Source organism: Lelliottia sp. (genome assembly GCF_045627565.1).
Taxonomy (GTDB): Bacteria; Pseudomonadota; Gammaproteobacteria; order Enterobacterales; family Enterobacteriaceae; genus Enterobacter.
In genome coordinates, this window is record NZ_JAZQNX010000008.1 from 513,781 (window position 1) to 571,451 (window position 57,671).

At 53.5% G+C, this 57,671-nt stretch carries 55 protein-coding genes (1 of these 55 running past the window's edge); 42 read left to right on the forward strand and 13 right to left on the reverse strand.

What is annotated here, in order from left to right; genetic code table 11:
- Positions 1–110: 110 nt before the first annotated feature.
- The 11 genes from flgB to flgL all read left to right on the forward strand — a co-directional run bounded on the left by flgB (position 111) and on the right by flgL (position 9,969).
- Positions 111–527, forward strand: a complete 417-nt coding sequence (gene flgB / locus ACKI5T_RS07250; protein ID WP_133630556.1) for a flagellar basal body rod protein FlgB — start codon at positions 111–113, stop codon at positions 525–527.
- A gap of 3 nt (positions 528–530) precedes the next feature.
- Positions 531–935 (forward strand): flagellar basal body rod protein FlgC, encoded by a 405-nt coding sequence (gene flgC / locus ACKI5T_RS07255; RefSeq protein ID WP_186754082.1) that lies wholly within the window; start codon positions 531–533, stop codon positions 933–935.
- An 11-nt stretch (positions 936–946) separates the two neighbouring features.
- Positions 947–1,657 carry a flagellar hook assembly protein FlgD gene (gene flgD / locus ACKI5T_RS07260; protein ID WP_235135316.1) on the forward strand — a complete coding sequence of 237 codons (711 nt, stop codon included), beginning with the start codon at positions 947–949 and terminating at the stop codon, positions 1,655–1,657.
- Between the two features lie 26 nt (positions 1,658–1,683).
- Entirely contained in the window at positions 1,684–2,898 is a 1,215-nt protein-coding gene (flgE, locus tag ACKI5T_RS07265) for a flagellar hook protein FlgE (RefSeq protein WP_133630553.1), read from the forward strand.
- Between the two features lie 20 nt (positions 2,899–2,918).
- Positions 2,919–3,674, forward strand: coding sequence for a flagellar basal body rod protein FlgF (locus tag ACKI5T_RS07270; protein ID WP_407436678.1), 756 nt, complete (start codon positions 2,919–2,921; stop codon positions 3,672–3,674).
- Between the two features lie 11 nt (positions 3,675–3,685).
- Positions 3,686–4,468 (forward strand): flagellar basal-body rod protein FlgG, encoded by a 783-nt coding sequence (gene flgG, locus ACKI5T_RS07275; protein ID WP_012016988.1) that lies wholly within the window; start codon positions 3,686–3,688, stop codon positions 4,466–4,468.
- A gap of 57 nt (positions 4,469–4,525) precedes the next feature.
- Positions 4,526–5,224, forward strand: a complete 699-nt coding sequence (flgH, locus tag ACKI5T_RS07280) for a flagellar basal body L-ring protein FlgH (protein WP_041689369.1) — start codon at positions 4,526–4,528, stop codon at positions 5,222–5,224.
- A 12-nt stretch (positions 5,225–5,236) separates the two neighbouring features.
- Positions 5,237–6,334 carry a flagellar basal body P-ring protein FlgI gene (locus ACKI5T_RS07285; RefSeq protein WP_235135320.1) on the forward strand — a complete coding sequence of 366 codons (1,098 nt, stop codon included), beginning with the start codon at positions 5,237–5,239 and terminating at the stop codon, positions 6,332–6,334.
- Positions 6,334–7,287, forward strand: coding sequence for a flagellar assembly peptidoglycan hydrolase FlgJ (gene flgJ, locus ACKI5T_RS07290; RefSeq protein ID WP_012016991.1), 954 nt, complete (start codon positions 6,334–6,336; stop codon positions 7,285–7,287). Before ACKI5T_RS07285 ends, flgJ begins: the two co-directional genes overlap by 1 nt.
- Before the next feature lie 73 nt (positions 7,288–7,360).
- Positions 7,361–9,001 (forward strand): flagellar hook-associated protein FlgK, encoded by a 1,641-nt coding sequence (flgK, locus tag ACKI5T_RS07295; protein ID WP_407436682.1) that lies wholly within the window; start codon positions 7,361–7,363, stop codon positions 8,999–9,001.
- A 14-nt stretch (positions 9,002–9,015) separates the two neighbouring features.
- Positions 9,016–9,969 carry a flagellar hook-associated protein FlgL gene (gene flgL / locus ACKI5T_RS07300; RefSeq protein ID WP_407436684.1) on the forward strand — a complete coding sequence of 318 codons (954 nt, stop codon included), beginning with the start codon at positions 9,016–9,018 and terminating at the stop codon, positions 9,967–9,969.
- An 80-nt stretch (positions 9,970–10,049) separates the two neighbouring features.
- Here the strand turns inward: flgL and ACKI5T_RS07305 are convergent, their stop codons facing one another.
- Positions 10,050–11,261 (reverse strand): MFS transporter, encoded by a 1,212-nt coding sequence (locus ACKI5T_RS07305; RefSeq protein WP_407436686.1) that lies wholly within the window; start codon positions 11,259–11,261, stop codon positions 10,050–10,052.
- Between the two features lie 109 nt (positions 11,262–11,370).
- On the opposite strand from ACKI5T_RS07305, the gene ACKI5T_RS07310 reads away from it, so the two are divergent.
- Positions 11,371–12,303, forward strand: coding sequence for a LysR family transcriptional regulator (locus tag ACKI5T_RS07310; RefSeq protein ID WP_407436689.1), 933 nt, complete (start codon positions 11,371–11,373; stop codon positions 12,301–12,303).
- Between the two features lie 57 nt (positions 12,304–12,360).
- Here the strand turns inward: ACKI5T_RS07310 and rne are convergent, their stop codons facing one another.
- Positions 12,361–15,513, reverse strand: coding sequence for a ribonuclease E (rne, locus tag ACKI5T_RS07315; protein WP_407436691.1), 3,153 nt, complete (start codon positions 15,511–15,513; stop codon positions 12,361–12,363).
- A gap of 569 nt (positions 15,514–16,082) precedes the next feature.
- Here rne and rluC point away from each other — a divergent pair.
- Positions 16,083–17,030 carry a 23S rRNA pseudouridine(955/2504/2580) synthase RluC gene (gene rluC / locus ACKI5T_RS07320; RefSeq protein WP_012016997.1) on the forward strand — a complete coding sequence of 316 codons (948 nt, stop codon included), beginning with the start codon at positions 16,083–16,085 and terminating at the stop codon, positions 17,028–17,030.
- 57 nt (positions 17,031–17,087) lie between these two features.
- Here the strand turns inward: rluC and ACKI5T_RS07325 are convergent, their stop codons facing one another.
- Positions 17,088–17,672, reverse strand: a complete 585-nt coding sequence (locus ACKI5T_RS07325; RefSeq protein WP_407436692.1) for a Maf family protein — start codon at positions 17,670–17,672, stop codon at positions 17,088–17,090.
- 140 nt (positions 17,673–17,812) lie between these two features.
- Here ACKI5T_RS07325 and yceD point away from each other — a divergent pair, with 140 nt between their 5' ends.
- From yceD to ptsG, 14 genes are all read left to right on the forward strand, one after another.
- The gene (yceD, locus tag ACKI5T_RS07330) at positions 17,813–18,334 is read left to right on the forward strand and encodes a 23S rRNA accumulation protein YceD (RefSeq protein WP_012016999.1); all 522 of its coding nucleotides are present in this window, start codon (positions 17,813–17,815) and stop codon (positions 18,332–18,334) included.
- Between the two features lie 16 nt (positions 18,335–18,350).
- A complete protein-coding gene (gene rpmF / locus ACKI5T_RS07335; RefSeq protein ID WP_012017000.1) occupies positions 18,351–18,524 on the forward strand; it encodes a 50S ribosomal protein L32 in 174 nt (57 codons plus the stop codon).
- 79 nt (positions 18,525–18,603) lie between these two features.
- Positions 18,604–19,638, forward strand: a complete 1,035-nt coding sequence (gene plsX / locus ACKI5T_RS07340; protein ID WP_174342093.1) for a phosphate acyltransferase PlsX — start codon at positions 18,604–18,606, stop codon at positions 19,636–19,638.
- A 6-nt stretch (positions 19,639–19,644) separates the two neighbouring features.
- Complete coding sequence (locus ACKI5T_RS07345; protein ID WP_407436695.1) at positions 19,645–20,598, forward strand: beta-ketoacyl-ACP synthase III; 954 nt, start codon at positions 19,645–19,647, stop codon at positions 20,596–20,598.
- Positions 20,599–20,611: 13 nt separating this feature from the next.
- Positions 20,612–21,541: an ACP S-malonyltransferase gene (fabD, locus tag ACKI5T_RS07350; RefSeq protein ID WP_407436697.1), complete on the forward strand. Its 930-nt coding sequence runs from the start codon at positions 20,612–20,614 to the stop codon at positions 21,539–21,541.
- 12 nt (positions 21,542–21,553) lie between these two features.
- On the forward strand, positions 21,554–22,288 hold the full coding sequence (gene fabG / locus ACKI5T_RS07355; protein WP_012017004.1) for a 3-oxoacyl-ACP reductase FabG: 735 nt from the start codon (positions 21,554–21,556) through the stop codon (positions 22,286–22,288).
- Between the two features lie 277 nt (positions 22,289–22,565).
- Complete coding sequence (gene acpP, locus ACKI5T_RS07360; protein ID WP_003857954.1) at positions 22,566–22,802, forward strand: acyl carrier protein; 237 nt, start codon at positions 22,566–22,568, stop codon at positions 22,800–22,802.
- A gap of 91 nt (positions 22,803–22,893) precedes the next feature.
- Positions 22,894–24,135 (forward strand): beta-ketoacyl-ACP synthase II, encoded by a 1,242-nt coding sequence (gene fabF / locus ACKI5T_RS07365; protein WP_012017005.1) that lies wholly within the window; start codon positions 22,894–22,896, stop codon positions 24,133–24,135.
- A gap of 123 nt (positions 24,136–24,258) precedes the next feature.
- Positions 24,259–25,074, forward strand: coding sequence for an aminodeoxychorismate lyase (gene pabC, locus ACKI5T_RS07370; RefSeq protein WP_407436700.1), 816 nt, complete (start codon positions 24,259–24,261; stop codon positions 25,072–25,074).
- Positions 25,071–26,093 (forward strand): cell division protein YceG, encoded by a 1,023-nt coding sequence (gene yceG, locus ACKI5T_RS07375; protein ID WP_407436702.1) that lies wholly within the window; start codon positions 25,071–25,073, stop codon positions 26,091–26,093. The genes pabC and yceG overlap by 4 nt, the downstream gene beginning before the upstream one ends.
- Positions 26,083–26,724: a dTMP kinase gene (gene tmk / locus ACKI5T_RS07380; protein WP_012017008.1), complete on the forward strand. Its 642-nt coding sequence runs from the start codon at positions 26,083–26,085 to the stop codon at positions 26,722–26,724. The genes yceG and tmk overlap by 11 nt, the downstream gene beginning before the upstream one ends.
- Positions 26,721–27,725, forward strand: coding sequence for a DNA polymerase III subunit delta' (gene holB, locus ACKI5T_RS07385; protein WP_407436704.1), 1,005 nt, complete (start codon positions 26,721–26,723; stop codon positions 27,723–27,725). Before tmk ends, holB begins: the two co-directional genes overlap by 4 nt.
- 10 nt (positions 27,726–27,735) lie before the next feature.
- Positions 27,736–28,530, forward strand: coding sequence for a metal-dependent hydrolase (locus tag ACKI5T_RS07390; protein WP_407436706.1), 795 nt, complete (start codon positions 27,736–27,738; stop codon positions 28,528–28,530).
- A gap of 297 nt (positions 28,531–28,827) precedes the next feature.
- Complete coding sequence (ptsG, locus tag ACKI5T_RS07395) at positions 28,828–30,261, forward strand: PTS glucose transporter subunit IIBC (RefSeq protein ID WP_407436708.1); 1,434 nt, start codon at positions 28,828–28,830, stop codon at positions 30,259–30,261.
- A 99-nt stretch (positions 30,262–30,360) separates the two neighbouring features.
- Here the strand turns inward: ptsG and fhuE are convergent, their stop codons facing one another.
- Entirely contained in the window at positions 30,361–32,547 is a 2,187-nt protein-coding gene (gene fhuE / locus ACKI5T_RS07400) for a ferric-rhodotorulic acid/ferric-coprogen receptor FhuE (protein ID WP_407436794.1), read from the reverse strand.
- Between the two features lie 353 nt (positions 32,548–32,900).
- Here fhuE and hinT point away from each other — a divergent pair, with 353 nt between their 5' ends.
- The 8 genes from hinT to ACKI5T_RS07440 all read left to right on the forward strand — a co-directional run bounded on the left by hinT (position 32,901) and on the right by ACKI5T_RS07440 (position 38,985).
- The gene (gene hinT / locus ACKI5T_RS07405) at positions 32,901–33,260 is read left to right on the forward strand and encodes a purine nucleoside phosphoramidase (protein ID WP_133630532.1); all 360 of its coding nucleotides are present in this window, start codon (positions 32,901–32,903) and stop codon (positions 33,258–33,260) included.
- 1 nt (position 33,261) lies between these two features.
- Complete coding sequence (locus ACKI5T_RS07410) at positions 33,262–33,636, forward strand: YcfL family protein (RefSeq protein WP_407436710.1); 375 nt, start codon at positions 33,262–33,264, stop codon at positions 33,634–33,636.
- A 13-nt stretch (positions 33,637–33,649) separates the two neighbouring features.
- On the forward strand, positions 33,650–34,297 hold the full coding sequence (gene lpoB, locus ACKI5T_RS07415) for a penicillin-binding protein activator LpoB (RefSeq protein WP_407436795.1): 648 nt from the start codon (positions 33,650–33,652) through the stop codon (positions 34,295–34,297).
- A complete protein-coding gene (gene thiK, locus ACKI5T_RS07420) occupies positions 34,278–35,102 on the forward strand; it encodes a thiamine kinase (RefSeq protein WP_407436712.1) in 825 nt (274 codons plus the stop codon). The genes lpoB and thiK overlap by 20 nt, the downstream gene beginning before the upstream one ends.
- An 11-nt stretch (positions 35,103–35,113) precedes the next feature.
- A complete protein-coding gene (nagZ, locus tag ACKI5T_RS07425) occupies positions 35,114–36,139 on the forward strand; it encodes a beta-N-acetylhexosaminidase (protein ID WP_407436714.1) in 1,026 nt (341 codons plus the stop codon).
- Positions 36,140–36,172: 33 nt separating this feature from the next.
- Positions 36,173–36,715 carry an alpha/beta hydrolase YcfP gene (gene ycfP, locus ACKI5T_RS07430; protein ID WP_012017018.1) on the forward strand — a complete coding sequence of 181 codons (543 nt, stop codon included), beginning with the start codon at positions 36,173–36,175 and terminating at the stop codon, positions 36,713–36,715.
- A 235-nt stretch (positions 36,716–36,950) separates the two neighbouring features.
- Positions 36,951–38,255 (forward strand): NAD(P)/FAD-dependent oxidoreductase, encoded by a 1,305-nt coding sequence (locus ACKI5T_RS07435; RefSeq protein ID WP_407436716.1) that lies wholly within the window; start codon positions 36,951–36,953, stop codon positions 38,253–38,255.
- Between the two features lie 190 nt (positions 38,256–38,445).
- The gene (locus ACKI5T_RS07440; RefSeq protein WP_041689373.1) at positions 38,446–38,985 is read left to right on the forward strand and encodes a glycine zipper 2TM domain-containing protein; all 540 of its coding nucleotides are present in this window, start codon (positions 38,446–38,448) and stop codon (positions 38,983–38,985) included.
- A 481-nt stretch (positions 38,986–39,466) separates the two neighbouring features.
- Here ACKI5T_RS07440 and comR read toward each other — a convergent pair whose 3' ends face one another.
- Complete coding sequence (gene comR / locus ACKI5T_RS07445) at positions 39,467–40,102, reverse strand: TetR family copper-responsive transcriptional repressor ComR (protein WP_407436718.1); 636 nt, start codon at positions 40,100–40,102, stop codon at positions 39,467–39,469.
- A gap of 243 nt (positions 40,103–40,345) precedes the next feature.
- On the opposite strand from comR, the gene bhsA reads away from it, so the two are divergent.
- A complete protein-coding gene (bhsA, locus tag ACKI5T_RS07450; protein ID WP_012017022.1) occupies positions 40,346–40,603 on the forward strand; it encodes a multiple stress resistance protein BhsA in 258 nt (85 codons plus the stop codon).
- Positions 40,604–40,680: 77 nt separating this feature from the next.
- On the opposite strand, the gene ACKI5T_RS07455 is transcribed toward bhsA, so the two are convergent.
- The 3 genes from ACKI5T_RS07455 to ACKI5T_RS07465 form a co-directional block, all read right to left on the reverse strand.
- Positions 40,681–41,637 carry a L,D-transpeptidase family protein gene (locus tag ACKI5T_RS07455; protein WP_407436720.1) on the reverse strand — a complete coding sequence of 319 codons (957 nt, stop codon included), beginning with the start codon at positions 41,635–41,637 and terminating at the stop codon, positions 40,681–40,683.
- Between the two features lie 153 nt (positions 41,638–41,790).
- Positions 41,791–45,237: a transcription-repair coupling factor gene (gene mfd / locus ACKI5T_RS07460; RefSeq protein WP_407436722.1), complete on the reverse strand. Its 3,447-nt coding sequence runs from the start codon at positions 45,235–45,237 to the stop codon at positions 41,791–41,793.
- Between the two features lie 149 nt (positions 45,238–45,386).
- The gene (locus ACKI5T_RS07465; RefSeq protein WP_407436724.1) at positions 45,387–46,460 is read right to left on the reverse strand and encodes an acyltransferase family protein; all 1,074 of its coding nucleotides are present in this window, start codon (positions 46,458–46,460) and stop codon (positions 45,387–45,389) included.
- 268 nt (positions 46,461–46,728) lie between these two features.
- Between ACKI5T_RS07465 and lolC the strand changes: the two genes are divergently transcribed.
- From lolC to cobB, 5 genes are all read left to right on the forward strand, one after another.
- Positions 46,729–47,928: a lipoprotein-releasing ABC transporter permease subunit LolC gene (gene lolC, locus ACKI5T_RS07470; protein WP_407436725.1), complete on the forward strand. Its 1,200-nt coding sequence runs from the start codon at positions 46,729–46,731 to the stop codon at positions 47,926–47,928.
- Complete coding sequence (gene lolD / locus ACKI5T_RS07475; RefSeq protein ID WP_012017027.1) at positions 47,921–48,622, forward strand: lipoprotein-releasing ABC transporter ATP-binding protein LolD; 702 nt, start codon at positions 47,921–47,923, stop codon at positions 48,620–48,622. The genes lolC and lolD overlap by 8 nt, the downstream gene beginning before the upstream one ends.
- Complete coding sequence (gene lolE / locus ACKI5T_RS07480) at positions 48,622–49,866, forward strand: lipoprotein-releasing ABC transporter permease subunit LolE (RefSeq protein WP_407436727.1); 1,245 nt, start codon at positions 48,622–48,624, stop codon at positions 49,864–49,866. The genes lolD and lolE overlap by 1 nt, the downstream gene beginning before the upstream one ends.
- A gap of 174 nt (positions 49,867–50,040) precedes the next feature.
- Complete coding sequence (gene nagK / locus ACKI5T_RS07485) at positions 50,041–50,952, forward strand: N-acetylglucosamine kinase (RefSeq protein ID WP_407436729.1); 912 nt, start codon at positions 50,041–50,043, stop codon at positions 50,950–50,952.
- Positions 50,953–50,967: 15 nt separating this feature from the next.
- Entirely contained in the window at positions 50,968–51,789 is an 822-nt protein-coding gene (gene cobB, locus ACKI5T_RS07490; protein WP_133630518.1) for a Sir2 family NAD+-dependent deacetylase, read from the forward strand.
- A gap of 45 nt (positions 51,790–51,834) precedes the next feature.
- Here the strand turns inward: cobB and potD are convergent, their stop codons facing one another.
- Genes potD through potA form a run of 4 tightly spaced genes read right to left on the reverse strand, consistent with a single transcriptional unit; the run spans position 51,835 to position 55,673 of the window.
- Complete coding sequence (gene potD, locus ACKI5T_RS07495) at positions 51,835–52,881, reverse strand: spermidine/putrescine ABC transporter substrate-binding protein PotD (RefSeq protein WP_407436731.1); 1,047 nt, start codon at positions 52,879–52,881, stop codon at positions 51,835–51,837.
- Positions 52,878–53,684, reverse strand: coding sequence for a spermidine/putrescine ABC transporter permease PotC (gene potC, locus ACKI5T_RS07500; protein WP_407436732.1), 807 nt, complete (start codon positions 53,682–53,684; stop codon positions 52,878–52,880). The genes potD and potC overlap by 4 nt, the downstream gene beginning before the upstream one ends.
- Entirely contained in the window at positions 53,681–54,538 is an 858-nt protein-coding gene (potB, locus tag ACKI5T_RS07505; RefSeq protein WP_407436734.1) for a spermidine/putrescine ABC transporter permease PotB, read from the reverse strand. The genes potC and potB overlap by 4 nt, the downstream gene beginning before the upstream one ends.
- Positions 54,522–55,673, reverse strand: coding sequence for a spermidine/putrescine ABC transporter ATP-binding protein PotA (gene potA / locus ACKI5T_RS07510; RefSeq protein WP_407436797.1), 1,152 nt, complete (start codon positions 55,671–55,673; stop codon positions 54,522–54,524). The genes potB and potA overlap by 17 nt, the downstream gene beginning before the upstream one ends.
- Positions 55,674–55,908: 235 nt before the next feature.
- Between potA and pepT the strand changes: the two genes are divergently transcribed.
- A complete protein-coding gene (pepT, locus tag ACKI5T_RS07515; protein ID WP_407436736.1) occupies positions 55,909–57,135 on the forward strand; it encodes a peptidase T in 1,227 nt (408 codons plus the stop codon).
- A 43-nt stretch (positions 57,136–57,178) separates the two neighbouring features.
- Here pepT and ACKI5T_RS07520 read toward each other — a convergent pair whose 3' ends face one another.
- A protein-coding gene (locus ACKI5T_RS07520; RefSeq protein ID WP_012017036.1) for a cupin domain-containing protein crosses the window boundary here: on the reverse strand, positions 57,179–57,671 show its 3' portion. Its footprint extends 629 nt past the window's final position; only the last 493 of its 1,122 coding nucleotides appear in the window; its start codon lies beyond the right edge, outside the window — the gene reads right to left on this strand; the stop codon is at positions 57,179–57,181.

Sequence of the window (57,671 nt, forward strand, 5' to 3'; positions counted from 1 at the left end):
TTTTTCTTCAACGCGACAAATAGCGACGCATTTTGCGTGTATTCCGTCGATAAGGTGTACGGGTTGAGTTTTAAGCTACATGCTGAAATTTCGCCATCAGCGGAGAAGACATGCTCGATAAACTCGACGCCTCGTTACGTTTTCAACAGGAAGCGCTCAACCTGCGCGCTCAGCGGCAAGAAGTGTTGGCCGGCAACATCGCGAATGCGGATACCCCCGGGTATCAGGCGCGCGATATGGATTTTTCCAGTGAGCTTAAAAAAGTGATGGAGCGTGGCCGCGCGGAAGGGACCGGTGTTGCCCTTGCATTGACGTCTTCGCGTCACATCCCCGCTCAGGCCATGACTGCCCCATCTACCGATTTACTTTACCGCATTCCCGACCAGCCATCCCTTGACGGTAACACCGTTGATATGGACCGGGAGCGCACTCAATTTGCCGATAACAGCCTGAAATATCAGACGGGCCTGACCGTTCTCGGCGGACAAATTAGAAGCATGCAGAGCGTTCTGCAGGGAGGCAACTAATTCATGGCCTTACTGAACATTTTTGATATCGCCGGTTCGGCGTTGACTGCCCAGTCCCAGCGTCTGAACGTTGCCGCCAGTAACATGGCGAACGCCGACAGTGTGACCGGACCAGACGGTCAGCCTTATCGTGCAAAACAGGTTGTCTTTCAGGTCGATGCTGCGCCGGGCGCGGCAACGGGCGGCGTGAAAGTCTCCAGTGTGGTTGAGAGCCAGGCACCTGACAAACTGGTATTTGAGCCGGGCAATCCGCTGGCTGATGCGAACGGTTACGTCAAAATGCCAAACGTCGACGTCGTCGGCGAGATGGTGAACACCATGTCCGCTTCCCGTAGCTATCAGGCGAACGTTGAAGTGCTCAATACCGTCAAGAGCATGATGCTCAAAACGCTCACTCTCGGACAGTAAAGGAGACACGAATGTCTATCTCCGTCAAAGTGAATGACCCGACTAACTCCGGCGTCGCAGGCACCAGCAGTACCAGCGGTTCTAAATCCCTGACGGGAAACAGCGCATCCGACCTACAAGGCAGCTTTTTAACGCTGCTGGTTGCGCAGCTGAAGAACCAGGACCCGACCAACCCAATGCAGAACAACGAACTGACCACGCAGCTTGCGCAGATCAGTACCGTGAGCGGCATCGAGAAGCTCAACACCACACTCGGCTCAGTGTCGGGTCAGCTTAATGATAGCCAGTCACTGCAAGCCAGTAACCTGATTGGCCACGGTGTGATGATCCCAGGGACCACTATCCTGGCAGGGACCAGCACGACCGAAGGCAATAGCACCACTACCACCACGCCGTTTGGCGTTGAGTTGCAGCAGACAGCCGATAAAGTCACCGCAACAATCACCAACAAAGATGGCGTCGCTGTTCGCGTCATCGATATCGGTGAGCTGAAAGCTGGCGTCCATACCTTTAGTTGGGATGGCAAATTGACTGACGGTACCACCGCGCCAAACGGTTCTTATAAAGTCGCGATTTCCGCCAGCAACGGAGCAAATCAACTGGTGGCGCAGCCACTGCAGTTCGCACTGGTGCAAGGTGTCACGCGTGGCGCTGATGGCAACAAACTGGATTTGGGTACTTCTGGTACCACTACGCTCGACGAAGTTCGGCAGATTATTTAAGCCTTAATACTTATCAGGAGTAACTCATGGCCTTTTCACAAGCGGTCAGCGGCCTGAATGCCGCTGCCACCAACCTGGACGTCATTGGTAACAACATTGCCAACTCCGCGACCTATGGTTTCAAATCCGGTACGGCGTCTTTTGCAGATATGTTTGCCGGTTCCAAAATCGGTCTGGGCGTAAAAGTTGCAGGTATCACCCAGGACTTTAACGACGGCACAACGACCAACACCGGTCGTGGACTGGACGTTGCCATCAGCCAGAACGGTTTCTTCCGTATGGTTGATGCCAACGGTTCTGTTTTTTACAGCCGCAACGGCCAGTTCAAGCTGGATGAAAACCGTAACATCGTCAACATGCAGGGTCTGCAGTTAACGGGCTATCCGGTTGCAGGTACGCCACCGACCATCCAGACCGGTGCAAACCCACAGGCGATTACTATTCCGAATACGCTGATGGCGGCAAAGTCCACCACCACCGCTTCTCAGCAGATCAACCTGAACTCAACGGATGCCGCTCCGTCAAAAGCCTTTAATGTTGCAGATACCTCTGACCCAGATTCTTACAACAAGAAAGGCACCGTGACTGTCTATGACAGCCAGGGTAATGCGCACAACATGAATCTGTTCTATGTCAAAGACACTGCCGCGAACAGCTGGAAGGTTTACTCCCAGGATGCGAGCGTACCGGGTAGCGCAGCAACACTGGCTACCACGTTGACCTTCTCTGCCAGCGGTGTGTTGACCGCGGGCGGTCAGGTTAACGTGACAACGGGGACTATCCCTGGTGCTACACCTGCGACATTTGCACTGAGCTTTGCTAACTCCATGCAGCAGAACACCGGTGCGAACAACATCGTGGCAACTAACCAGAACGGCTACAAGCCGGGTGACCTGGTGAGCTACCAGATCAACGACGACGGTACCGTTGTGGGGAACTACTCCAACGAACAGAATCAGGTTCTGGGTCAGATCGTGCTGGCAAACTTCGCCAACAACGAAGGCCTGAAATCCGAAGGTGATAACGTCTGGACGGCAACGCAGTCTTCCGGCGTGGCGCTGCTGGGTACAGCAGGAACCGGTAACTTTGGTTCGTTGACCAACGGTGCACTGGAAGCGTCGAACGTGGATCTGAGTAAAGAACTGGTGAACATGATCGTCGCGCAGCGTAACTATCAGTCGAACGCGCAGACCATCAAAACCCAGGATCAGATCCTCAACACGCTGGTCAACCTGCGTTAATCGTCTAACGGGATGATGTAATGGATCACGCAATATATACCGCGATGGGCGCAGCCAGTCAGACGCTGAATCAGCAGGCTGTGACCGCCAGTAACCTGGCGAACGCCTCTACGCCGGGCTTTCGTGCACAGCTTAATGCGATGCGCGCGGTCCCGGTCGAAGGGCTGACGCTGCCAACGCGTACGTTGGTTATCGCCTCTACGCCGGGTGCCGATATGACGCCTGGCCAAATGGATTACACCTCACGTCCGCTGGACGTGGCGCTCCAGCAGGACGGTTGGCTGGCGGTGCAAGCGGCTGACGGTACGGAAGGTTATACCCGTAACGGTAATATCCAGGTCGATTCCACAGGGCAGTTGACGATTCAGGGTCACCCGGTCATCGGCGAGTCGGGTCCGCTGACGGTGCCGGAAGGTTCGGAAATCACCATCGCGGCAGACGGGACCATTTCGGCCCTGAACCCTGGCGATCCTCCGAATACCGTGGCGCCGGTTGGCAAACTGAAGCTGGTGAAAGCGGAAGGCAATGAAGTGACGCGCGGTGATGACGGACTCTTCCGTACCAGCGCGTCGGCACTGGCCGCACGTGGTGCGACATTGCAGCCCGATCCGAGCATCCGCATCATGTCTGGCGTTCTGGAAGGCAGTAACGTTAAACCCGTTGCCGCCATGACCGATATGATTGCCAGCGCGCGTCGTTTCGAAATGCAAATGAAGGTTATCACCAGCGTTGATGAAAACGCCGGACGTGCTAACCAACTGCTGTCTATGAGTTAACAGGATTTCTTATGATCAGCTCTTTATGGATCGCGAAAACGGGTCTTGACGCACAGCAAACCAACATGGATGTCATCGCCAACAACCTGGCGAACGTCAGCACCAATGGTTTCAAGCGTCAGCGTGCCGTGTTCGAAGATTTGCTTTATCAAACCATTCGTCAGCCGGGCGCGCAGTCGTCTGAGCAGACAACGCTGCCGTCAGGCCTGCAGATTGGTACGGGCGTGCGTCCGGTTGCGACCGAACGTCTGCACAGCCAGGGTAACCTGTCTCAGACCAACAACAGCAAAGACGTTGCCATTAAAGGCCAGGGGTTCTTCCAGGTGCAGTTGCCTGATGGCACCTCGGCGTATACGCGCGACGGTTCTTTCCAGGTGGATCAGAATGGTCAGCTGGTGACGGCGGGCGGCTTCCAGGTTCAGCCTGCGATCACCATTCCGGCTAACTCCCTGAGCATTACCATCGGACGTGATGGCGTGGTGAGCGTGACGCAACAGGGGCAGGCAGCGCCTGTTCAGGTTGGCCAGCTTAACCTGACGACCTTTATGAACGACACCGGTCTGGAAAGCATTGGTGAAAACCTCTACACGGAAACCCAGTCCTCGGGTGCGCCTAACGAAAGTACGCCTGGCCTGAACGGCTCAGGTTTGCTGTATCAGGGTTATGTAGAAACGTCTAACGTCAACGTGGCGGAAGAGCTGGTGAATATGATCCAGGTTCAACGCGCGTATGAAATTAACAGTAAAGCAGTGTCGACGACCGACCAGATGCTGCAGAAACTGACGCAACTCTAAGGGGTAGTCCGGTGCGGTAAACGCTGCATCGGACCCCTGTTTTCGAAGATGAAGGTAATGCAAAAAAACGCGGCGTTTCGTTATCCAATAGTGACTGTTCTGGCCGTAACCCTCAGCGGTTGCGCCTTGATCCCGTCGAAACCTTTGGTGCAGGGTGCGACTACCGCCCAACCGATCCCAGGCCCTACGCCTGTGGTGAACGGTTCTATTTTCCAGACCGCACAGCCTATTAACTACGGCTACCAGCCGCTGTTTGAAGATCGCCGCCCACGTAACATTGGCGATACGTTGACAATCCAGCTGCAGGAAAACGTCAGTGCGAGCAAAAGCTCCTCGGCAAACGCCAGCCGCGATGGAAAAACCAATTTTGGCTTTGATACCGTTCCACGCTATCTGCAGGGCCTGTTTGGTAATGCCCGCGCCGATGTCGAAGCATCTGGCGGCAATAGCTTTAATGGTAAAGGTGGCGCAAACGCCAGCAATACCTTCAGCGGGACGCTGACCGTGACAGTTGACCAGGTTCTGGCCAACGGCAATTTACATGTTGTGGGTGAAAAACAGATCGCCATCAATCAGGGCACTGAGTTCATTCGCTTCTCCGGTGTGGTTAACCCTCGCACCATCAGTGGCAGCAACACCGTGCCGTCCACTCAGGTGGCGGATGCGCGTATTGAATACGTCGGAAACGGCTATATCAATGAAGCGCAGAATATGGGTTGGCTGCAACGTTTCTTCCTTAATTTATCGCCGATGTAAGCAAGGTGACCTATGTTTAAAACCCTTTTCGGAATGGTGTTGGTACTCGTGGCGACGTTCGCCCAGGCTGACCGTATTCGCGATCTCACCAGTGTACAGGGCGTACGAGCAAACTCACTGATCGGCTACGGCCTGGTCGTCGGCCTGGACGGTACGGGCGACCAGACCACCCAGACGCCTTTCACCACGCAAAGTTTGAATAACATGCTTTCCCAGCTCGGTATTACGGTACCGGCAGGGACGAATATGCAGCTGAAAAACGTGGCGGCGGTGATGATCACCGCCTCCTACCCGGCGTTTGCCCGACAGGGCCAAACCATCGATGTGGTGGTTTCGTCGATGGGTAACGCGAAAAGCCTGCGCGGCGGAACGTTGCTGATGACCCCTTTGAAAGGGGTGGATAGCCAGGTTTATGCGCTGGCGCAAGGCAACATTTTTGTCGGCGGTGCGGGTGCATCAGCAGGCGGAAGCAGCGTGCAGGTCAACCAGCTGAACGGCGGTCGCATTACAAACGGTGCGATTATCGAGCGTGAACTGCCGACCCAGTTTGGCGCAGGCGACACCATCAATCTTCAACTGAATAATGAAGACTTCACGATGGCGCAGCAGATTGCCGACACCATTAACCGCAGCCGTGGCTACGGCAGCGCGACGGCGCTGGATGCGCGCACCGTGCAGATCCGTACCTCCAGCGGCAGCAGCAATCAGGTGCGTATGCTGGCGGATATCCAGAATATGGAAGTCAACGTTCCGCTTCAGGATGCCAAAGTGATCATCAACTCGCGTACGGGTTCGGTGGTGATGAACCGCGAAGTGACGCTGGATAGCTGTGCCGTGGCACAGGGTAACCTCTCCATCAGCGTGAACCGCTCGGCGCAAGTCAGCCAGCCGGATACGCCATTTGGTGGTGGACAGACTGTCGTCACGCCACAAACGCAGATTGATATGCGCCAGAGCGGTGGTTCACTGCAAACCGTGCGTTCGAGCGCCAATCTGAACAACGTCGTGCGTGCCTTGAATGCGCTGGGTGCGACACCGATGGATTTGATGTCGATTTTGCAGTCCATGCAAAGTGCGGGCTGTCTGCGCGCCAAACTGGAAATCATCTAATGCTGAGCGATAGCAAACTGATGGCAAGTGCGGCCTGGGATGCCCAGTCGCTCAACGAACTGAAAACCAAAGCGGGACAAGACCAGGCGGCTAACCTCCGCCCGGTTGCCCGCCAGGTGGAAGGGATGTTTGTGCAGATGATGTTGAAAAGCATGCGTGAAACGTTACCGAAAGATGGAATGTTCAGCAGCGATTCAACGCGTCTCTACACAAGCATGTATGACCAGCAGGTTGCTCAGCAAATGACGTCCGGGAAGGGGCTTGGCCTCGCCGATATGATTGTGAAACAGATGCAGGCGGCTCAGGGGATTCAACCCGAAGAGCAGACGCAGCAGGTTCCGATGAAGTTTGACCTGGAAACGGTGACGACCTATCAGAACCAGGCGCTCACGCAGATGGTGCGTAAGGCGATGCCGAAGCCTGCAGAAAGTAACGATGAGGCGCTCTCCGGCGACAGTAAAGATTTCCTCGCCCAACTTTCGCTGCCAGCGCGTCTGGCCAGTGAACAGAGTGGGGTGCCACATCACCTGATTCTGGCGCAGGCAGCGCTCGAATCAGGGTGGGGCCAGCGACAGATTCGCCGCGAAAATGGCGAGCCGAGCTTTAATATTTTTGGTGTTAAAGCTTCTTCTGGCTGGAAAGGCCCGACGACAGAAATCACGACGACAGAATATGAAAACGGCGCGGCGGTGAAGATCAAAGCCAAATTCCGCGTCTACAGCTCTTATCTCGAAGCCCTCTCAGATTATGTAAGCATCTTGAGCCGAAATCCGCGCTATGCGGCTGTCACCAATGCCGCGACGGCAGAGCAGGGCGCGCAAGCATTGCAAAATGCAGGCTATGCGACCGACCCGCAATATGCCCATAAACTGACGAACATGATTCAACAGCTTAAATCCATGGGCGAGAAGGTCAGCAAAGCCTATAGCAACGATCTCGAAAATTTATTCTAAAGACTCAAGTTTGTGCTTCGGCTGTCGATAATCCTTATCAGGACCCGTGTCTGAAAGTTTAAAAGGAACCTCAATGTCCAGTTTGATTAACAGCGCTATGAGTGGCCTCAGTGCGGCTCAGGCCTCACTGAATACAGTCAGTAATAACATTTCCAGCTATAACGTGGCAGGTTATACCCGTCAGACCACCGTGCTGGGTGCAGCAAACAGTACGTTGACGGGCGGCGGTTGGGTCGGTAACGGCGTGTACGTTAATGGCGTACAGCGAGAATACGATGCGTTCATCACCAATCAGCTGCGCGCTGCGCAGAACCAAAGCAGCGGGCTGACCACGCGCTATCAGCAGATGGCAAAAATTGACGACGTGCTGTCTGATACCACGAAATCTCTTTCTACGACGTTGCAGGGTTTCTTTACTAGCCTGCAAACGTTGGTCAGTAATGCGGAAGATCCCGCTGCGCGCCAGACAGTGCTTGGAAAAGCCGATGGCCTGGTCAATCAGTTTAAGGTGACCGACCAGTATCTGCGCGACCAGGATAAGCAGGTTAACACTGCGATTGCGACCAGCGTCGATCAGATCAACGCTTATGCGACGCAGATTGCTACCCTCAACGACCAGATTTCACGTCTGACCGGTGTGGGTGCAGGCGCCTCCCCAAATAATCTGCTCGATCAGCGTGACCAGTTGGTCAGCGAATTGAATCAGATTGTCGGTGTGGACGTCTCTGTACAGGACGGCGGCACGTACAACGTATCATTCGGGAACGGCTACACCCTGGTGCAGGGCAGTTCCGTCACTAAGCTGGCGGCAATGCCTTCAAATGCCGATCCTGCCCGTATGACTGTGGCGTATGTCGATCCTGCGGCGGGTAATGTTGAGATTCCTGATAAGGCGCTAAACACCGGATCGCTGGGTGGCTTGATTACCTTCCGTAATGAAGATCTGGATAAGACGCGTAATAACCTTAATCAGATGGCGCTTGCGTTTGCTGATTCCATGAACCAGCAGCATGAAAAAGGTTTTGATGCCAACCATGATGCGGGTGGAAAATTGTTCAGTTTCGGTACGCCATCCGTTATGGAAAATGGCAAAAACACCGGAAGTGCGACCGTTACCGCGACCATCGATGACAGTTCAAAAGTTCAGGCGACCGACTACAAACTGGAATTCAACGGTTCTGACTGGACGGTCACGCGTCTGTCAGACAAAACCACGTTTACCGCAACCCCGGATGCTAGTGGGGATATGACATTTGATGGCGTTAAAATTAACGTCAGCGGTGCAGCGGCTAATAAAGACAGTTTTGTGGTTAAGCCGGTCGTCGACACCATCGTCAATATGGAACTTCTGATTAAAGATGAGTCCAAACTGGCGATGGCTTCGGACGCGACAGCAGGCGAGAGCGATAACCGTAACGGCAAGGCACTGCTTGCACTGCAAACTACCAAAACTGTCGGTGGAAATAAAAGCTATAACGATGCCTACGCCGCGTTGGTCAGTTCCGTGGGTAGCCAGACGGCTGCACTGAAGACCAGCAGCGCGACCAAGACCAACGTGGTGACACAGCTTAGCAATCAGCAGCAGTCGATTTCTGGCGTGAACCTCGATGAAGAGTACGGCAATTTGCAGCGCTTCCAGCAATATTACCTGGCGAATGCGCAGGTTCTGCAAACAGCCAGTACCCTTTTCGACGCCATCATTAATATTCGCTAAGGCCGAGGTAAAAAATGCGCATTAGCACTCAAATGATGTACCAGCAAAATATGCGTGGGATTACTGAATCCCAGAGCAAATGGCTGGGTTACGGTGAGCAAATGGCCACCGGCAAACGCGTTAATCGTCCGTCTGATGATGCCATCGCCTCCTCGCAGGCCATTGTGCTTTCTCAGGCGCAATCGCAGAACGAACAATATAAGCTGGGTCGCACCTTTGCGAAACAGAAGGTCTCGCTGGAAGATAACGTGTTAAACCAGGTTAACGTGGCGATCACCAGTGCCCAGGAAAAAATCGTTTATGCCGGTAACGGTACGCTGAGCGATGATGACCGTCTTTCACTGGCGTCTGATTTGAAGGGTATCCGCGATCAACTGATGAACCTGGCGAACTCCACAGATGGTAACGGTCGTTTTATTTTCGCGGGCTATAAGACAGAGACCGCGCCGTTCGACTCGGCGACGGGGACCTATAGCGGCGGAACTGAACCTATTACTCAGCAAGTGGATTCTGCGCGCAATATGGCTATCAGTCATACCGGTAAGCAGATCTTCGAAAGCATCACCAGCAACGCGCAGGAAGTGCCGGGCGGCGGTTTTGGTGAACAGAACATGTTTAAAATTCTCGACACCGCTATCGCCGCGTTGAAGGTGCCAGTAGACACAGATTCAGGTGCTGCTGCTACGCAGAAAGAGGCTCTGCAAACCGCAGCCGTCGGCATTAAGAATACCCAGAATAATGTGCTGACTGTCGTTGCGGACGTCGGGACGAAGCTGAATGAACTCGATACGCTGGATTCATTGGGAGCTGATCGTACGCTGGGACAAACCCAGCAGATGAGCGACCTGGTTGATGTTGACTGGAACGCGGCGATTTCGTCTTACACCATGCAGCAAGCAGCGCTCCAGGCTTCGTATAAAGCGTTTACGGATATGCAGGGAATGTCTCTGTTCCAGCTGAACAGATAACAAAATTGACCTCTTAGAACATGTCTTGAAACTGGATATGTTTTGTCTGCCCAACCCGGAATTCCGGATTGGGCTTTTTTTTATCGATTTTGTGCCTGAACAGCAACCACTCGCGCACCCTCAATCAGACGGATCAGCAGTGCTATTGCGCCACACACCGTTGCCAGTGCTATCACGCCGGACCAGCCTACCATCGCGTACACTTTGCTTCCTAACGCTGAGCCAAGCGCCATGCCGATAAAGATAACCGTGAACAACAGGGCATTGAGACGTCCACGGGCCTGCGGTTCGAGGCTGTAAACCAGATTCTGGTGTGCAACCAGGCTTGACTGCAGACCGAGATCAAAGCCCACGGCGGAGACGGCAATCAGGATTAGCTGTCCGCTGGTGCCCAGCGCTGGCATTAAAAACATCAGTGCGAAGGATACGGTCACTAGTGCTGCGCCCAGTTGTGTCACTTTGGCCGCGCCGAGTCTGTCGGCCAGACCACCCGCCAAGGGAGCGGCTAACGCACCTGCTGCGCCTGCAATCCCGAATCCACCGGCCACCGCGCTGCCAAGGTGATAGCGGTCTAACAGCATGACCGCCAGCGTTGACCAGAAAGCGCTAAAGGCAATCGACAAAAACCCTTGTGCCAGCGCGGCACGACGCAGGGCAGGATAGCGACGCCACAGATGTTCCATCGAACGCAGCAATGCCGGGTAGCTCAGCGTGGAATGAATCGCAAAGCGCGGTAAGACAGCCCACATCACTACGCCGATAATCGCGATGCTCCCTGCCGCCAGCTGATACATCACGCGCCAGCCGAAGGCTTCACCAACCACACCGCTGACGGTACGAGACAGGAGAATGCCCAGGAGTAAACCGGTCATCACGGTACCGACGGTTTTACCCTGCTTCCCTTCCGGTGCGAGAATGGCTGCCGCAGGAACGATATCTTGCGCCATAGTCGCGGCCATGCCGATCAGTAAGCTGGTGAACAGTAACGAGTGAAGCTGTTCAGTCAGGCTGCATCCGAGAAGAAACAGCGCCAGCGCCGCACTTTTGAAAAGGATTAATGCGCGGCGATCGTGTCTGTCACCAAGGGGAAGCAGGAACAGAATACCCAGTGCGTAACCCGCTTGCGTTAATGTGGGGACCAGCCCCATGCCAGCGATACTCAGATGAAGATCTGCGCCCATCAGAGGCAGAAGCGGTTGTGCATAGTAAATTGATGCAACGCTGAAACCTGCGCCAATGGCGAGGATAAAAATAGTCCAGCGGCTGGTTTGTGTAGCGATGGCTGCGTTCATTGGGTGTACCTCATTCATGGAATGAGGCTATTTTTGCGCAATCCCGCTTGAGGCGGTAGCCAGTAGGGTGGTAAAACATTTATACGCATAACGTATAGCCACGAGCAAAATGAAAAGAACTGAGCGTATAGATAGAGTGGAGCTGATGCGTACATTTATTCGCATCGTGGAGTCGGGTTCGCTCTCGGCTGCGGCAAGACAGCTCGACACCACACAGGCGACCGTCAGTCGGCGCTTGCAGTCCCTGGAAACGCTGCTCGGCGTCCGGCTGTTACTTCGCACCACCCACGCGATGAAATTAACCGACGATGGCGAGCGCTGCTATCACCATGCAAGGCGGGTAATCGACAGCTGGCTGGCGCTGGAAGATGAAGTGGGTCAAGCCGAAGATGAGCCGGTGGGGATTTTACGCGTACGCGCGCCGCATGCGTTTGGCCAGGAACAGTTGTTGCCACCGTTGATGCAGTTTCTGACCCGCTACCCACAGCTCTCAATCGAGTGGAAACTCAATGACAGATCGGTTGATTTTCTCAGCGATGATATCGACTGTGCGATTCGCGTGGGAGCCGAAGTCGATCCTGCCACGGTGTCCGTCTTGCTTGCCGAAGTTCCCCGCAGCGTTGTTGCGTCTCCAGCGCTGCTGGCGCAGTTCGCTACGCCAGTGCATCCCGACGATCTCAGCGCGTTGCCGTGGGTGGCGCTCAGCACTTTTTATCATCAGCATATTGAGCTATTCAAAGGAGGGCTTATAGAGCCGACGCGCGTCGCTATTTCGCCTCGCCTGAGCACCGACAGCTTATATGTCGCGCGAAACACTGCGCTGATGGGGCTGGGTGTGGCAGCGGTGTCAAGCTGGACGGTGGAAGAGGATATTCGCCAGGGAAGGCTGGTTCATCTTTTGCCTGACTGGCAACCCGCCCCTTTGCCGGTACACCTGGTTTATCCGTGGTCGCGTTATTATCCGGCACGATTAAGACGATTTCTGGAGATGATGCGAGAGGTCATGCCGCAGATGGCGGGTATGCGAAAGCCACTCGCGTAGCCATTTCAGGCAATAAAAAAGCCGACCATGAGGTCGGCTTTTCATTAGGGCTGCGAATTACTCAGCAGACTGCGGACGTGTTGCCGGCGCAGTTGCCTGATGAGTAGCGCTGTGACCACCCGCAGAACCTTTACCTTTGAAATCGAACGCAGGACGCACCCAGTCACTCTGACGTGGCGCTTCTGGCTGATATTCCGGTGCTGGAGCACGCGTCATCGGCGCTGTCGCGTAGTGATTACCGACAACAGCAGTTGCAGCTGGTTGTGGCTTCACCTCAACAACAGGCTGCTCAACAACAACGGCTGGCGCAGGTTGTTCAGCTTCAGCGACAACATCTGCCACGGCTTCAGATTCCACTTCCACTTCTGCCACAACGTCTGCTTTCACTTCGGCAACAGCAGGCTGTTCCACGAACGTGTCAGTTGGAGTCGCAAGTTCAGCGGCTTCAGCGATTTGCTCAGCAACAGCAGCATCTTCTTGCGCGATAACCTGAGGTTGAGCATCAACCGGCGCTGCGATCACTTCCGGATGCGTAGTTTCAACTTCAACCGTTTCAACCGCCTGCGGCTCAGCTACGACGTGTTGCACTTCTTCAACCGCAACAGGCGCAGCGACCATTGGCTCAACGGTTTCAACTGCAGTCTGCTCTTCAAATTGCTGATCCTGAGGACGGGCAATCGGATAGCGGATCCACACTTTACCGGAGGCCATTTCTGGCGACACGCAGGCAACGGCCATTGGCATCGGTGACTGCGTTGGGTAACGCTCGTCACGATAGCGACGACGACGCTGACCGCTCACGCGCAGGTGGCGCGGAGAGCGACGGGAACGACGTGGCATACCATTGTTATCACGCGCTTCCGCATTATCGTCTTGCTCATGCGTTGGCTCAACGACAGCAGGAAGATCCAGTTTTGCCAGTTGCGTGTTCTGCGTTTCTTCAACAGCAGGTTCGCTCACAACGGTCGTTGCAGCTTCAGTTTGTTCAGATTCGAAACGAACTTTCTGCGACAGTTGACGCTGCTTACGACGCGGCATGACCTGGACGCGCTCTTCCTGCTCAGTTTCCTGAACAGCTGGCTCTTCAAGAGTGACGGCTTTAACTTCCTGCTGCGCCTGGCGCTTATCGTCATTACGACGACGGTTACGCTCACGACGTGGCTGCTGCTCGTCACGCTGTCTGGATTTTTCAGGCTCATCGCCCGCTGGCTGGCGGATTTCACGATCTTCCGCATTCTGCTGCGGTTTTTCGCGACGGTTGCGACGGTTGTCTTCGCGCGCTTCACGACCTTCGTTGTTTTCAGAACGATTATCACGGTTGTCGCGGTTATCACGATTATCGCGGTTGTCACGGCGGTCGTTACGATCGCGGCGATTGTTCTGACGTTTACGACGGTCCTGCTGCGGACGCTCTTGTTTCTCTTCTTTCGGAGTCGCTTTCGGCTCTTCAGGCTGAGCTTCTTCACCCGCAAACATTTTCTTCAGCGCGCTGAAGATACGACCCAGCAGACCCGGTTCTGAAGACGTCACGCGAGTTTCGGTTTCAGATTTCTGCACTGCAGGTTTAATGGTCGCTTGCTGCTCAGAAGGTGCCGGAGGTGCTTCAGGCATGATGAAAGTAGCCAATGCTGGCTGCTCAGGGAGTTTACGCTCCGCTGGCTCTTCATCAGAAGGCATCGCCATCTCTTCTTCGTGCAGCTTCGGCAGCAGGTAGCTCAGAGTTGATGTCTCTTCACCTTTGCGTACGCGGAGCACGGAGTAGTGCGGAGTTTGCATCTGATCGTTTGGAACGATAATGCAACGTACCCCAGCCTGGCGTGCTTCAATGGCACTGACTGCTTCACGTTTTTCGTTCAGCAGGTATGAGGCCACAGGAACCGGAACAATAGCGTGAACTTCTTTGGTGTTCTCTTTCAGCGCTTCTTCTTCGATGAGACGCAGAATGGAGAGTGCAAGTGATTCGTTGTCACGCACGGTACCTGTACCGCTACAGCGCGGGCAGACATGGTGGCTGGATTCACCCAGAGAAGGACTCAGACGCTGACGTGACATCTCCAGAAGACCAAAGCGAGAAATATGGCTGATCTGGATACGGGCACGATCCTGACGAACCGCATCACGTAGACGGTTTTCCACGGCGCGCTGGTGGCGCACTGGCGTCATGTCGATAAAGTCGATAACGATCAGGCCACCGAGGTCGCGCAGACGAAGCTGACGGGCAATTTCATCTGCGGCTTCAAGGTTGGTGTTGAACGCGGTTTCTTCAATATCGCCGCCGCGGGTTGCGCGTGCGGAGTTGATGTCGATAGCGGTCAGTGCTTCGGTCGAATCGATAACGATGGAACCGCCAGAAGGAAGGCGCACTTCACGCTGGAAGGCAGACTCAATCTGCGATTCGATCTGATAGTGGCTGAACAGCGGGATTTCTCCGGTGTACAGTTTGATTTTGCTGGTGAAATCTGGACGACCCAGTGCAGCGATGTGCTGGCGCGCCAGCTCAAGCACTTTCGGGTTATCGATCAGAATCTCACCGATGTCCTGACGAAGATAATCACGGAAAGCACGAACGATAACGTTACTTTCCTGGTGAATCAGGAACGGAGCCGGACGGTTTTCGGCAGCTTTCTGGATGGCTTCCCAGTGCTTCAGACGGAATCCTAAGTCCCACTGCAACGCTTCGGCAGATTTACCGACGCCTGCAGTACGTACAATCAGACCCATGCCATCAGGCAGTTCAAGACTGGCCAACGCTTCTTTCAGCTCGGTACGATCGTCGCCTTCAATACGGCGAGAGATACCACCCGCACGCGGGTTGTTTGGCATCAGTACCAGATAGCTACCCGCCAGGCTGATAAAGGTTGTCAGCGCAGCACCTTTGTTGCCGCGTTCTTCTTTATCAATCTGTACAATGACTTCCTGGCCTTCGCGCAGCACATCTTTGATGTTCGGACGACCATGGGAGTTATAGTTGGCAGGGAAATATTCGCGGGCAATTTCTTTCAGAGGAAGGAAACCGTGACGCTCAGCGCCGTAATCGACGAAAGCGGCCTCCAGGCTTGGTTCAATGCGGGTGATTTTGCCTTTGTAAATGTTCGCTTTTTTCTGTTCGTGTCCAGGACTTTCGATATCCAGATCGTACAGGCGCTGCCCATCCACAAGGGCGACACGCAGCTCTTCTTGCTGAGTTGCGTTGATTAACATTCTTTTCATCGTAACTTACTCATTATTCTTACATTGACGACTAAGCTGCGGGCAAGGTGACGCTTTCCGGGGTATGAACCGATGGCCTCGTGACTGTGACGTCGCCAACCTCACGGTTGTCGCTCGTTTAAGAGGCGCAAAGTGTCGGTTGCCTGTTTTTCATAAGGAAATACAGCGCAATTATCAGGGGAACAGCCTGGGAGAACTCTCCAGAGAAGATTCCATTTACCGGTAAGTACTGCAACCCGCAGCCCGCTAACTGTCTGAAAGATCAATACGTCTTACGCCATTGCTGCGTTGATGATCGGTCAGACAAAATTGGTCATTCCGTCGTTATCCTTACAAAACCCGGATTTAACACGGAAAACGACTTCATTATTCCATTGCTAACCCAGTTATAGCAAGATGACTTTTACCAATTATCACCCGGTTACTCACAGTTTCTTCACTTCAAAGTGATGATTGGTTTAATAACCACCAAATCGATTGCGTCGAGAGAGAGCAGGCTGATTAAAAGTAAATATAAGCACATAAAAATGAGTGGCGCTAATGCCTGACGATATTTAGAATCGCCAACCATGAAAACAGAGACTCCATCCGTAAAAATGGTTGCTATCGCTGATGACGAAGCAGGGCAACGAATCGACAACTTTTTACGCACCCAGTTGAAAGGTGTGCCAAAGAGTATGATTTATCGCATCCTGCGCAAAGGCGAGGTGCGAGTGAACAAAAAACGCGTGAAGCCGGAATACAAACTGGAAGCCGGTGATGAAGTGCGTATCCCGCCAGTGCGTGTCGCTGAACGCGAAGAAGAAGCGGTATCGCCGCATCTCAATAAAGTGGCGGCGCTGACCAATGCCATTTTATATGAAGACGACCATATCCTGGTGCTGAACAAACCTTCGGGTACAGCGGTACACGGCGGTAGCGGGTTAAGCTTTGGCGTTATTGAAGGTTTGCGTGCGTTGCGGCCAGAAGCCCGTTTCCTGGAACTGGTCCATCGCCTTGATCGCGATACGTCTGGCGTGCTGCTGGTGGCGAAAAAACGTTCCGCGTTACGTTCGTTGCATGAGCAACTGCGTGAGAAAGGGATGCAAAAAGATTATCTGGCGCTGGTGCGTGGCCAATGGCAGTCCCATGTGAAAGTGGTGCAAGCACCGCTGTTGAAAAATATTTTGCAGAGCGGTGAGCGTATCGTTCGCGTCAACAGCGAAGGCAAGCCCTCGGAAACACGTTTTAAAGTCGAAGAGCGTTACGAATTTTGTACTCTGGTACGCTGCAGTCCTGTCACGGGACGTACACACCAGATTCGCGTGCATACTCTTCATGCCGGTCATCCGATCGCGTTTGACGATCGTTATGGCGATCGTGAGTTTGATAAACAACTGGCTGGCACCGGATTATCGCGTTTGTTCCTTCATGCTGCCGCGTTGAAATTCACGCATCCAGGCACGGGTGAAGAGATGCGCGTAGAAGCGCCGCTGGACAATCAGCTCAAGCGCTGTCTTAAGATTCTGCGCGGGTAGTATCATGCCGGTGGCGCTGCGCTGTTTTTCGAACAACAGCGCAGCGCCACCTGCTTATCACGCCATCAACGGGTTAGCATCCTCACGTCGCAGCATCTGGCAAAGCGCAATGAGCGGTAAGCCAACCAACGCATTCGGGTCGCGACCATCCAGTTTTTCAAATAGCGCAATTCCCAAACCTTCACTTTTGAAACTCCCAGCGCAATTCAACGGGCGTTCTTTGCGGACATAATCCTCGATTTCTTGTTCGCTCAGATGGCGGAAATGCACATCGAAAGGTTCGCATTCTGTCTGCAGATGACCGGTGGCAGAGTTGTAGAGCGCCAGGCCAGTATAAAAGGTGACAATAGTTCCGCGTGCTTTCATTAATTGCAGGCGGGCGTTCTCTTCGGTGTGGGGTTTACCGGTAATTTCACCGTCCAACACGCAAACCTGATCGGAACCTATAATCAGATGATTGGGATAGCGCCTGGCGAGACTTTGCGCTTTTTCCTGCGCCAGACGCAAAACCAAATGGCGTGGCGATTCAGCAGGTTGTGGCGTTTCGTCAGTAATGGGCGCCGCACACTCGAAGGGAACACCCAGCTTTTCAAGCAGCGCACGTCGGTAAGGCGAAGTGGAAGCAAGTACGAGATTCTGCATATTTTTTTCACCAGATATAGCGTATCGATGCCAGCCATTTTAAACTACAGGCCGCAATGTGTGCGAATAATTGGCAAAAGGCAGCTGTGGTTGCCTTTTTCTTTGACTCTATGACGTTACAAAGTTAATATGCGCGCCCTATGCAAAAGGTAAAATTACCCCTGACTCTTGATCCGGTTCGTACGGCTCAAAAACGCCTCGATTACCAAGGTATTTATACCCCCGATCAGGCTGAGCGTATCGCCGAATCTGTGGTCAGTGTGGATACTGATGTAGAATGCTCCATGTCGTTCGATATCGATAACCAGCGCCTTGCCGTTTTAACCGGTGATGCAAAGGTAACGGTAACGCTCGAATGTCAGCGTTGCGGGAAACCGTTTATACGTCATGTTCACACAACGTATTGTTTCAGTCCGGTTCGTTCAGACGAACAGGCTGGAGCACTCCCGGAAGCGTATGAGCCGATTGAGGTTAACGAATTCGGTGAAATCGATCTGCTTGCATTGGTTGAAGATGAAATCATCCTCGCCTTGCCAGTAGTTCCGGTGCATGATTCTGAACACTGTGAAGTGTCCGAGGCGGACATGGTCTTTGGTGAATTGCCTGATGAAGCGCAAAAACCAAACCCATTTGCCGTATTAGCCAGTTTAAAGCGTAAGTAATTAAGGAGTAAGGTCCATGGCCGTACAACAGAATAAACCAACCCGTTCCAAACGTGGCATGCGTCGTTCCCATGACGCGCTGACTGCAGTTACCAGCCTGTCTGTAGACCAGACTTCTGGTGAGAAACACCTGCGTCACCACATCACTGCTGACGGTTTCTACCGCGGCCGCAAGGTTATCACTAAGTAATCACGCGCAAGCGTGATGAAGCTTAGTGAGGATTTCCCCAGGAAACTGGGGAAACGCCAAACCGGGCAGCGATGATACCTTGACACGTCTAACCCTGGCGTTAGATGTCATGGGAGGAGATTTTGGGCCTTCCGTGACAGTGCCTGCAGCATTGCAGGCACTGAACTCTAATTCGCAACTCACACTTCTTTTAGTCGGTAATCCCGACACAATCACGCCATTACTTGCAAAAGCTGACTTTGAACAACGTTCACGTCTGCAGATTATTCCTGCGCAGTCAGTTATTGCCAGTGATGCTCGGCCATCGCATGCGATCCGCAACAGCCGCGGAACGTCAATGCGAATTGCGCTGGAGCTAGTAAAAGAAGGGCGGGCAGAAGCCTGCGTTAGCGCGGGTAACACCGGTGCGCTAATGGGGCTGGCGAAATTAATGCTCAAACCCATTCAGGGGATTGAGCGTCCGGCGTTGGTGACGGTATTGCCGCACCAGCAAAAGGGCAAAACGGTGGTGCTCGATCTGGGTGCCAACGTCGATTGTGATAGTACAATGCTGGCCCAGTTTGCCATCATGGGGTCGGTATTAGCGGAAGAAGTTGTGGGGATTTCGAATCCCCGAGTCGCGTTGCTGAACATCGGTGAAGAAGAAACAAAAGGTCTGGATAGCATTCGTGAAGCCGCAGAATTGCTAAAATCCGCGCCGTCGATTAACTATATTGGCTATCTTGAAGCTAATGAATTATTGACGGGTAAGACCGATGTTCTGGTGTGTGATGGGTTCACCGGCAACGTGACGTTAAAAACGATGGAAGGGGTCGTGAGAATGTTCCTTTCCCTGCTTAAATCGCAGGGGGATGGGAAAAAAACGGCCTGGTGGCTGATTTTATTGAAGCGTTGGTTACAAAAGAGCCTGACGCGGCGATTCAGTCACCTCAACCCCGACCAGTATAATGGCGCCTGTCTGTTAGGATTGCGCGGCACGGTGATTAAGAGTCATGGTGCGGCCAATCAGCGAGCGTTTACCGTCGCCATTGAACAGGCAGTGCAGGCGGTGCAGCGACAAGTCCCACAGCGGATTGCCGCTCGCCTGGAATCTGTATTAGCAAAAAGTGACTGAGCGTACATGTATACGAAGATTTTAGGTACCGGCAGTTTTCTGCCCAAACAAGTGCGAACTAACGCCGATCTGGAAAAAATGGTCGATACCTCTGACGAGTGGATTGTCACACGTACAGGTATCCGTGAACGTCGTATCGCCGCGCCTGATGAAACAGTTTCCACCATGGGCTATGAAGCTGGCCTTCGTGCGCTGGAAATGGCCGGCGTGGATAAAGAAGAGATCGGGTTGATCGTTGTCGCGACCACCTCTTCGACTCACGCTTTCCCGAGCGCAGCGTGCCAGATTCAGGGCATGATGGGCATCAAGGGCTGCCCTGCGTTTGACGTGGCTGCCGCGTGTGCTGGCTTCACTTATGCGCTCAGTATTGCCGATCAATATGTGAAATCGGGCGCAGTAAAATATGCGTTAGTGATTGGCGCAGATGTGCTGGCGCGGACCTGCAACCCAGAAGATCGCGGCACGATTATTATTTTTGGCGATGGCGCGGGCGCGGTCCTGCTGGGTCAGTCAGAAGAGCAGGGCATTGTCTCGACGCATTTACATGCTGACGGAAGCTATGGTGAGCTGTTGACGCTACCAAACGCGGATCGTGTTAACCCGGACAATTCGATCTTCCTGACGATGGCAGGAAATGAAGTGTTTAAGGTTGCCGTGACTGAACTGGCTCACATTGTTGATGAAACGCTGGCGGCGAATAATCTTGAACGTTCCTCGCTCGACTGGCTGGTTCCGCATCAGGCTAACCTGCGTATTATCAGTGCCACGGCGAAGAAGCTGGGCATGTCGATGGATAATGTTGTTGTGACGCTCGATCGCCACGGCAATACCTCTGCGGCGTCCGTACCTTGCGCATTTGACGAAGCGGTACGTGATGGACGAATTAAACGAGGCCAACTGGTCTTGCTTGAAGCTTTTGGTGGTGGTTTCACCTGGGGCTCAGCGCTGGTTCGTTTCTAATTAAGGATTAAAAATGACGCAATTTGCTTTTGTGTTCCCGGGCCAAGGTTCTCAGTCGGTTGGGATGTTGTCTGATTTAGCGGCAAACAACCCTGTTATCGAAAAGACTTTCCGTGAAGCTTCTGATGCTCTGGGTTATGATCTTTGGGCGTTGACTCAGCAAGGGCCAGCAGAAGAGCTGAATAAGACCTGGCAAACACAGCCTGCGTTACTGACCGCGTCAGTGGCGTTATGGCGTGTATGGCAGCAGCAGGGCGGTAAAACCCCAGCGCTGTTAGCGGGTCATAGCCTGGGCGAATACTCCGCGCTGGTTTGTGCAGGTGTCATTGCGTTTGCTGATGCCGTACGTCTGGTCGAAATGCGTGGCAAATTCATGCAGGAAGCGGTGCCGGAAGGCACAGGCGCAATGTCAGCGATTATCGGTCTGGATGATGCTTCTATTGCTAAAGCGTGTGAAGAATCAGCAGAAGGTCAGGTTGTTTCACCGGTGAACTTTAACTCGCCGGGCCAGGTTGTTATCGCCGGGAATAAAGAAGCTGTTGAGCGCGCCGGCGCCGCCTGTAAAGCTGCGGGTGCGAAGCGTGCGTTGCCACTGCCTGTCAGCGTTCCGTCTCATTGCGCGTTGATGAAACCTGCTGCTGTTAAGCTGGCGGCAGAACTCGAAAAAATGACGTTTAACGCACCTACTGTACCTGTCGTGAACAATGTAGATGTGAAATGCGAAACGGCACCCGAAGCGATTCGCGATGCGCTTGTTCGCCAGCTTTATAGCCCAGTGCAGTGGACCAAAACTGTTGAGTTTATGGCCTCACAGGGCGTTGAGCATCTCTTTGAAGCTGGTCCAGGCAAAGTCCTGACCGGTCTGACAAAACGTATTGTTGATACAATGACTGCATCGGCTATTAACGAGCCGGACGCGCTGTCAGCGGCACTCTCGCAATAAAAGAGGAACACCATGAGTTTTGAAGGAAAAATCGCGCTGGTAACGGGCGCAAGCCGCGGTATCGGACGTGCCATCGCTGAAACACTTGTCGCGCGTGGCGCGAAAGTCATTGGTACAGCCACCAGTGAAAATGGCGCCCAAGCCATCAGCGAATACTTAGGTGCAAATGGTAAAGGTCTGGTACTGAATGTGACCGATCCTGCATCTATCGAATCTGTTCTGGGAAATATTCGCGCAGAGTTTGGCGAAGTTGATATTCTGGTAAATAATGCCGGTATCACTCGTGACAACCTCCTGATGCGAATGAAAGATGATGAGTGGGACGATATTATCGAAACCAACCTGTCATCAGTATTCCGTCTGTCAAAAGCGGTAATGCGCGCTATGATGAAAAAGCGTTATGGTCGCATTATCACTATTGGTTCTGTGGTCGGTACCATGGGAAATGCTGGTCAGGCCAACTACGCTGCGGCGAAAGCGGGTCTTATTGGTTTCAGTAAGTCGTTGGCGCGCGAAATTGCGTCTCGCGGCATTACTGTTAACGTTGTTGCTCCGGGCTTTATTGAAACGGACATGACGCGTGCGCTGACTGATGATCAGCGTGCGGGTACGCTGGCGGCAGTTCCTGCGGGGCGTTTAGGCTCCCCAAATGAAATCGCCAGTGCGGTGGCATTTTTAGCCTCTGACGAAGCGGGTTACATCACTGGTGAAACCCTCCACGTCAACGGCGGGATGTACATGGTTTAACCACGAGCTACACAAAATCGTTCAGGTTGGATCAAGGCGGCAAGGCCGATAGGACCAAGTGCATAGATTACTATGTAACCGGGATCAGAGGGCGCTACCAACAAAGAGGCGACCTGAATGAAGAAGTGTAGAAAAAAATTTGCGTTATTAGGGTGAAAGGCCGCAAAATAACGTAAAATCGTGGTAAGACCTGCCGGGATTTAGTTGCAAATTTTTCAACATTTTATACACTACGAAAACCATCGCGAAAGCGAGTTTTGATAGGAAATTTAAGAGTATGAGCACTATCGAAGAACGCGTTAAGAAAATTATCGGCGAGCAGCTGGGCGTTAAGCAGGAAGAAGTTGTGAACTCCGCTTCCTTTGTTGAAGACCTGGGCGCAGATTCTCTTGACACCGTTGAGCTGGTAATGGCTCTGGAAGAAGAGTTTGATACTGAGATTCCGGACGAAGAAGCTGAGAAAATCACCACCGTTCAGGCTGCCATTGATTATATCAACGGTCACCAGGCGTAAGTGAACATCTCCAGGCGGTCATTCGACCGCCTGAGTTTTATCTTTTTCATTCCCACCAATCTCTTTTTTTATCCCTCCCTGGAGGACATACGTGTCTAAGCGTCGTGTAGTTGTGACCGGACTTGGCATGTTGTCTCCTGTCGGCAATACCGTAGAGTCCACCTGGAAAGCTCTCCTTGCCGGTCAGAGCGGCATCAGCCTAATCGACCATTTCGATACTAGCGCCTACGCAACGAAATTTGCTGGCTTAGTAAAGGATTTTAACTGTGAAGAATTTATCTCGCGCAAAGAACAGCGCAAGATGGATGCCTTCATTCAATATGGAATTGTCGCTGGCGTTCAGGCCATGCAGGATTCTGGCCTTGAAATAACGGAAGAGAACGCTACCCGTATTGGTGCCGCTATTGGCTCCGGGATTGGCGGTCTTGGCCTGATCGAGGAAAACCATACCTCTTTGGTCAATGGTGGCCCACGTAAGATCAGTCCATTCTTCGTTCCGTCCACGATTGTTAACATGGTGGCTGGTCACCTGACCATCATGTTTGGCCTGCGTGGCCCAAGCATTTCTATCGCAACTGCCTGTACTTCTGGTGTGCATAACATCGGTCAGGCTGCGCGTATCATTGCTTACGGTGATGCCGACGCAATGGTTGCGGGTGGCGCTGAGAAAGCGAGTACCCCGCTGGGGGTGGGTGGTTTCGGTGCAGCGCGTGCGCTGTCTACCCGTAACGATAATCCTCAGGCGGCAAGTCGTCCATGGGACAAAGACCGTGATGGTTTTGTTCTGGGTGACGGTGCTGGCATGATCGTACTCGAAGAGTATGAACACGCGAAAAAGCGCGGCGCGAAAATTTATGCTGAGATCATTGGCTTCGGCATGAGCAGTGATGCTTATCACATGACCTCACCACCGGAAGATGGTGCTGGTGCTGCCCTGGCGATGGTTAATGCTATTCGCGATGCCGGTATCGAACCGGGCCAGATTGGCTATGTGAACGCTCACGGCACCTCGACACCTGCTGGCGATAAAGCCGAAACGCAGGCAGTTAAATCAGTCTTTGGTGAGGCAGCAAGCCGTATTATGGTGAGCTCAACCAAATCCATGACCGGTCACCTGTTGGGCGCTGCGGGTGCGGTAGAGTCAATCTACTCCATCCTGGCATTGCGCGATCAGGCTGTTCCGCCAACCATTAACCTGGATAATCCAGATGAAGGTTGCGACCTGGATTTCGTACCGCACGAAGCACGTCAGGTTACTGGCCTGGAGTATACGCTGTGTAACTCCTTCGGATTCGGCGGCACGAATGGCTCTCTGATCTTTAAAAAGATCTGAAGCCCGCTTCCCGATTGCGTTAAATGAAAAGGTCCGCTTGTCGGGCCTTTTTTATTCCGTTTTTTCCCCTTGTTCTGCATTATTCGTCCTGCCAAACTATTTAGTCATGCAAAAGGAGCGACCATGTTCTTCATTAATGGCCACAAGCAGGATTATCTTCCCGCAAACGACAGGGCGATCCAGTTTGGCGATGGCTGTTTTACGACAGCGCGCATTGTCAGCGGTGAGGTTTGTTTTCTTGCCGCGCATCTCCAGCGTTTGCAGAGCGCATGCGAAAAACTGCTGATCCCTTTCGAACAGTGGGCCGAACTCCAGCACGAAATGCGTGAAATGGCCCTCGGAAATGAGCAGGGTGTTCTGAAAGTGATCATTAGCCGCGGCAGCGGGGGACGTGGATACAGCGGGGCCTGCTGTCATCAGCCGACGCGTATTCTCTCAGTTTTTGATTATCCCGCACATTATGACGCCTGGCGCCGGGAAGGCATCACCTTAGCATTGAGTCCTGTGCGACTCGGTCGTAATCCCATGCTGGCGGGAATCAAGCATCTCAATCGGCTTGAACAGGTCTTAATCCGTACTCATCTTGAACAGTCAGCGGCAGATGAAGCTCTGGTTCTTGACAGTGAAGGGGTCATTACGGAATGCTGTGCGGCCAATTTACTCTGGCGCCAAGGGAATGAGGTGCTGACGCCGAAGGTCGATCAGGCCGGCGTCAATGGCATCATGCGGCAGTATTGTATGCAGCAGCTGGCACATGCTGGCTTTCGCGTTGTCGAAATTAACGCAGGCGTAGAAGCACTTTTGGTCGCCGACGAGGTGGTCATTTGCAATGCCTTGATGCCGGTCGTACCCGTCCGTGTTTACGGTGAACGCTGCTGGTCGTCGCGTGAGTTGTACTCATTCTTAGCCCCACTGTGTGAGCAAGTGAAATCGTCATGAAAAAAATGTTGCGCTTTGTCCTCCTGCTTATCGTTGTGCTGGGTATCGCAGGCGGGGTAGGGATGTGGAAGGTTCGTCAGATGGCGGACAGCAAACTCCTGATTAAAGAAGAGACGGTTTTCACGTTGAAAGCGGGAACCGGGCGTTTGGCGCTGGGTGAACAACTTTACAGCGACAAAGTGATTAACCGCCCGCGCGTATTCCAGTGGCTGCTGCGTATTGAGCCGGAGCTGTCTCACTTCAAGGCCGGGACCTATCGCTTCACGCCGGGTATGACGGTAAGGGACATGCTGGAACTGCTGGAGAGTGGAAAAGAGGCGCAATTCCCGCTGCGATTCGTCGAGGGTATGCGTCTAAGTGACTACCTGAAACAGCTCCGCGACGCGCCCTATATCAGCCATACGCTGAAAGATGACAGCTACGCAACGGTTGCAGACGTCCTCAAACTGGAACATCCGGAATGGGTTGAAGGCTGGTTCTGGCCCGACACCTGGATGTATACCGCTGGAACAACCGATGTGGCTATTCTGAAACGTGCGCACGTCAAAATGGTGACGGCCGTTGATAAAGCCTGGGAAGGGCGAGCGGAAGGGTTGCCTTATCAGGACAAAAATCAGTTTGTGACCATGGCGTCAATCGTTGAAAAAGAGACCGCTGTCGCGCGTGAACGCGATCAGGTTGCGTCGGTGTTTATCAATCGTCTGCGCATCGGCATGCGTCTGCAAACCGACCCGACGGTGATTTATGGTATGGGCGAAGACTATAAGGGCAAGATCTCGCGTAAGGATCTGGAGACGCCAACCGCGTATAATACTTACGTGATTAGCGGCTTACCGCCTGGACCGATTGCCACGCCGAGCCAGGCATCTCTTGATGCAGCGGCGCACCCGGCAAAAACACCGTATCTCTACTTTGTGGCCGATGGAAAAGGTGGGCACACCTTTAACACCAACCTGGTGAGTCACAATCGCTCGGTTCAGGACTATCTGAAAGCACTTAAGGAAAAAAATGCGCAGTAATTACATCGTCATTGAGGGGCTGGAAGGCGCCGGGAAAACCACCGCACGTAATGTGGTGGTGGACACACTAAAAGAACTCGGCATCGAGCAGATGGTTTTCACCCGTGAACCGGGTGGTACTCAACTGGCCGAGAAGCTCAGAAGTCTGGTGCTGGACATCAAATCCGTTGGCGACGAAGTGATCGATGTGAAAGCCGAAGTGCTGATGTTTTACGCTGCGCGCGTACAGCTGGTTGAAACGGTGATTAAACCCGCACTGGCGGAAGGCCAGTGGGTGATCGGGGATCGTCATGATTTATCCACGCAGGCTTATCAGGGCGGTGGACGGGGCATTGATCAACAGATGCTGGCGACACTGCGTAACGCCGTGCTGGGTGATTTCCGCCCAAACCTGACGCTTTATCTGGATGTGACCCCTGAAGTGGGTCTGAAGCGCGCCCGTGCTCGCGGTGAGCTGGATCGTATCGAACAGGAGTCTTTGGACTTCTTTAATCGCACCCGTGCGCGCTATTTAGAATTGGCAGCTCAGGATGACTCGATTCGTACGATTGATGCCACGCAGTCTCTTGAGGGGGTCACGCGCTCTATTCGTGAAACCATCACCGCATGGTTACAGGAGCAACAGGCATGAAATGGTATCCATGGTTGCGTCCGCACTTTGATCAGCTGATAAGCAGCTATCAGGCCGGTCGGGGGCATCATGCGCTACTGATTCAGGCGTTACCGGGTATGGGTGACGACGCCCTCATTTATGCGCTGACGCGTTTTTTAATGTGTCAGAAGCCAGAAGGGCATAAAAGCTGTGGAAAGTGCCGTGGCTGCCAGTTGATGCAGGCAGGCACGCATCCAGATTACTACACCCTGGAACCTGAAAAGGGTAAGAGTTCGCTGGGTATTGATGCCGTGCGTGAAGTCAGCGAGAAACTTTACGAGCACGCCAGGCTGAGCGGTGCGAAAGTCGTCTGGCTCAAAGATGCGGCTTTGCTGACCGAGGCGGCCGCAAACGCGTTGTTAAAAACGCTGGAAGAGCCGCCCGAAAAAACCTGGTTCTTTATGTCATGCCGCGAACCCGGTCGATTGCTGGCAACGCTTCGCAGTCGTTGCCGCCTGCATCACCTTGCCGCCCCCTCAGAATCATGGGCATTGACCTGGCTTGAACGAGAAGTGACGGTGTCACAAGATGCCGCATTAACGGCACTAAGATTGAGCAGTGGCGCACCCGCCGCGGCGTTAGAGCTGCTGCAAAAAGAGAGCTGGGCCCAGCGTGAGCAACTCTGTAAAGCCTTCAGCCATGCGCTGGACACACGTGACTGGCTCAGTCTCGCCAGTACCCTTAATCACGATCAGGCCACGGCTCGATTGCACTGGCTGGCATCCTTGCTTCTGGACGCGCTAAAACTCCAGCAAAGCGCCTCACTTCTGAACAACGCCGATGTCTGGCCGCTGGTGAACACGCTGGCGAATCAACATCCTGGTGCGAAATTGCGCGCCATTCTTCATGACATTTGCGCGTGTCGCGAACAGCTGTTGACGGTCACTGGGCTCAATCGTGAACTGATGCTCACCGATCTGTTACTGCGTATCGAACGTTACTTACAACCCGGCGCGCTGCTGCCTGCTTCCCATCTCTGAGAGAGACATTATGTTTTTAGTCGACTCACACTGCCATCTTGATGGCCTGGATTATCAATCGCTGCATAAAAACGTGGATGACGTGCTGGAAAAAGCCGCCGCTCGCGATGTGAAATTTTGTCTGGCGGTCGCCACCACGTTACCAGGATACCGCTCTATGCGCGATCTGGTCGGCGAGCGCGATAATGTTGTTTTCTCCTGCGGCGTGCATCCGTTGAATCAGGATGAAGAGTACGACGTAGAAGACTTGCGTCGAATGGCCGCTGAAGAGGGCGTGGTGGCGATGGGTGAAACCGGGCTGGATTATTTTTACACGCCCGAAACTAAACCGCGTCAGCAAGAGTCGTTTCGCCATCACATCCGCATCGGACGCGAGCTGAACAAACCGGTTATCGTGCATACCCGCGATGCGCGGGCAGACACACTGGCCATCCTTCAGGAAGAAAAAGTGACGGATTGCGGTGGCGTACTACACTGTTTCACAGAAGACAGAGAAACGGCGGGTAAGCTGCTTGATTTAGGTTTTTATATCTCGTTTTCGGGGATCGTGACGTTCCGTAACGCAGAGCTTCTTCGTGATGCTGCGCGTTATGTGCCTCTCGACCGTATTCTGGTGGAAACAGACTCTCCATACCTGGCACCGGTGCCGCATCGCGGTAAAGAAAATCAGCCAGCCATGACGAGAGATGTGGCTGAGTATATGGCCGTACTGAAGGGGGTCAGCCTTGAAGAGCTGGCTAGCACCACCACGGACAACTTTGCCAGCCTGTTCCACATCGACTCCGCCCGCCTGCAATCTCGTTGAAACACCTGTTTTTTTTAGGCTCGTAATTAATAAACAAAGCGAGTAAAGTTCACCGCCTTATTTGGGGCGGTGACAGTGTTTTTTGACATATCTGGACATGCTTTTTGTAAATAACTGCAAGTTTTTCGATCGTCATAAGCTGAAACGTGATAGCCGTCAAACAAAGTCGCAGGGATTTATTTTACCCTGTGTAATAAATAAAGGGCGCTTAGATGTCCTGTCCACGGTGCGGTTCTCCCCCCGTGTCCATGCGTGAAAGCGTAAAAAAAAGCACAAATACTCAGGAGCACTCTCAATATGTTTAAGAATGCATTTGCTAACCTGCAAAAGGTCGGTAAATCGCTGATGCTGCCAGTATCCGTACTGCCTATCGCAGGTATCCTGCTGGGCGTCGGTTCTGCAAACTTCAGCTGGCTGCCAGCCGTAGTCTCTCACGTGATGGCCGAAGCAGGCGGTTCTGTTTTTGCTAACATGCCGCTGATCTTCGCGATCGGTGTCGCTCTGGGCTTCACCAATAACGACGGTGTATCCGCTCTGGCCTCCGTTGTGGCTTACGGCATTATGGTGAAAACCATGGCTGTGGTTGCGCCGCTGGTACTGCATTTACCTGCTGAAGAAATCGCAGCGAAACACCTGGCTGATACCGGTGTTCTCGGCGGTATCATCTCGGGTGCCATTGCAGCCTATATGTTCAACCGCTTCTATCGCATCAAGCTGCCAGAATATCTGGGCTTCTTCGCGGGCAAGCGTTTCGTACCAATCATTTCTGGTCTGGCAGCGATTTTCACCGGTGTGATCCTGTCCTTCATCTGGCCACCGATTGGTTCCGCGATCCAGACCTTCTCTCAGTGGGCTGCATACCAGAACCCGGTTGTCGCGTTCGGTATCTACGGTTTCGTTGAGCGCTGCCTGGTGCCGTTTGGTCTGCACCACATCTGGAACGTTCCTTTCCAGATGCAGATTGGTGAATACACCAACGCTGCAGGTCAGGTGTTCCATGGCGATATTCCACGTTACATGGCAGGTGACCCAACTGCAGGCAAACTGTCTGGCGGCTTCCTGTTTAAAATGTACGGTCTGCCGGCTGCTGCGATTGCTATCTGGCACTCTGCTAAACCAGAGAACCGTGCAAAAGTGGGCGGTATCATGATTTCCGCAGCGTTGACCTCGTTCCTGACCGGTATCACCGAGCCGATCGAGTTCTCCTTCATGTTCGTTGCGCCGATCCTGTACTTTATCCACGCGGTTCTGGCTGGCCTGGCGTTCCCAATCTGTATCCTGTTGGGTATGCGTGACGGTACCTCGTTCTCGCACGGTCTGATCGACTTCATCGTACTGTCTGGTAACAGCAGCAAGCTGTGGCTGTTCCCTATCGTGGGTGCGTGCTACGCGGTGGCGTACTACACCATCTTCCGTGTGCTGATCAAAGCACTGGACCTGAAAACTCCAGGTCGTGAAGATGCGTCTGATGACGTGAAAGCGACTGCGACCGGCGAAATGGCTCCAGCACTCGTTGCGGCATTTGGCGGTAAAGAAAACATCACTAACCTGGACGCGTGTATCACTCGTCTGCGTGTCAGTGTTGCTGATATCGCTAAAGTCGACCAGCCTGGCCTCAAGAAATTGGGCGCAGCGGGCGTAGTTGTTGCAGGTTCTGGTGTTCAGGCAATTTTCGGAACTAAATCCGATAACCTGAAAACCGAAATGGATGAGTACATCCGCAGCAACTAAGTGGTGATTTGGGGAGACTAAGGCAGCCGAATGGCTGCCTTTTTTATTGCCCGAAATAAAAAGGGAGCCCTTTGGCTCCCTTTGCATTCATTCGACAGATCAGAACTGATAGCTGGCTGTTACGCTAACGTTGCGTGGTTCGCCATACACAAGCGCACCTTCGACGTTGGTATCGTAGGTTTTATCGAACAGGTTATTCAAATTACCCTGAACGGACAGGTTTTTCGTGACCTGGTAGCGTGTAAACAAATCCACCAGCGCGTAGCTGCCTTGTTCTGCACGCCATGTGCCATAAGGGGTTGCAACATCGCTGTACACACTGTTCTGCCAGTTGACTCCACCGCCAACGGTCAATGCAGGCAGTGCTGGCAGACGGTAGCGGGTGAAAAGTTTAACCGTCGTGCGCGGCAGATTCGGGTTAACAGCGTTGCCATCGCTATCTTCTGCGACGTAACGCGTTGCACCAAAGGTCATCTGCCAGTTATCGGTCAGGGCTCCGTTGATTTCAAATTCCACACCTTTACTGACGGTCCCATCAACGCCTTCATAAGCCGTATCGGTTGAACCCTGAATCATGCGGCCAGTGCTTTGCGCCACGTTATCTTGTTCAATGCGAAACACGGACAGGGTGGTGGTCAGACGGCTGTTCATCCAGTCAGATTTCAAACCGACTTCATAGTTATTACCCGTGATAGGCGCGAGATATGTGCCCGAGCTGTCGCGGTAATTTTGTGGCTGGAAGATAGAGGTGTAGCTCGCGTAAGTCGACCAGTTATCGTCAATGTCGAAGACCAGACCGGCGTAAGGCGTGGTGTGATTTTTCTCCATGCCGTACGTCATGGTATCGACACGCCAGTTGGTGTAGCGAGCGCCCAGGATCAAGTGCAGCGGGTCTGCCAGAGAGATACGGGTCGCGGCATACAGCGACTTCATGTACGTTTTATCATCCTGGGCGAGATTCTGTGATCCCCAGTTTGTCTCCGGGAAATTACCGTCGTAATCATAGAAACTCCCCAGCTCATCAGGGAAAACGTTCGCCCATGAGTTGGTGTAACGGTTGGTCTGACGGCTGTAGCTGCCGCCGAACATCACGGTGTGCTGACGGCCTAACAGCTCGTAACCGCCATCTGCGAACAGATCCACAGCGTCAACTTTACGCTTGCCGCTGTTCCAGCCTGTACCGCCGACGTAAGCATAGTCAGGGCCGTAATTGACATAGGGACCCGCCAGCATACCGGTAGTTTTATCCACGTAGGCGTCGAGGTACATGGCTTTGCTGTCGAACTTCGCTTCGGTATGGGTCGCATTCAGCGTGGCTTGCCAGTTGTCTGCAAAGCGCTGCTTAACCGTCGCAAAGAATTTGTTGAACTCTTTATCGTTGTAAGCCCAGTCCGGTGCAGTGCTGTGCGCGCGATCGTAATGTCTGACGCTGCCATCGGTATTCCAGCGCGGCAAGCCGCCCCAGGTCTGGTTGTTGACGTCGATACGTTGATATTCATACCCTGCGGACAATGACGTAGTCTCGCCTAAATCAGCGTCAACAATTCCAGAGAAGAAGGTTTTCTTTTGATTATATCGGTCAAGCCAGGAGTCGTTGTCCTGGTAACCGGCCACGATACGCGCGCGAACATTGCCATCGTCGGTCAACGGGCTTTGCATATCCATGACATAGCGCTGTTTATTCCAGCTACCGTATTCTGCAGAAACGTTGCCTTTGAACTCACGGCTGGTGGCATGTTTACGCACCATGTTGATCGCCGCAGAAGGGTTTCCGGTTCCGGTCATCAACCCATTCGCACCGCGCACCACTTCGACGCGTTCAAAGAGCGCAGTATCAGAAAGGGCGTCGCCCAGGTTCCAGCGCGATTCAAAATAGGTGGGAATGCCATCAACCATGTAGTTATCAATCTGGAAACCACGCGAGTAATAGCTGCTACGGTCGGAGTCAGCGGTGCTTTTGCTGATGCCCATGGTGCTATCCATCACATCACCCAGCGTTTGTAACTGCTGATCTTCCATACGCTGTTCGCTAACGATGGTGACAGACTGAGGAATATCGCGCTGCACCATCTGCATTTTGGTGCCAACGGTGGTCGTTTTTACGCTGTAATCCTGCTCGTCATTTGCGGAGCCAGACTGAGCGCCGTCCACAATGACCGTATCTTCAGTGTTTGGTGCGGCGAAACTGGCGGTAGGCATCAATGCCATAGCAATGCAGGCTGCCAGCAACGTAGGTGTTGCGACAGGCTGACGTTGCCCATCCCTGGAGTGATTAATGAAAGACATCATCAAACCCTTTCTGAGTGAAGTGTGAATTTACTGCCCCAGTCCCGATAACGGTCGGAGGTCATTTCTATGTTAAAAATGCGCATGAAAATGCAAATGCGAAATATACGCATTAGAATTCACCATGTAAACAGATGTAACTAGTTCACTTGAAATTATGTTTCAGTCCTGCTGAAAGGCAGGAAAGGTCACTCGGCGAGCAGTAAATTCGCACTCAGGAAAGAAATCGAGGGATAAGGTTGAAAGGACAGGAGAAAGTCGCTCATACTCTTGTGTTGTGCCACAGAGCAACAGGTCGCCATAAGACTCTTGCCGGGGTTGCCACACCAGACTTAACACACAAGGAAAACGTCATGGCTGAAGAAACCATTTTCAGTAAAATTATCCGCCGCGAGATTCCGGCCGATATCGTGTATCAGGATGAACTGGTCACGGCTTTCCGCGACATTTCGCCACAGGCACCGACACACATCCTTATTATTCCCAATATTCTGATTCCGACCGTCAACGACGTGAAAACCGAGCACGAAGTGGCGTTAGGCCGTATGCTGACGGTAGCAGCGAAAATTGCTGAGCAGGAAGGCATTGCCGAAGACGGTTACCGTCTGATCATGAACTGTAATCGTCATGGCGGGCAGGAAGTTTATCATATTCACATGCATCTGCTGGGCGGTCGTCCGCTCGGATCGATGCTGGCGCATAAAGGTCTTTGACATGCAAAGAGGGCGTATTGCTGTTCTGGCAATGGCTATTGTGTTGGCGGGCTGTAGCTCGCGTCCCGCGATCCCGGTCAGCGATGAACAGACGCTGGTGATGGAGTCGTCGGTACTGGCTGCGGGAATCACCGCAGAATCTCCGTCGCTCACGCTCAGTGAAATCCAGCCGTCGGCGTCCTCCACGCTCTATAACGAAAGACGTGAGCCTGTCACCATCCACTACCGGTTTTTCTGGTATGACGTGAGAGGGCTGGAGATGCATCCGCTGGAAGCGCCGCGCACAGCCGTTATTCCGGCAAATTCCTCTGTTACACTTTATGGCAGCGCTAACTATCTGGGTGCGCATAAGGTCAGACTGTATCTTTATTTGTAAGGGGTAAACCTTGATTAAAAATTTGAGCCGTTACGCGCTCGTTACCGCTTTTGCACTCTTCCTGTCGGGCTGTATCACCCGCACAGAACAGCAGCCCGCGCCGGTCGATGAAGCCAAACCGGGCACTGAGCAGCCCGCGCAACCGACGCAGCCGGTGCCTACCGTGCCGTCCGTACCGACAGTGCCTGCGCAGCCCGGCCCGATCGAACATCCTGATCAAACCTCGCAGCCTGCGCCACGCGTACGTCATTATGACTGGAATGGCGCTATGCAGCCGATGGTCGGCAAAATGTTGCAGGCGCAGGGTGTAACGGCAGGCAGCGTCTTGCTGGTGGACAGCGTGAATAACCGTACCAACGGCACGTTCAACGCGGGCGAAGCGACCGAAACCTTGCGCAATGCGCTGGCGAATAACGGCAAATTTACGCTGGTGTCCGCGCAGCAGCTGGCCGTCGCGAAGCAGCAACTGGGCCTTTCACCACAGGACAGCCTGGGCTCGCGCAGCAAAGCGATGGGTATCGCACGCAACGTTGGGGCACAATATGTTCTATATTCCAACGCAACCGGCAACGTGAATACGCCAGCGCTGCAAATGCAGCTGATGCTGGTTCAAACAGGTGAGATTATCTGGTCAGGTAAAGGTGCCGTTTCGCAACAATAACGTCACGCGCGAAGACCTCATTTCGCGCTATTTCCCGCCGTATCGCCTTATCGCGCCGCAAACCCACGCCGGGTTTAGCGGCGCGAGCTGCATTATTGAGGCGGGCGAAAACCGTCTGGTTTTGCGGCAGCATCATGATGTGGCAGCACCCGCTTTTCAATTTCGTCGTCAATATCGTGCCCTGAAGCGGCTTCCCTCGGATGTCGTGCCGGAGCCATGCTTCTTCAAGCATGGCTGGATGGCCGTTGAGTATCTTGCGGGTGACATTAAATCAGCGCTTCCCGATGCGCCAACGCTCGCGGGCATGCTGTATCATCTGCATCGTCAACCGCGTCTGGGCTGGCGTATATCGCTTTTGCCGCTGCTCGATTATTACTGGCAGCAGGCGGCGCCTGGCAGGCATTCGCCGTTCTGGCTGGCAACGCTAAAGAAATTGCGTAAGTGCGGCGAACCGCAGCCGTTGCGGTTGGCGCCATTGCATATGGATGTTCACGCAGGAAATATCGTGCATACCCGAACGGGCGAAAGGCTGATTGACTGGGAGTATGCCGGTGACGGTGATGTGGCGCTGGAGCTGGCAGCGGTCTGGGCTCCCACGGTAGATGCCCGGCTGGCGCTGATTCGAGCCTATGCGCAAACAGCGAATATGCACGTCTCTGCGCTGGAGCAGCAGGTGAAACGCTGGCGGCCCTGGGTACTGATGCTAATGGCGGGCTGGTACGAACTTCGCTTTAGCCAGTCGGGCGACAAACCATTTATTGCGCTGGCAGATGATGCCTGGCGACAGTTACAAACTAAAGGATAAGAGAGGTTCGTGTGGGTCCAGTAATGTTGGATGTCGAAGGGTATGAACTGGATGCGGAAGAGCGCGAGATTCTGGCGCATCCGCTGGTGGGTGGCCTGATTCTGTTTACCCGCAACTATCACGATCCCGAGCAGTTGCGCGAGCTGGTCCGCCAAATCCGCGCGGCATCGCGCAATCACCTTGTGGTGGCGGTAGATCAGGAAGGCGGTCGCGTGCAGCGTTTTCGTGACGGATTTACCCGCTTGCCTGCCGCGCAATCATTCGCTGCGTTGATGGGAACAGAACAGGGAGGTAATCTGGCACAAGACGCGGGCTGGTTAATGGCGAGCGAAATGATCGCCATGGACATCGACATCAGCTTTGCGCCGGTGCTGGATGTGGGTCATATCAGCGCCGCGATTGGCGAGCGTTCATATCATGAAGATCCGAATATTGCTCTGGCGATGGCGACGCGCTTTATTGACGGCATGCATGATGCCGGGATGAAAACCACCGGTAAGCATTTCCCGGGGCACGGTGCGGTCACCGCGGATTCGCACAAAGAGACCCCGCGCGATCCGCGTCCGGAAGCGGAGATTCGCGCCAAAGATATGTCGGTGTTCCGCTCCCTGATTACCGATAACAAACTTGATGCCATCATGCCAGCGCATGTGATTTACAGTGATGTCGATCCGCGCCCGGCCAGCGGTTCATCGCACTGGCTGCAAACGGTGCTGCGCAAAGAGCTGGGTTTCAATGGCGTGATCTTCTCTGACGATTTGTCGATGGAAGGGGCGGCGATCATGGGTAGCTACGCGGAGCGCGGACAAGCGTCGCTGGATGCAGGTTGCGATATGATCCTCGTCTGCAATAATCGTAAAGGTGCGGTGAGCGTGTTAGATAACCTGTCGCCGATCAATGCTGAACGTGTTACACAATTGTATCATAAAGGTTCATTTAGCCGTCAGGAGCTGATGAGCAGCGCTCGCTGGAAAGCGGTAAACGCACAGCTCGAAGCACTCAATGAGCGCTGGCAGGCACACAAAGCGGGCCAATAACCATCCCGGAAGACGTAGTGTGGCGAGGAAACGATGATCATTTATTTGCACGGTTTTGACTCGAACAGTCCTGGTAACCATGAGAAAGTGCTGCAACTGCAGTTTATCGATCCGGACGTGCGGCTGATTAGCTACAGTACGCGCCATCCGAAACATGACATGCAGCATTTGCTCAAAGAAGTGGACAAGATGCTACAGCTCAACGTCGACGAACGCCCGCTGATTTGTGGCGTCGGTCTCGGCGGCTATTGGGCAGAACGCATCGGTTTTCTCTGCGATATTCGCCAGGTCGTCTTCAACCCGAATCTGTTCCCTGAAGAGAACATGGAAGGTAAAATCGACCGCCCTGAAGAGTATGCGGATATCGCCACAAAATGCGTCAGTAATTTCCGCGAGAAAAACCGCGATCGCTGCCTTGCGATCCTCTCCCGACAGGATGAGGCGTTAAACAGCCATCGCGCGGCGGAGTTTTTACACCATTATTATGAAATTGTGTGGGATGAAGAGCAGACCCACAAATTCAAAAACATCTCCCCGCATCTACAGCGCATCAAAGCCTTCAAGACTCTGGGTTAACCCTTTCTGACGGTTCTCTGGCCCGGCGGCGCAAGCTTGCCGGGCTTTGTCTTTGCTACAATTGTTCAAATTTAAACCGGCAAAACTTGATTCATATCAATTTTGGTATGACCAATGCGCCTTGCGTGTTATTCTCAATACCGACGAATGGTTTAATTGCTGTAACCTGTTGTTAAATAAGGGTTATTTTTATAACTTTTAATTAACAATTGGTTAATAATTTGAGGGGGTCACATTGACTACGCCATTGAAAAAGATAGTGATTGTAGGCGGCGGCGCAGGTGGGCTGGAGCTGGCAACACAACTCGGTAAAAAACTGGGTCGTGGTAAAAAAGCCAAAATTACGCTGGTCGATCGTAACCACAGCCACCTGTGGAAACCGCTGCTGCACGAAGTGGCAACCGGTTCACTGGATGAAGGTGTGGATGCCCTGAGCTATCTGGCGCACGCGCGTAATCATGATTTCCAGTTCCAGTTGGGCTCGGTGATGGACATCAACCGTGAGAGCAAAACCATCACGCTGGCGGAGTTACGCGACGAGAAAGGTGAACTGCTGGTGCCTGAGCGCAAACTGCCTTATGACACGCTGGTGATGGCGCTGGGCAGTACCTCTAATGACTTCAATACGCCGGGTGTGAAAGATCACTGCATCTTCCTGGACAACCCGCATCAGGCGCGCCGTTTCCACCAGGAAATGCTCAATCTGTTCCTGAAATACTCCAATAACCTTGGCGCGAATGGCAAAGTCAATATCGCCATTGTGGGCGGCGGGGCGACGGGCGTTGAACTGTCTGCTGAACTGCACAATGCGGTGAAACAGCTGCACAGCTATGGTTACAAAGGATTGACCAATGATGCGCTGAACGTCACGCTGGTCGAAGCTGGCGAACGTATTCTGCCTGCATTGCCACCGCGTATTTCAGGCGCTGCACACAGCGAGTTGACCAAAATGGGCGTGCGTGTTCTGACGCAAACCATGGTCACCAGTGCCGATGCTGGCGGTCTGCACACCAAAGATGGTGAATATATTCAAGCGGATCTGATGGTTTGGGCTGCGGGTATCAAAGCGCCTGACTTTATGAAAGAAATTGGTGGCCTGGAAACGAACCGCATCAATCAGCTCGTCGTTGAACCGACGCTGCAAACCACGCGCGATCCGAATATCTTTGCGATTGGTGACTGCGCCTCTTGTGCCCGCACTGAAGGTGGATTTGTACCGCCGCGTGCGCAGGCGGCTCACCAGATGGCAAGCCTGGCGCTGCATAACATCCTGGCGCAGACGAAGGGCAAAGCCATGAAGTCATACGTCTACAAAGACCATGGCTCGCTGGTTTCCCTGTCGAACTTCTCAACCGTGGGCAGCCTGATGGGTAACCTGATGCGCGGCTCCATGATGGTTGAAGGACGTATTGCGCGTTTCGTGTATATCTCGCTATACCGCATGCATCAGGTCGCGCTGCATGGTTATTTCAAAACCGGCTTGATGATGCTGGTGGGCAGCATTAACCGCGTGATTCGCCCCCGTCTTAAACTGCACTAATCTCACCCCCTTCGGTCCCACCGGAGGGGGTTTTTAGCATATCGTCCTGTCATATCCCCGTGAGAGCCCAGGAGTTATCCGAAACGTATTCCTGGTCGCTCAACCCCTCTGTTTTTAATCCTTATTCTGATTGGCGACGTCTTTCTTTGATTGCAAAATTGTTACTAACAGCAACAAAGGAGGAAGTCCCGTGAATAAATCAATGTTGGCGGGTATAGGGATTGGCGTGGCTGCTGCGCTCGGCGTGGCGGCGGTTGCCAGTCTTAACGTGTTTGAGCGTGGCCCGCAGTACGCACAAGTTGTTTCAGCAACACCGATTAAAGAATCCGTAAAAACGCCTCGTCAGGAGTGCCGCAACGTTGCCGTTACCCACCGTCGTCCTGTACAGGATGAAAACCGCATCGCAGGTTCAGTTCTGGGAGCTGTTGCCGGTGGCGTGATTGGTCATCAGTTTGGCGGGGGACGCGGGAAAGATGTTGCCACGGTCGTCGGAGCATTAGGCGGCGGTTATGCAGGGAATCAAGTCCAGGGCGCGATGCAGGACGGAGATACCTACACCACCACGCAGCAGCGTTGTAAAACTGTCTACGATAAGTCAGAAAAAATGCTGGGTTACGATGTGACCTATAAGATTGGCGATCAGCAGGGCAAAATCCGAATGGATAAAGATCCCGGCACCCAAATTCCACTGGATGGCAATGGCCAGCTGGTTTTGAATAACAAGGTGTGAAAAAAGCAGTTCTTTGAATTTGGCTCCTCACGCGCTCAGGCTGAGGAGCCTTTTTTTGCTGTAAAAACAGTTGTTAAAGGTCAAATTCATGATGCTGGCGCAGAAGCAAAAATCCTGTAATCAGCACTGAGATAAATGCAAACAGCACTGATCCACCGCATACAATCCACAGACCAAATAACAATGTAATTACTATTAGCACTTTGAATAATGGTAATAGCAAAATCATCTTTATTTTCCTTCCGCATGTGTACAGTCAGAAAGCGCCTTTGTCATCGACAAAAATAATGTGCCGCCGCATCGGCCGGGAAAGGGTAAAGCTACGGTTATTAGCGTCTTCATGACGTGAACGACTCTCCATTTAATGGCCGCTAATCATTAGCCGCACAATAATCACTCTTTAAGCGTAGCAAACGAGGCGTTTTTGGAGATAGATTTGACCTATTGTTCAACAGGCCAAATCTGGTTTCTGACGATATATTCAGCTTTTGAGCAGCTCAGGCCAGAGCCGCAACGTGGTGTGAGTGATTTTTTGCAGCTTTTCAATGTCCGCGCCTTCACGTGCGCTGATCGACATTCCCTGCAGAATACAGCTCAGGAACTGAGTTAATTCTGTCGTATCGCAATGCGCGGGGATCTCGCCCCGCGCCTGACGTTGGCGTAAAAACGCACCCAGCGTCTCTTCTTGCATGGCATGGCGTGACTTCACGGTATTGGCGATCTCTTTCGACGAGGCCGCGAGCGTGGCGGAAGTGTTTATCATAAAACAACCCGCTGGCGTATCTTTGCTGGTGAAGCATGCGGCCACCGTTGCGAAATAATCCTCTAAAGCCTGTTCAACCGTCTTTTCTTCGCAGAAAAGCTGTGCCTCATGTTTGGCCGCAAAACGGGTGATATAGCGCTCCAGCACCGCACGGAACAGACCTTCTTTATTCGTAAATTCTGCGTACAGCGTAGGGGCTTTCGCGCCAGTGGCTTCGACCAGATCGGATAAAGACGTGGCTTCATAGCCGTGCTGCCAGAAAAGTGTCATGGCCTTATCAAGCGCCGCATCCCTGTCGAACACCTTCGGTCGGCCACGGCTTTTTTTAGCACAACTCGTGATGTCGGTTGTCATAGCCGTTGTACCTCGGTTGGTTTATTGAATGACCATTATAAAAATAATAGGCAGTGGCGACCAGCACTGATTTGATAAAAATAAATTAATCATATGAATATGATTAATATGAGATTTTAAATTAATTTAACGATCATTATAAAATACTGTTGACGTGTGATGTAGATCACATCTATCATTTACCTATCGATCGTTAAGTAATTAACTTACGACCTCCTAATCATCTGCTAAAGGCTACTCATTATGAAAAACGTAAAAACCCTGATCGCTGCTGCTTTCTTAAGCTCACTCTCTTTCGCTAGCTTCGCGGCCGTTGAAGTGCAATCGACTCCAGTTGACCAGCAAAAAGTGGGCACTATTTCTGCTAACGCAGGGACCAACCTGGGTTCACTGGAAGACCAACTGGCGCAAAAAGCAGAAGAAATGGGTGCGAAATCTTTCCGCATCACGTCAGTGACTGGCCCGAATACCCTGCACGGTACCGCTGTTATTTATAAATAAGCCTGGTGAAACCCTCATATTTGCCACTGCAATAAAAAAGGCCCCGCATCACTGTGGGGCCTTTTTTTGTCCGCTCTTTAAAGCGATTGCTGAGTCATGCCGGGATGTGGCGTCACATCCACCGGCATTCCTGAGCGAATCTCCATCGCTCTTTCCATCACCGCGCTATCGGCGCTGACTTTGAACGTTTGCATAGCGGCGTTCAACACAATCGGCAGCGTTTGCGGATCGTCACCGATATTTTTTGACAGCGGCTGGTGGATTTCAACCAGACGTTTTCCGCCCGGCTCTTCCGACACTTTAATCGGCGTATTCAAAATATTGACCTTCGTCCCCGGCGTAATCACCCGGAACAGAGTTTCGATATCGCCATCGCGCAGGCGAATACAGCCTGAGCTCACGCGCATCCCAATCCCAAAATCAGCATTGGTTCCGTGCAGCAAATAGACGCCGCCGTAGGCCGCCAGACGAATGGCATGATGGCCCATCGGGTTGTCTGGCCCAGCCGGAACGACCGCCGGTAAATCAATTCCCTGTGCTTTATAGCGTGCACGGATATTCGCCGTCGGCGTCCAGGTTGGATTCGCGCGTTTATCCGACACCGTCGTCACCATCGTTGGCGTTAAGGTATCGCCGCCTAACTGACCGATGCCGATCGGATAAACCGTCACCTCTTTTTTCCCCGGCGGGTAATAGTAGAGACGCAATTCCGCAAGGTTGATCACCAGCCCTTCACGCGGCGCGTCGGGCAAAAGCGTTTGCAGCGGAATAGTCAGCACGCTGCCCGCGCGCGGAACGTAAGGATCAACGCCTGGATTTGCCTGCAGCAAAGCCAGAAAGCCGACGTTATATTTTTTCGCAATGGCTTCAAGCGATCCACCATCATTTTCCACGACGTGAAATTTATTCTCACCAACCAAACGGCTGCCGGCAGGCGGCAAAGGCCAGGTGTTGGCGCGAGCGGGAAGGGCAATCGCCAGCGCCGCCGCCAGCGCAAAAAAGGTCATCCAGCGAGTCAAACGCAAGGTCATCATTATCACCAAAATCCATATTAATGGTATGGTTATTGTTACGAAATAGTTAATTGATAATTATGGCGAATGCATGTGTCGGGAAACGCAGGGGGATTGCAAAGATTGTGTAAATATCAGGCCCCGATAACTGGCGTTACCGGGGCACAAACGTCACTACGCTACCGTGTTTTCTTCCAGTTGACGCATAAAGTTGCGCACCCATTCCATGCGGGTTTTCCGGTCGGCCAGTTCCTGCGTAAACTTCAGACGCGTCGGGCCATCCAGGCGGAAATGCTGGGGTTGCTTCTGCAGCAAACCGATCAGCCACATCGGATCGACATGGTTTTTCTCAGCAAATTCAACCGTCCCGCCTTTCTCATTCCCTTCAAGCTTGCGGATACCCAGCTTCTGCGCCTGCTGACGCAGTCGGGCGATGTCGAGCAGGTTACGCGCCGGATCCGGCAGCAAACCAAAGCGGTCAATGAGCTCAACCTTGATTTCTTCAAGCTCAGACTCTTTTTTGGCGCTGGCGATTCGCTTGTAGAAGGACAGGCGCGTGTTGACGTCCGGGATAAAATCGTCCGGCAACAGGGAAGGCATGCGCAGCTCGACTTCCGTTTGCTGGCTGGTGAGATCCTCCAGCGACGGCTCGCGCCCGGCTTTCAACGCATCAACGGCGTTTTCGAGCAGCTCCATGTACAACGAGAAACCGATGGTTTCCATTGAACCACTCTGATCTTCACCCAGCAATTCGCCTGCGCCACGGATCTCGAGATCGTGTGTCGCCAGCGCGAAACCTGCTCCCAAATCCTCAAGCGAGGCGATGGCTTCCAGACGTTTTTGCGCATCGGTGGTCATCGCTTTCGGATGCGGCGTCATCAGCCATGCGTAAGCCTGGTGGTGCGAGCGCCCAACGCGACCGCGCAACTGATGAAGCTGCGCCAGGCCGAAATGGTCTGCACGTTCAATGATGATGGTGTTCGCCGTCGGAATGTCGATGCCGGTTTCAATAATCGTGGTACACACCAGCACGTTAAAACGCTGGTGGTGGAAATCGTTCATCACCCGTTCCAGCTCGCGCTCGCGCATCTGCCCGTGACCGATGGCAATGCGGGCCTCCGGCACCAGTTCAGCCAGTTTATCGGCGGTTTTTTGAATGTTTTCGACATCGTTAAAGAGATAATAAACCTGCCCGCCACGCAGCACTTCACGCAGGATTGCCTCGCGAACCACCAGGCTGTCGTACTCGCGGACAAACGTTTTCACTGCCAGACGACGCGCCGGTGGCGTGGCGATAATCGACAGATCGCGCATGCCGCTCATCGCCATATTCAGGGTACGCGGGATCGGCGTCGCGGTGAGGGTCAGGATATCGACGTCCGCGCGCATCGCTTTGATGCGCTCTTTGTGGCGCACGCCGAAGCGGTGTTCTTCATCGACGATCAGCAGACCTAAGTCTTTCCACTTCATGTCGCTTTGCAGCAGTTTATGGGTGCCGATCAGGATATCGATTTTGCCTTCGCGGGCCTGTTCCAGGATCTGTGTTTGCTCTTTGGCACTGCGAAAACGCGACAGCATCTCGATCCGCACCGGCCAGTTGGCGAAGCGATCGCGGAAGTTGTCGTAGTGCTGCTGGGCGAGCAGCGTGGTCGGCACCAGCACGGCGACCTGCTTGTTATTTTCGACCGCCAGGAAGGTGGCGCGCATCGCGACTTCCGTTTTACCAAAGCCCACGTCGCCGCACACCAGGCGATCCATCGCCAGCGGCTGGCACATATCACTCAGCACGGCGTTGATCGCCTGCGCCTGATCGGGCGTGGTTTCAAACGGGAAACTGTCGCAGAACAATTGATATTGTTCTTTGTCGTGCTTGAACGCGTAGCCCGATTTCGCGGCACGCTGGGCGTAAATATCCAGCAATTCGGCCGCCACATCGCGGACTTTTTCCGCGGCTTTCTGACGCGCGCGCGCCCAGACATCACCGCCCAGTCTGTGCAGCGGGGCGTTATCTTCTGCACCGCCCGCATAACGGCTAATCAAGTGCAGCGAAGATACCGGAACGTAGAGTTTGGCGTCGCCAGAGTAGGTGAGCATCAGGTATTCACCCTTAATGCCGCCCGTTTCCAGCGTGGTCATTCCCGCGTAACGCCCTACGCCGTGCTCGAGATGCACGATCGGCTGGCCCACGTGCAGCTCCGCCAGGTTGCGAATCAGCGTATCCGGGTTAATGGTGCGACGGCTGTCCTGACGACGGCGCGCCACGCGCTCGCCGAGCAGATCGCTTTCACAAATCAGTGCGCGATTATTCAGCGTGTCGATGAATCCATGCTCAGCCGCACCAATCATCAGGTAGCGCCCGGCATCGGTCGCTTCGTCGAGGCGTAAAATGCGTTTTGGCGACACTTTGATTCGCGCGAGCAGTTCGCCCAGCGCTTCACGGCGGCCTTCACTCTCGACCGAGAAAATCACCGGACCGGTGAAGGATTCCAGGAACTTGCGCAGATTATCCAGCGGCGATTTTTGCTGCGCCTGAACGGAAAGATCGGGCAGTTTCTCGAATCCAAGATTAGTATTGGCGGCTTTCTCCGGCAGATTTTCCGTTTTGAGCTGCACGCGCGGCCATTTTTTGAGTTCCGAAAACAGCGCATCGGTGCGCAGCCAAAGCTGTTCCGGTGGCAGCAGGGGGCGCATCGGATCAACGCCACGGTTTTCGAATCGCGCACGGGTTTCGTTTTCAAAACGGGTTGCGCTGGATTCCAGATCGCCGGTGTTCACAATCAGCGTTTTCGCCGGGAAATAGCTGAACAGCGCGGGAAGTGGCTCGCTAAAGAACAGCGGCTGCCAGTATTCAATCCCCGCAGGCAGCGTGCCTTTGCTGACCTGCTGGTAAATATGTTCGGCGTCGCGCTTCACATCAAACTTGTCGCGCCACTGGCTACGGAACAGCTCGATGGCGGTTTTATCCGTTGGGAATTCATGCGCAGGCAGTAAATTGATGGCGTCGACTTCCTCCAGCGTGCGCTGGGTGTCAGCGTCAAACACGCGCAGACTGTCGATTTCATCGTCGAAGAAATCCAGGCGATACGGCTGGTCGCTGCCCATCGGATACAGATCCAACAGCGCACCGCGCGTGGCGTATTCGCCGTGCTCCATCACCTGATCGACATGGCGATAACCGGCGCTATCCAGCTGCGATCGCAGGGCGTCGCGCGATAACCGTTCGCCTTTTTTCATCACCAGCGCGTGACCGTGCAGATAGCTGTGCGGACACACACGCTGCATCAATGTATTCACTGGGACAATTAATACGCCGCGCTGCATGGTTGGCAACTGATACAGCGTCGACAGGCGCGAGGAGATGATCTCCTGGTGCGGGGAGAAGCTGTCGTACGGCAGCGTTTCCCAGTCGGCCAGGTTAAAGACCAGACTGTCGGTAAACTGGCGAATTTCGTCGTGCAGACGCAATGCATTTTGCATATCCGGGGCTACCAGGACCACCGGACCCGCATGGCGCTCAGCGATCTCCGCCACTAGCGTGGCGCAGGCTGCACCCGTCAGTTCACCTAGCTGACGTTGGTCGCCCGCTTTGCCGGGCAAGGAATAACGATATTGTTCAGGCATGGCTCTTTCAGGATCTCTTATGGATATACCAACAGTATTGGGGCATATCACTGATACGCAATGTCTTTATTATCCTTGATCGTTTTGCATTAGCAAACTGGAACCGCAAAGAGAGAAAATTTGCCCCCGATAAAGGGGGCAGAAGGGCGTTAGCGCGCGGGTTGCGCGGGGGCGAGACGTGCCGGAGGCGTGAAGAATACATCACCAAACAGCGCGCTGGAGGCTTTGCGCGCACCTAATCCAATCAGCGTACACACCAACAGGCTGATAAACGGATACACCAGAATAAGCGACAGCTCAGCCCACACAGGCCAGTTCGCGGCATTGAGTTCGGCAATCAGCACGAGGCTGAATATTTCAATCAGGATCCGATGCGTGGCGTAAATGGCAATCGTGTTTGAACCGACAACATTCAGTAGATTATTGGGATGCACCGCGTAACGCTGCTCAAGGCTGTAAAAAAGTTTCATGATCAGCAAAATCGACAGCAACGATAGCAACAGCGGAACGTTAGCAAACCATAGCACCACCGAAACGACACCGAAGGCGATGACGGGGAGCCAGTAACGACGCATGGTCATGTCTTTCATCCACGCCATCAGCTGCGCGCCGTACCATGCGCCCAGGCTGTAGTAGACAATATTGCGCACCACGCTGTTCATTCCCCACCACGGCAGCGGGAGGAAGTTAATCGCCACGCTTGCCAGCGCCAGCAGGGCGAGCATCGGCAGCTTCCAGCGGCTCAGCATTTTACACAGCGTGAAGTAGACGATCAGCGCGTACAGATACCACAGGCTGGTGTTGGCGGTGAGCATGCCGCGAATAAAACCGGTGAACGACTCTGCGTAGGCGGCATTGGACGACGTAGAGAGCTCGCGCTCCGGCGCCAGCCAGTCATTGATGTGGCTTATCGCCTGCCATTGCAATATCCCCCACAGGGCCAGCACCCAGACGATGCTCCAGATCCTTTTATCCAGGCTCGTGCGCCAGCCAACGTCATCGATATAGCGGCGAATTAAATAACCCGAAATAAAGAAAAACACCGGCATGCGAAACGGCGCGAGATAGAGATTGAAGTAGACCCAGCATTTGGCGAGCAGACCGGAAAGCGGATGTTGCAGCCCGTCGAGGTGGGGATAAAAGGTGATGACCGAGTGGTAAATCACGACCAGACAGATGCACAATCCTTTTATCTGATTAATCCATAATGCTTTTTGTTTCATCGGTAACGGATACCTGTTTTGCCATAAACGAAACGTTGATCCTGGGCGAACGGGCAGGGGATGTAATCAGTAAGAGTCTGTATCCGGATGATTTTCGGAAAAGGTGGAGGGTGAAGGTGGTGGAATGATGTGCATATCTGCGAGTAGCGTTCTGATTTTTCTTGTTTTTTCGGAAAATTCATTACCAAAGCTTACGGTATCAGTCATTTACGCTTAACGGATTCGCTTATATACTCGTGGGTCTGCCAACAGCCACCAGACGGATTTCATGTATCAACCTGTCGCACTCTTCATAGGCTTACGTTACATGCGTGGGCGCGCCGCGGACCGCTTCGGTCGCTTTGTCTCCTGGCTTTCCACTATCGGCATTACGCTTGGCGTAATGGCGCTGGTGACGGTACTTTCCGTAATGAATGGCTTCGAGCGCGAGCTGCAAAACAACATTCTGGGGCTGATGCCACAGGCGGTTCTCTCTTCGACTAACGGATCGATCAATCCGCAACAGTTACCTGAAAGCGCGGTGAAACTGCAAGGCGTGAATCGTATTGCGCCGCTGACGACCGGCGATGTGGTGCTGCAAAGTGCGCGCAGCGTCTCGGTGGGCGTGATGCTGGGCATCGACCCGGCGCAAAAAGATCCGCTTACGCCGTATCTGGTGAACGTCAAACAGACCGATCTGGCACCGGGTAAATACAACGTGATTCTGGGCGAACAGCTCGCCGGGCAGCTTGGCGTCAACCGTGGCGACCAGCTGCGCGTAATGGTGCCGTCTGCCAGCCAGTTTACCCCGATGGGCCGCTTGCCAAGCCAACGCTTGTTCAACGTGATCGGCACGTTTGCCGCCAACAGCGAAGTCGATGGCTATCAGATGCTAGTCAACATTCAGGATGCGTCGCGCCTGATGCGTTATCCGCTGGGCAACGTCACCGGCTGGCGTCTGTGGCTCAACGAACCGCTGAAAGTCGACGTGCTGAGCGAGCAAAAATTACCTGAAGGCACCAAATGGCAGGACTGGCGCGAGCGCAAAGGCGAGCTGTTCCAGGCCGTGCGGATGGAAAAGAACATGATGGGGCTGCTGCTGAGCCTGATCGTCGCCGTCGCCGCGTTTAATATCATCACCTCGCTGGGTCTGATGGTGATGGAAAAACAGGGCGAAGTTGCGATTCTGCAAACCCAGGGGCTAACGCCGCGCCAGATTATGGCGGTGTTTATGGTCCAGGGGGCGAGTGCCGGGATTATCGGGGCGCTGCTCGGTGCGGTGCTTGGGGCGTTGCTTGCCAGCCAGTTAAATAATTTGATGCCGATTATCGGAATTCTGCTCGACGGCGCGGCGCTGCCGGTCGCTATCGAGCCGCTGCAGGTCGTTGGTATCGCGCTGGTCGCCATGGCGATCGCGCTGCTTTCTACGCTTTATCCTTCATGGCGCGCTGCCGCCACTCAACCCGCTGAGGCTTTACGTTATGAATAAGATCCTGTTGCAATGCGACAACCTGTCCAAACGCTATCAGGAAGGCAACGTGCAGACGGATGTGCTGCATGAAGTCAGCTTCAGCGTGGGCGAAGGCGAAATGATGGCGATTGTTGGCAGCTCAGGCTCCGGCAAAAGTACGCTGCTGCACCTGCTTGGCGGGCTGGATACGCCGACGTCTGGCGATGTGATTTTCTCCGGTACGCCGTTAAGTTCGATGTCTTCGACGGCGAAAGCCGATCTGCGTAACCGCGAGCTGGGCTTTATCTATCAGTTCCACCATTTGCTCCCGGACTTCACCGCGCTGGAAAACGTCGCGATGCCTTTGCTGATTGGCAAAAAGAAACCGGCTGAAATTAACACGCGCGCCAGCGACATGCTGAAAGCCGTGGGGCTTGCACACCGCGGGAATCACCGTCCTTCCGAGCTATCTGGCGGGGAACGTCAGCGCGTCGCCATTGCACGCGCGCTGGTCAATAATCCGCGTCTGGTATTGGCCGATGAACCGACCGGTAACCTGGATGCACGTAATGCTGACAGCATTTTCCAGCTGCTTGGCGAGCTGAACGCGTCGCAGGGCACCGCATTTCTGGTGGTGACGCACGACCTGCAACTGGCGGGACGGATGAGTCGCCAGCTTGAGATGCGCGACGGACGTCTGACGACGGAAATGACCCTGATGGGAGCCGAGTAATGGCGTCGTCGTTATCCTTACTGATCGGTTTACGCTTTAGCCGAGGCCGCCGTCGCGGTGGCATGGTGTCGTTGATTTCCGTGATTTCTACCGTGGGAATTGCCCTGGGTGTCGCGGTGCTCATCGTCGGTTTAAGCGCGATGAACGGCTTTGAGCGAGAACTCAATAACCGCATTCTGGCGGTCGTTCCACACGGTGAAATCGAGCCGGTTAATCAGCCGTGGAATAACTGGAATGACGCGCTGACCAAAATTGAAAAAGTGCCGGGCATTGCCGCCGCTGCGCCTTACATTAACTTTACCGGGCTGGTGGAGAGCGGGGCAAACCTGCGCGCTATTCAGGTTAAGGGCGTGAATCCGCAGCAGGAAGAGCGTCTGAGCGCATTGCCGCAGTTTGTGCAAAACGGCGCATGGGCAGGCTTTAAGGCGGGCGATCAGCAAATCATTATCGGTAAAGGTGTTGCCGATGCGCTGAAGGTGAAGCAGGGCGACTGGGTGTCAATCATGATCCCGAACGCCAGTGCCGACCATAAGCTCCAGCAGCCCAAACGCGTGCGTTTGCATGTGACCGGTATTTTACAGCTGAGCGGTCAGCTTGATCACAGTTTCGCCATGGTGCCTCTGGATGACGCGCGTCAATATCTGGATATGGGCGACAGCGTGACGGGTATCGCCATCAAAGTGAATGATGTGTTTAATGCTAATAAACTGGTGCGCGATGCCGGTGGCGTCACCAATAACTACGTTTACATCAAGAGCTGGATAGGCACTTACGGTTACATGTACCGCGATATCCAGATGATCCGCGCCATTATGTATCTGGCGATGGTGCTGGTGATTGGCGTTGCCTGCTTCAACATTGTGTCCACTCTGGTGATGGCGGTGAAAGACAAGAGCAGCGATATCGCGGTACTGCGTACGCTGGGGGCAAAAGACGGTCTTATTCGCGCCATTTTCGTCTGGTACGGTCTGCTCGCGGGCCTGTTTGGTAGCCTTTGCGGCGTGGTGATTGGTGTGGTCGTTTCGCTACAGCTGACGCCGATTATCAACGGCATCGAAAAGCTGATCGGACACCAGTTCCTGTCGGGCGACATCTATTTTATTGACTTCCTGCCTTCTGAATTGCATTGGCTGGACGTTATTTATGTGCTGGTTACAGCACTTTTACTGAGTCTGCTGGCAAGCTGGTATCCGGCGCGTCGCGCAAGCCGAATTGATCCGGCGAGGGTATTAAGTGGCCAGTAATTTGTCATGATTTGACGTCTTTTTCACAAAATCCTTCACGCTGCATCAAGGCGGCAAGTCTGAGAGTCCCCAGGAGCTTACTTTGGTAAGTGACTGGGGTGAACAGACACAGCCAACGCAGAGGCAGCGTGAAGGATGAAGTGTATAGCCGCCAAATCAGAAAGAGGAATGCATATGTATTATGGATTTGATATTGGCGGCACCAAAATTGCGCTCGGCGTGTTTGATGAACATCTCAAATTGCAGTGGGAAACCCGTGTTCCCACACCGCGCGAAAGCTACGATGAATTTTTAACTGCCATTGCCACGCTGGTGGCGCAAGCGGATACCCGCTTTGGCGTGAAGGGCTCGGTTGGCATCGGCATTCCCGGTATGCCAGAAACCGACGATGGCACCCTGTATGCAGCCAATGTGCCTGCCGCCAGCGGTAAACCGCTGCGCGCCGACCTCTCTGCTCTTCTCGATCGTGACGTCCGTCTCGACAACGACGCTAACTGTTTTGCCCTTTCAGAAGCCTGGGACGATGAGTTCCGCGCGTATCCACTGGTAATGGGATTGATCCTGGGCACGGGTGTGGGCGGTGGCATTATTGTTGATGGCAAACCGATTACTGGTCGCAGCTATATTACCGGCGAGTTTGGTCACATTCGCCTGCCGGTGGATGCGCTGGAAGTGGTGGGGCGCGATTTCCCGCTAACGCGCTGCGGTTGCGGGCAACACGGTTGTATCGAGAATTATCTTTCGGGCCGTGGGTTTGCATGGCTTTATGAACACTTCTATCATCAGAAAATTGAGGCGCCTGAGATCATCACTCTGTGGGAACAGGGGGATGAACAGGCGCGGGAACACGTTGAGCGCTATCTGGATCTGCTGGCGGTGTGTTTGGGCAATATTTTGACGATTGTCGATCCCGATTTGCTGGTGATAGGCGGTGGATTATCCAACTTTTCGGCGATCACCGAGCAGCTGTCCGGGCGTTTGCCGCGGCATTTGTTGCCGGTGGCTCGTGTGCCACGTATTGAACGTGCGCGTCATGGCGACGCCGGGGGAATGCGCGGTGCGGCATTCCTTCATCTCACCCGCTAGTTATACGAGGTTATTATGCTGTCGCGCCGGTCACATCGACTCACCCGTTTTCGCAAAACTAAACGTCGCTTGCGTGAGCGCTTACGCCAGCGAATTTTTTTCAGAGACAGAGTGATGCCTGAAGGAATGGAAAAACCAAGAGTGGTGGTGCTGACCGGCGCGGGTATCTCCGCTGAGTCCGGCATTCGTACTTTCCGTGCTGCAGACGGTTTGTGGGAAGAGCACCGCGTTGAAGACGTCGCGACGCCGGAAGGTTTCGCGCGCGATCCCGCGCTGGTGCAGGCGTTTTATAACGCTCGCCGCCGTCAGTTACAGTCGCCAGAAATTGCACCAAACGCGGCACATTTGGCGCTGGCAAAACTGGAGCAGGAGCTGGGCGATCGTTTTCTGCTGGTCACGCAGAACATCGACAACCTGCATGAACGCGCCGGTAACCGCAACGTTATCCATATGCACGGTGAACTGCTGAAAGTCCGCTGCGCGTGGAGCGGGCAGGTGCTTGACTGGACCGGTGATATCACGCCGGATGACAAGTGTCACTGCTGCCAGTTCCCGTCACCGCTGCGCCCGCATGTGGTGTGGTTCGGCGAAATGCCGTTGGGGATGGACGATATCTACAGTGCGCTGGCGATGGCCGATATTTTCATTGCCATCGGCACGTCCGGGCATGTCTATCCCGCGGCCGGATTTGTGCATGAGGCGAAACTGCACGGGGCGCACACGGTTGAACTCAATCTGGAACCGAGTCAGGTTGGCAGCGAGTTTGAAGAAAAACAATACGGTCTGGCGAGCGCAGTGGTGCCCGATTTTGTCGAGAAGTTGCTGAAAGGGTTATGAACACGCAATTCCCTCTCCCGGTTGGGAGAGGGGAAAAAGGCTACCTCAGCGGCCCGCCTTCAGCTTCTGATAATAGTCTTCATAAAGGCGGCTCGCGTCACCCACATCGTTCTGCCATTCGCCTTTTTTGACGGTCTCCGCGTCGGGATACAGTGACTTATCGTTTGCCACTTCCGGGCTGAGCAGTTTGCGCGCGGCAAGGTTTGGCGTCGGATAACCAATGGTTTCTGCCACCTGTTTTGCCACGTCCGGGCGCAGCAGGAAGTTAATCAACTTCATCGCTCCGTCGACGTTTTTAGCGTTTGCCGGAATCGACAAGCTGTCCATCCAGAAGATCCCGCCTTCTTTTGGCCACACCACCTGCAACGGCGTCCCGGCCTGACGCGCAACGTACGCCGACCCGTTCCACACCATTCCCAGATTCACTTCGCCTTCCATGTACGGGTTTGCCGGGTTGTCGGAGTTAAACGCCGCCACGTTTGGCATCAGCTTTTTCAGCTCGTTATACGCCGCGTCGATCTCTTTTGGGTCAGTCGTATTACCGGAAAAACCCAGTTTACGCAGCGCCATCTGGAACACTTCGCGAGCGTCGTCGGTCAACAGCAGGCTGCCTTTGTATTCCGGTTTCCAGAGATCGGCCCAGCTTGTCACCGTTTTGGGGTCAATCTCATCGCTGTTCACGCCAATAGCCGTCGCACCCCAGATATACGGGATGGAGTAGTCATTATTCGGGTCGAACGGTTTATTGAGCATCTCCGGATCGAGATTATTGAAGTTGGTGAGCTTCGTTTTATCGATCTTCTGGATCATGCCCTCTTTGCGCATTTTGTCGACGAAATAGGTCGACGGAACCACCAGATCGTATGCGCCGTCTTTATAGGTTTTGAGCTTGGCATACATGGTTTCGTTCGATTCGTAGGTCGAGTAGATAACCTTGATGCCGGTCTCTTTGGTGAACTGTTCCAGCAGGCCTGGCGGCACGTATTCAGTCCAGTTATAGAAGTAGAGCGTTTTGCTGTCGTCCGCGTGCGCAGCGCTCATGCTCATGGCAAGTGCGCCTGCCGCGAGCAGGTGGCGTGACCATTTCATCATTTAACGTCCCCTGAGTGGTGAGCCTTATAGCTCCTGGTTTTATCACGAGCAATAAGCTGACTGGCGATGACCAGAACCAGCGATAACAGTAGCAGAATGGTTGCCAGCGCGTTCACCTCGGGCGAGACGCCGACTTTGACCATGGAATAGATTTTCAACGGCAGAATTTCATACCCCGGTCCGGTGACGAATGAAGAGACCACCACATCGTCCATCGACAGGGTGAAGCTCAGCAACCACCCGGCGGCCACCGCAGGCATTGCCAGCGGCAGAATGATTTTGCGCAGAATGGTGAGTTCGCTCGCGCCCAGATCTTTGGCCGCTTCGAGCATCCGCACATCAAAGCCTTTGAGCCGTGAGTACACTGTCACCACCACAAAGGGCAGGCAAAAAGTGATGTGAGAAAACAGCAGCGACCAGAACCCAAGCTGGATGCCGAGCAGCATAAACAGCACCAGCAGTGAAATGGCCATGACGATATCGGGCGACATCATCACCACAAATAGCATCCCGCTGACGAAAGGCTTGCCGCGAAAACGGTAGCGATAGAGCGCCACGGCAGTTAATGAGCCGATAAGCGTCGCAAAGGTCGCGGAGACGATCGCCATCGTCAGGGAGTGTTGCGCCGCCTGCAACAGGCTGTCGTTGTTCATCAGCAGGCTGTACCATTTTGTCGTAAAGCCCTGCCAGTTAATGCCGAAACGCGAACTGTTAAATGAGTTAACGATCAAAATGATAATCGGGATGTAGAGATACGCGTAAATGACGGTCATAAAACCGCCGCGCAGCAGACGACCGGTCATTCAAGATCTCCCTTTTTGTTCAGCCAGCGGGAAGCGCGCCAGTAAACCAGCAGCATAAGCCCCATCACCACCGTCAGCGTGATACTGGTGGCGGAACCGAACGGCCAGTCGCGAATATTCAGGAACTGGCTTTTTATCACGTTACCGATCAGCAGATTTTTCGCGCCACCCATCAGATCAGAAACATAAAACAGCCCCATCGCAGGCAGCATCACCAGCAAACAGCCCGCGATAATGCCCGGCATCGTCAGCGGAAGGATGATGCGAATAAATGTCTGAAACTTGTTGGCACCTAAATCCTTCGCGGCCTCCAGTAGCGGTCTGTCGAGCTTCTCGATGCTGGAATAGAGCGGCATAACCATGAACGGCAGCAAGATATAGACCAGGCCAATGATCACCGCGCTGGGCGTGAACATGATGCGAATCGGCGTATCAATCACGCCCAACCACAGTAAAAACTCGTTCAGATAGCCTTTGGTGCTCAGGAATATTTTCAGGCCATAAATGCGGATCAGCGAGTTGGTCCAGAAGGGAACAATCAGCAAAAACAGCAGCAGCGGACGCACTTTTTGCGGTAAACGCGCCAGAAACCAGGCGAAGGGATAGCCCAGCGCCAGGCAGGCAAGCGTAGCGATGACCGCCATATTGAGCGAGTGGAGCAACACTTCAAAATAGAGTGGGTCCAGCAGGCGCGCGTAGTTATCCAGCGTAAAGGCCAGTTTGACAAAATCAGCGTCGTCGCGGGTCAAAAAACTGGTGGCGATGATCATCAGGTTGGGCAGAAACACAAACAACACAAGCCAGCCCACGATCGTGGCGATCACCACATTCTGGAATTTACTTGTGTTCTTCATCAGCCAGTACGACCTCCCAGCTTTCTACCCAGTTCACGACCATTTTTTGATCGAGTGGGTGGTCAAAATCCGGATCGTCTTCGTTGAAGAATTCACTGACAAACACCATTTTGCCGCTTTCCAGTTCAACCACCGATTCCAGCGTCATGCCTTTGTAGTTGCGCTCGCGGATATAACCGATAAGCCCTTCGACGTCAGTGCTGTCATGAATTTCATCTACGCGCAGATCTTCCGGGCGCAGCATGACGTTCAGCTTCTGGCCTTTCTCCACCGGGAAGTTGACGGTGATATTGCACGCGCGGCCCTCGACATTGGCGCGGACGCGTTGGTCATCCAAACGCTCAATGACGGTCGCATTAAAGATATTGATTTCACCAATAAAACTGGCGACAAACAGGTTCTTAGGCTCTTCGTAAATTTCACGCGGGGTGCCGTCCTGCTCTATTTTGCCGTCGCGCATCACCACGATACGATCCGACATGGTCAGCGCTTCTTCCTGATCGTGCGTGACGAACACAAAAGTGATGCCGAGCTTGCGCTGCAGCGCTTTCAGCTCGTTCTGCATCTGTTTACGCAGCTTGTAATCCAGTGCGGAGAGGGATTCGTCGAGCAGCAGAAGGCGAGGTTTATTGACCACCGCACGAGCGATAGCCACGCGCTGCTGCTGGCCGCCGGAGAGCTGATGGGGCTTGCGTTGGGCGAATTCGTCCAGCTGAACCATGCGCAGCGCATCGTTGACACGCGGGGTAATTTGTTCGTTTGGCGTTTTTTGCATGCGCAGGCCGAAGGCCACGTTTTCAAACACGGTCATGTGCGGGAAAAGGGCATAGCTCTGAAAGACGGTATTGACGTGACGGTTTTCAGCAGGTACATCGGTGATGTCCTGATCTTCAAGATAAATTTGGCCGTTATCGATGCTTTCTAATCCAGCGATAAGGCGCAACACGGTCGTTTTGCCACAGCCAGAGGGCCCAAGCAGCGTAAGAAACTCACCGTCATTGATGCTCAAGTTGAGATCGTCGATGACGATTTTACCGTCGAAACTTTTGCTGATCCCTGATAACAGCACCAGCGGCGATACCGTACCCAGTTGTGTATTCAATTTTTGGCTCTGTCCCCTATAAGCGCTACGAATGGGTTTTCGTTAGCGGGATTTGTATTCAACCACCCAGGTGACTCGCAATGAGGGCGGCCATTCTACGGCAAAGCATTGAAATCACCAATCCTTGTGACTGATTGATAAACTATATTTATTAACCAATAACGACATAAACGAATATATTCTCGTTTACGGGATAAAAGTGACCTGACGCAATATTTGGGTTTTGATGCTTAATGATAATGTTGTCACAAAAAGTGAGGGTGACTGCATGGATAAATTACTTGAGCGTTTTTTACAGTACGTATCGCTGGATACCCAATCTAAAGCGGGTGTCAGGCAGGTGCCGAGCACTGAGGGTCAATGGAAGCTGTTACACCTGCTGAAGGAACAGCTGGAAGAGCTTGGCCTGGTCAATGTGACGTTAAGCGAGAAAGGTACGGTGATGGGGACGCTGCCAGCGAATGTCCAGGGTGACATTCCGGCCATTGGATTCATTTCCCACGTTGATACATCGCCCGATTTCAGCGGAAAGAACGTCAACCCGCAAATTGTTGAAAATTATCGTGGGGGTGATATCGCGCTGGGCATCGGCGACGAAGTTTTGTCCCCGGTTATGTTCCCGGTGCTGCATCAGATGCTGGGACAAACGCTAATCACCACCGACGGCAAAACCTTGTTGGGCGCGGATGACAAAGCGGGCGTTGCCGAGATCATGACCGCGCTGGCCGTGCTGAAAGGCAAAAACGTCCCACATGGCGATATTCGCGTGGCCTTTACGCCGGATGAAGAAGTCGGCAAGGGCGCAAAACATTTTGACGTCGCTGCGTTTAATGCGAAGTGGGCTTACACCGTTGATGGCGGTGGCGTGGGTGAACTGGAGTTCGAAAACTTTAACGCGGCGTCAATTACCATCAAAATCGTTGGCAACAACGTTCATCCGGGCTCAGCGAAAGGGGTAATGGTGAACGCACTGTCGCTGGCTACGCGCATTCATGCGGAAGTCCCGGCGGAAGAGAGCCCCGAGCAGACCGAAGGTTATGAAGGTTTTTATCATCTGACCAGTATTAAAGGCACGGTGGATAGCGCGCAGATGCATTACATTGTGCGTGATTTCGACCGTAAAGCCTTTGAAGCGCGCAAGCGTAAGATGATGGAAATCGCTAAAAAAGTGGGCAAAGGGCTGCACCCGGATTGCTACATTGAGCTGATCATTGAGGACAGCTATTACAATATGCGCGAGAAGGTGGTCGAGCATCCGCATATTCTGGATATTGCGCAGCAGGCGATGCGCGATTGCGATATCGAACCGCAGCTGAAACCGATCCGCGGTGGTACTGACGGCTCGCAGCTCTCCTTTATGGGACTGCCTTGCCCGAACCTGTTTACCGGCGGCTATAACTACCACGGCAAGCATGAGTTTGTGACGCTGGAAGGGATGGAGAAAGCGGTGAAAGTGATTGTGCGTATTGCCGAGATCGCGGCAAAGCAGGCATAAAAGAAAGCCCGGTGAGCGAAATGGCTGCCGGGCTTTATCTCTCTTAGTCTTCGAAGAACCAGTATCCGCTGTTCACGAGCGCGGCCAGCATCGCCAGGAATGAGGGATCTTCCAGCGCGTCACCAAAGGTTTCCGCGTTTAATACCATATGACTCGCCAGGGCTTCGAGCGCCGGACGGTGCGGCGAATCGAGCTTCTCGCCATTGACGAAAATATCATCGCCAATACGCAGCACACGTAAGCCACCCAGACGCACCAGGGAATCTCCCTGCTGCAATGCATCGTAAATTTCATCCGGCTGATACGGTGGCTCTGCAGGCGCAACGTCCAGTTCATGACGGGACTGGCTGATAAATTCGCCAAACCACTGCTTGAAATGTTCAGGCTCGTTAATCAGGCCCAGCATCATTTCGCGCAGCTTATCTAACTCTTGCGGCAGAACGTCGGCCGGGTGTTCACGCGCAGGCACATCAGGGTCGCTGTAGCGATGACTGCCCAGCTCACGCTGCAGCACGTAATCGGCAAATCCGCTGATC

What these genes read in the sequence shown, in the direction of transcription:
- cobB (WP_133630518.1), top strand. Translation starts at nt 50,968, where the DNA reads ATGCTGTCGCGCCGGTCACATCGACTCACCCGTTTTCGCAAAACTAAA.
- ycfP (WP_012017018.1), top strand. Translation starts at nt 36,173, where the DNA reads ATGATCATTTATTTGCACGGTTTTGACTCGAACAGTCCTGGTAACCAT.
- pepT (WP_407436736.1), top strand. Translation starts at nt 55,909, where the DNA reads ATGGATAAATTACTTGAGCGTTTTTTACAGTACGTATCGCTGGATACC.
- bhsA (WP_012017022.1), top strand. Translation starts at nt 40,346, where the DNA reads ATGAAAAACGTAAAAACCCTGATCGCTGCTGCTTTCTTAAGCTCACTC.
- flgJ (WP_012016991.1), top strand. Translation starts at nt 6,334, where the DNA reads ATGCTGAGCGATAGCAAACTGATGGCAAGTGCGGCCTGGGATGCCCAG.
- ptsG (WP_407436708.1), top strand. Translation starts at nt 28,828, where the DNA reads ATGTTTAAGAATGCATTTGCTAACCTGCAAAAGGTCGGTAAATCGCTG.
- ACKI5T_RS07310 (WP_407436689.1), top strand. Translation starts at nt 11,371, where the DNA reads ATGAAAAGAACTGAGCGTATAGATAGAGTGGAGCTGATGCGTACATTT.
- hinT (WP_133630532.1), top strand. Translation starts at nt 32,901, where the DNA reads ATGGCTGAAGAAACCATTTTCAGTAAAATTATCCGCCGCGAGATTCCG.
- flgC (WP_186754082.1), top strand. Translation starts at nt 531, where the DNA reads ATGGCCTTACTGAACATTTTTGATATCGCCGGTTCGGCGTTGACTGCC.
- potC (WP_407436732.1), bottom strand. Translation starts at nt 53,684, where the DNA reads ATGACCGGTCGTCTGCTGCGCGGCGGTTTTATGACCGTCATTTACGCG.
- flgD (WP_235135316.1), top strand. Translation starts at nt 947, where the DNA reads ATGTCTATCTCCGTCAAAGTGAATGACCCGACTAACTCCGGCGTCGCA.
- ACKI5T_RS07270 (WP_407436678.1), top strand. Translation starts at nt 2,919, where the DNA reads ATGGATCACGCAATATATACCGCGATGGGCGCAGCCAGTCAGACGCTG.
- fabG (WP_012017004.1), top strand. Translation starts at nt 21,554, where the DNA reads ATGAGTTTTGAAGGAAAAATCGCGCTGGTAACGGGCGCAAGCCGCGGT.
- rne (WP_407436691.1), bottom strand. Translation starts at nt 15,513, where the DNA reads ATGAAAAGAATGTTAATCAACGCAACTCAGCAAGAAGAGCTGCGTGTC.
- rluC (WP_012016997.1), top strand. Translation starts at nt 16,083, where the DNA reads ATGAAAACAGAGACTCCATCCGTAAAAATGGTTGCTATCGCTGATGAC.
- flgE (WP_133630553.1), top strand. Translation starts at nt 1,684, where the DNA reads ATGGCCTTTTCACAAGCGGTCAGCGGCCTGAATGCCGCTGCCACCAAC.
- nagK (WP_407436729.1), top strand. Translation starts at nt 50,041, where the DNA reads ATGTATTATGGATTTGATATTGGCGGCACCAAAATTGCGCTCGGCGTG.
- flgG (WP_012016988.1), top strand. Translation starts at nt 3,686, where the DNA reads ATGATCAGCTCTTTATGGATCGCGAAAACGGGTCTTGACGCACAGCAA.
- holB (WP_407436704.1), top strand. Translation starts at nt 26,721, where the DNA reads ATGAAATGGTATCCATGGTTGCGTCCGCACTTTGATCAGCTGATAAGC.
- fhuE (WP_407436794.1), bottom strand. Translation starts at nt 32,547, where the DNA reads ATGTCTTTCATTAATCACTCCAGGGATGGGCAACGTCAGCCTGTCGCA.
- potB (WP_407436734.1), bottom strand. Translation starts at nt 54,538, where the DNA reads ATGAAGAACACAAGTAAATTCCAGAATGTGGTGATCGCCACGATCGTG.
- lolC (WP_407436725.1), top strand. Translation starts at nt 46,729, where the DNA reads ATGTATCAACCTGTCGCACTCTTCATAGGCTTACGTTACATGCGTGGG.
- mfd (WP_407436722.1), bottom strand. Translation starts at nt 45,237, where the DNA reads ATGCCTGAACAATATCGTTATTCCTTGCCCGGCAAAGCGGGCGACCAA.
- comR (WP_407436718.1), bottom strand. Translation starts at nt 40,102, where the DNA reads ATGACAACCGACATCACGAGTTGTGCTAAAAAAAGCCGTGGCCGACCG.
- flgL (WP_407436684.1), top strand. Translation starts at nt 9,016, where the DNA reads ATGCGCATTAGCACTCAAATGATGTACCAGCAAAATATGCGTGGGATT.
- ACKI5T_RS07465 (WP_407436724.1), bottom strand. Translation starts at nt 46,460, where the DNA reads ATGAAACAAAAAGCATTATGGATTAATCAGATAAAAGGATTGTGCATC.
- rpmF (WP_012017000.1), top strand. Translation starts at nt 18,351, where the DNA reads ATGGCCGTACAACAGAATAAACCAACCCGTTCCAAACGTGGCATGCGT.
- lolE (WP_407436727.1), top strand. Translation starts at nt 48,622, where the DNA reads ATGGCGTCGTCGTTATCCTTACTGATCGGTTTACGCTTTAGCCGAGGC.
- potD (WP_407436731.1), bottom strand. Translation starts at nt 52,881, where the DNA reads ATGATGAAATGGTCACGCCACCTGCTCGCGGCAGGCGCACTTGCCATG.
- ACKI5T_RS07410 (WP_407436710.1), top strand. Translation starts at nt 33,262, where the DNA reads ATGCAAAGAGGGCGTATTGCTGTTCTGGCAATGGCTATTGTGTTGGCG.
- acpP (WP_003857954.1), top strand. Translation starts at nt 22,566, where the DNA reads ATGAGCACTATCGAAGAACGCGTTAAGAAAATTATCGGCGAGCAGCTG.
- yceG (WP_407436702.1), top strand. Translation starts at nt 25,071, where the DNA reads ATGAAAAAAATGTTGCGCTTTGTCCTCCTGCTTATCGTTGTGCTGGGT.
- flgH (WP_041689369.1), top strand. Translation starts at nt 4,526, where the DNA reads ATGCAAAAAAACGCGGCGTTTCGTTATCCAATAGTGACTGTTCTGGCC.
- ACKI5T_RS07285 (WP_235135320.1), top strand. Translation starts at nt 5,237, where the DNA reads ATGTTTAAAACCCTTTTCGGAATGGTGTTGGTACTCGTGGCGACGTTC.
- ACKI5T_RS07325 (WP_407436692.1), bottom strand. Translation starts at nt 17,672, where the DNA reads ATGCAGAATCTCGTACTTGCTTCCACTTCGCCTTACCGACGTGCGCTG.
- ACKI5T_RS07305 (WP_407436686.1), bottom strand. Translation starts at nt 11,261, where the DNA reads ATGAACGCAGCCATCGCTACACAAACCAGCCGCTGGACTATTTTTATC.
- flgK (WP_407436682.1), top strand. Translation starts at nt 7,361, where the DNA reads ATGTCCAGTTTGATTAACAGCGCTATGAGTGGCCTCAGTGCGGCTCAG.
- ACKI5T_RS07345 (WP_407436695.1), top strand. Translation starts at nt 19,645, where the DNA reads ATGTATACGAAGATTTTAGGTACCGGCAGTTTTCTGCCCAAACAAGTG.
- fabD (WP_407436697.1), top strand. Translation starts at nt 20,612, where the DNA reads ATGACGCAATTTGCTTTTGTGTTCCCGGGCCAAGGTTCTCAGTCGGTT.
- tmk (WP_012017008.1), top strand. Translation starts at nt 26,083, where the DNA reads ATGCGCAGTAATTACATCGTCATTGAGGGGCTGGAAGGCGCCGGGAAA.
- ACKI5T_RS07390 (WP_407436706.1), top strand. Translation starts at nt 27,736, where the DNA reads ATGTTTTTAGTCGACTCACACTGCCATCTTGATGGCCTGGATTATCAA.
- lolD (WP_012017027.1), top strand. Translation starts at nt 47,921, where the DNA reads ATGAATAAGATCCTGTTGCAATGCGACAACCTGTCCAAACGCTATCAG.
- pabC (WP_407436700.1), top strand. Translation starts at nt 24,259, where the DNA reads ATGTTCTTCATTAATGGCCACAAGCAGGATTATCTTCCCGCAAACGAC.
- ACKI5T_RS07455 (WP_407436720.1), bottom strand. Translation starts at nt 41,637, where the DNA reads ATGATGACCTTGCGTTTGACTCGCTGGATGACCTTTTTTGCGCTGGCG.
- yceD (WP_012016999.1), top strand. Translation starts at nt 17,813, where the DNA reads ATGCAAAAGGTAAAATTACCCCTGACTCTTGATCCGGTTCGTACGGCT.
- flgB (WP_133630556.1), top strand. Translation starts at nt 111, where the DNA reads ATGCTCGATAAACTCGACGCCTCGTTACGTTTTCAACAGGAAGCGCTC.